This is a genomic window from Candidatus Marivariicella framensis (assembly GCF_982709265.1).
Genome location: NZ_CEXPNT010000011.1, coordinates 1 through 57,671, shown reverse-complemented (window position 1 = coordinate 57,671; position 57,671 = coordinate 1). Strand labels below are relative to the sequence as shown.

48 protein-coding genes, 1 tRNA gene and 1 pseudogene (1 of these 50 running past the window's edge) are annotated in these 57,671 nt (G+C 30.2%); 18 read left to right on the top strand and 32 right to left on the bottom strand.

Annotated features, from left to right (window positions below; genetic code table 11):
* Both AC34EU_RS05445 and AC34EU_RS05440 read right to left on the bottom strand, forming a co-directional pair.
* Positions 1-237 carry the 5' portion of an HYC_CC_PP family protein gene (locus AC34EU_RS05445; RefSeq protein WP_487534157.1) on the bottom strand. The gene continues 183 nt to the left of window position 1, outside the view, so only the first 237 of its 420 coding nucleotides appear in the window; it begins with the start codon at positions 235-237; its stop codon lies off the left edge, out of view.
* A gap of 18 nt (positions 238-255) precedes the next feature.
* Complete coding sequence (locus AC34EU_RS05440; RefSeq protein ID WP_487534156.1) at positions 256-942, bottom strand: heavy-metal-associated domain-containing protein; 687 nt, start codon at positions 940-942, stop codon at positions 256-258.
* A 30-nt stretch (positions 943-972) separates the two neighbouring features.
* Between AC34EU_RS05440 and AC34EU_RS05435 the strand changes: the two genes are divergently transcribed.
* The 7 genes from AC34EU_RS05435 to rodA are packed head-to-tail and all read left to right on the top strand — an operon-like array spanning position 973 to position 8,484.
* A complete protein-coding gene (locus tag AC34EU_RS05435; protein WP_487534155.1) occupies positions 973-1,521 on the top strand; it encodes a GAF domain-containing protein in 549 nt (182 codons plus the stop codon).
* Positions 1,508-3,031, top strand: coding sequence for a bifunctional phosphoribosylaminoimidazolecarboxamide formyltransferase/IMP cyclohydrolase (purH, locus tag AC34EU_RS05430; RefSeq protein ID WP_487534154.1), 1,524 nt, complete (start codon positions 1,508-1,510; stop codon positions 3,029-3,031). The genes AC34EU_RS05435 and purH overlap by 14 nt, the downstream gene beginning before the upstream one ends.
* A 32-nt stretch (positions 3,032-3,063) precedes the next feature.
* Entirely contained in the window at positions 3,064-4,083 is a 1,020-nt protein-coding gene (locus AC34EU_RS05425) for a rod shape-determining protein (protein ID WP_487534153.1), read from the top strand.
* Between the two features lie 4 nt (positions 4,084-4,087).
* Positions 4,088-4,879, top strand: coding sequence for a rod shape-determining protein MreC (gene mreC / locus AC34EU_RS05420; protein WP_487534152.1), 792 nt, complete (start codon positions 4,088-4,090; stop codon positions 4,877-4,879).
* Positions 4,879-5,379, top strand: coding sequence for a rod shape-determining protein MreD (locus AC34EU_RS05415; protein WP_487534151.1), 501 nt, complete (start codon positions 4,879-4,881; stop codon positions 5,377-5,379). The genes mreC and AC34EU_RS05415 overlap by 1 nt, the downstream gene beginning before the upstream one ends.
* Positions 5,376-7,238: a penicillin-binding protein 2 gene (mrdA, locus tag AC34EU_RS05410; RefSeq protein ID WP_487534150.1), complete on the top strand. Its 1,863-nt coding sequence runs from the start codon at positions 5,376-5,378 to the stop codon at positions 7,236-7,238. The genes AC34EU_RS05415 and mrdA overlap by 4 nt, the downstream gene beginning before the upstream one ends.
* Positions 7,231-8,484, top strand: a complete 1,254-nt coding sequence (rodA, locus tag AC34EU_RS05405) for a rod shape-determining protein RodA (protein WP_489696097.1) — start codon at positions 7,231-7,233, stop codon at positions 8,482-8,484. Before mrdA ends, rodA begins: the two co-directional genes overlap by 8 nt.
* A 19-nt stretch (positions 8,485-8,503) precedes the next feature.
* Here the strand turns inward: rodA and AC34EU_RS05400 are convergent, their stop codons facing one another.
* A complete protein-coding gene (locus AC34EU_RS05400) occupies positions 8,504-10,642 on the bottom strand; it encodes a carboxy terminal-processing peptidase (RefSeq protein WP_489666585.1) in 2,139 nt (712 codons plus the stop codon).
* A 136-nt stretch (positions 10,643-10,778) separates the two neighbouring features.
* Here AC34EU_RS05400 and surE point away from each other — a divergent pair, with 136 nt between their 5' ends.
* Genes surE through lpxB form a run of 3 tightly spaced genes read left to right on the top strand, consistent with a single transcriptional unit; the run spans position 10,779 to position 12,943 of the window.
* The gene (gene surE, locus AC34EU_RS05395) at positions 10,779-11,555 is read left to right on the top strand and encodes a 5'/3'-nucleotidase SurE (RefSeq protein WP_487534147.1); all 777 of its coding nucleotides are present in this window, start codon (positions 10,779-10,781) and stop codon (positions 11,553-11,555) included.
* Positions 11,548-11,829 (top strand): hypothetical protein, encoded by a 282-nt coding sequence (locus tag AC34EU_RS05390; protein ID WP_487534146.1) that lies wholly within the window; start codon positions 11,548-11,550, stop codon positions 11,827-11,829. The genes surE and AC34EU_RS05390 overlap by 8 nt, the downstream gene beginning before the upstream one ends.
* 1 nt (position 11,830) lies before the next feature.
* Positions 11,831-12,943 (top strand): lipid-A-disaccharide synthase, encoded by a 1,113-nt coding sequence (lpxB, locus tag AC34EU_RS05385; RefSeq protein WP_487534145.1) that lies wholly within the window; start codon positions 11,831-11,833, stop codon positions 12,941-12,943.
* Positions 12,944-12,948: 5 nt separating this feature from the next.
* Here lpxB and AC34EU_RS05380 read toward each other — a convergent pair whose 3' ends face one another.
* Genes AC34EU_RS05380 through AC34EU_RS05370 form a run of 3 tightly spaced genes read right to left on the bottom strand, consistent with a single transcriptional unit; the run spans position 12,949 to position 17,240 of the window.
* A complete protein-coding gene (locus AC34EU_RS05380; protein WP_487534144.1) occupies positions 12,949-13,506 on the bottom strand; it encodes a thioredoxin family protein in 558 nt (185 codons plus the stop codon).
* 10 nt (positions 13,507-13,516) lie between these two features.
* Complete coding sequence (locus AC34EU_RS05375) at positions 13,517-15,076, bottom strand: peptide MFS transporter (RefSeq protein ID WP_487534143.1); 1,560 nt, start codon at positions 15,074-15,076, stop codon at positions 13,517-13,519.
* Position 15,077: 1 nt separating this feature from the next.
* Positions 15,078-17,240: a S9 family peptidase gene (locus tag AC34EU_RS05370; RefSeq protein ID WP_489666845.1), complete on the bottom strand. Its 2,163-nt coding sequence runs from the start codon at positions 17,238-17,240 to the stop codon at positions 15,078-15,080.
* A gap of 130 nt (positions 17,241-17,370) precedes the next feature.
* Between AC34EU_RS05370 and AC34EU_RS05365 the strand changes: the two genes are divergently transcribed.
* Both AC34EU_RS05365 and AC34EU_RS05360 read left to right on the top strand, forming a co-directional pair.
* Complete coding sequence (locus AC34EU_RS05365; RefSeq protein WP_487534141.1) at positions 17,371-18,675, top strand: hydroxymethylglutaryl-CoA reductase; 1,305 nt, start codon at positions 17,371-17,373, stop codon at positions 18,673-18,675.
* Complete coding sequence (locus AC34EU_RS05360; protein WP_489666844.1) at positions 18,676-19,572, top strand: GYDIA family GHMP kinase; 897 nt, start codon at positions 18,676-18,678, stop codon at positions 19,570-19,572.
* 1 nt (position 19,573) lies between these two features.
* Here the strand turns inward: AC34EU_RS05360 and AC34EU_RS05355 are convergent, their stop codons facing one another.
* The 6 genes from AC34EU_RS05355 to AC34EU_RS05330 all read right to left on the bottom strand — a co-directional run bounded on the left by AC34EU_RS05355 (position 19,574) and on the right by AC34EU_RS05330 (position 27,214).
* The gene (locus tag AC34EU_RS05355) at positions 19,574-21,697 is read right to left on the bottom strand and encodes a peptidylprolyl isomerase (RefSeq protein ID WP_487534139.1); all 2,124 of its coding nucleotides are present in this window, start codon (positions 21,695-21,697) and stop codon (positions 19,574-19,576) included.
* 94 nt (positions 21,698-21,791) lie between these two features.
* Positions 21,792-23,066 (bottom strand): hemolysin family protein, encoded by a 1,275-nt coding sequence (locus AC34EU_RS05350; protein ID WP_487534138.1) that lies wholly within the window; start codon positions 23,064-23,066, stop codon positions 21,792-21,794.
* A 207-nt stretch (positions 23,067-23,273) separates the two neighbouring features.
* Positions 23,274-23,834 (bottom strand): LPS export ABC transporter periplasmic protein LptC, encoded by a 561-nt coding sequence (gene lptC / locus AC34EU_RS05345; RefSeq protein ID WP_489666841.1) that lies wholly within the window; start codon positions 23,832-23,834, stop codon positions 23,274-23,276.
* Positions 23,834-25,219, bottom strand: coding sequence for a hypothetical protein (locus AC34EU_RS05340; RefSeq protein WP_487534136.1), 1,386 nt, complete (start codon positions 25,217-25,219; stop codon positions 23,834-23,836). Before AC34EU_RS05340 ends, lptC begins: the two co-directional genes overlap by 1 nt.
* Before the next feature lie 13 nt (positions 25,220-25,232).
* On the bottom strand, positions 25,233-26,486 hold the full coding sequence (bamG, locus tag AC34EU_RS05335) for a BamG family beta-barrel-assembly machinery protein (RefSeq protein ID WP_489696096.1): 1,254 nt from the start codon (positions 26,484-26,486) through the stop codon (positions 25,233-25,235).
* The gene (locus AC34EU_RS05330; protein WP_487534134.1) at positions 26,483-27,214 is read right to left on the bottom strand and encodes a type III pantothenate kinase; all 732 of its coding nucleotides are present in this window, start codon (positions 27,212-27,214) and stop codon (positions 26,483-26,485) included. Before AC34EU_RS05330 ends, bamG begins: the two co-directional genes overlap by 4 nt.
* A gap of 101 nt (positions 27,215-27,315) precedes the next feature.
* On the opposite strand from AC34EU_RS05330, the gene AC34EU_RS05325 reads away from it, so the two are divergent.
* Positions 27,316-27,388, top strand: a tRNA-Phe gene (locus tag AC34EU_RS05325).
* A 32-nt stretch (positions 27,389-27,420) separates the two neighbouring features.
* On the opposite strand, the gene AC34EU_RS05320 is transcribed toward AC34EU_RS05325, so the two are convergent.
* The 14 genes from AC34EU_RS05320 to AC34EU_RS05255 form a co-directional block, all read right to left on the bottom strand.
* Positions 27,421-27,708: a hypothetical protein gene (locus tag AC34EU_RS05320; RefSeq protein WP_487534133.1), complete on the bottom strand. Its 288-nt coding sequence runs from the start codon at positions 27,706-27,708 to the stop codon at positions 27,421-27,423.
* Positions 27,709-27,711: 3 nt separating this feature from the next.
* Positions 27,712-28,887, bottom strand: a complete 1,176-nt coding sequence (locus AC34EU_RS05315) for a hypothetical protein (RefSeq protein WP_489696095.1) — start codon at positions 28,885-28,887, stop codon at positions 27,712-27,714.
* Positions 28,888-28,895: 8 nt separating this feature from the next.
* On the bottom strand, positions 28,896-29,582 hold the full coding sequence (locus AC34EU_RS05310) for an ABC transporter ATP-binding protein (RefSeq protein WP_489666981.1): 687 nt from the start codon (positions 29,580-29,582) through the stop codon (positions 28,896-28,898).
* A 9-nt stretch (positions 29,583-29,591) separates the two neighbouring features.
* A complete protein-coding gene (locus AC34EU_RS05305) occupies positions 29,592-30,812 on the bottom strand; it encodes an ABC transporter permease (protein ID WP_489666982.1) in 1,221 nt (406 codons plus the stop codon).
* A 1-nt stretch (position 30,813) separates the two neighbouring features.
* On the bottom strand, positions 30,814-32,031 hold the full coding sequence (locus tag AC34EU_RS05300) for an ABC transporter permease (RefSeq protein ID WP_489666983.1): 1,218 nt from the start codon (positions 32,029-32,031) through the stop codon (positions 30,814-30,816).
* Between the two features lie 3 nt (positions 32,032-32,034).
* Entirely contained in the window at positions 32,035-32,775 is a 741-nt protein-coding gene (locus AC34EU_RS05295; protein ID WP_487534484.1) for an outer membrane lipoprotein-sorting protein, read from the bottom strand.
* Between the two features lie 3 nt (positions 32,776-32,778).
* The gene (locus AC34EU_RS05290) at positions 32,779-33,891 is read right to left on the bottom strand and encodes a DNA recombination protein RmuC (RefSeq protein WP_487534483.1); all 1,113 of its coding nucleotides are present in this window, start codon (positions 33,889-33,891) and stop codon (positions 32,779-32,781) included.
* A gap of 85 nt (positions 33,892-33,976) precedes the next feature.
* Entirely contained in the window at positions 33,977-34,852 is an 876-nt protein-coding gene (locus AC34EU_RS05285) for a diacylglycerol/lipid kinase family protein (protein ID WP_489696094.1), read from the bottom strand.
* A complete protein-coding gene (locus AC34EU_RS05280; RefSeq protein WP_487534481.1) occupies positions 34,845-36,782 on the bottom strand; it encodes an LTA synthase family protein in 1,938 nt (645 codons plus the stop codon). Before AC34EU_RS05280 ends, AC34EU_RS05285 begins: the two co-directional genes overlap by 8 nt.
* Positions 36,783-37,307: 525 nt before the next feature.
* Positions 37,308-39,089 (bottom strand): hypothetical protein, encoded by a 1,782-nt coding sequence (locus tag AC34EU_RS05275; RefSeq protein WP_487534480.1) that lies wholly within the window; start codon positions 39,087-39,089, stop codon positions 37,308-37,310.
* Positions 39,090-39,614: 525 nt separating this feature from the next.
* On the bottom strand, positions 39,615-40,310 hold the full coding sequence (locus tag AC34EU_RS05270) for a hypothetical protein (RefSeq protein ID WP_487534479.1): 696 nt from the start codon (positions 40,308-40,310) through the stop codon (positions 39,615-39,617).
* A gap of 6 nt (positions 40,311-40,316) precedes the next feature.
* Positions 40,317-40,739 (bottom strand): DsrE family protein, encoded by a 423-nt coding sequence (locus AC34EU_RS05265; protein ID WP_487534478.1) that lies wholly within the window; start codon positions 40,737-40,739, stop codon positions 40,317-40,319.
* Between the two features lie 6 nt (positions 40,740-40,745).
* Positions 40,746-41,426, bottom strand: coding sequence for a Tat (twin-arginine translocation) pathway signal sequence containing protein (locus AC34EU_RS05260; protein ID WP_487534477.1), 681 nt, complete (start codon positions 41,424-41,426; stop codon positions 40,746-40,748).
* A 16-nt stretch (positions 41,427-41,442) separates the two neighbouring features.
* Positions 41,443-42,465, bottom strand: coding sequence for a c-type cytochrome (locus AC34EU_RS05255; RefSeq protein WP_487534476.1), 1,023 nt, complete (start codon positions 42,463-42,465; stop codon positions 41,443-41,445).
* A 185-nt stretch (positions 42,466-42,650) separates the two neighbouring features.
* Between AC34EU_RS05255 and AC34EU_RS05250 the strand changes: the two genes are divergently transcribed.
* Positions 42,651-44,267: an N-acyl-D-amino-acid deacylase family protein gene (locus AC34EU_RS05250; RefSeq protein WP_487534475.1), complete on the top strand. Its 1,617-nt coding sequence runs from the start codon at positions 42,651-42,653 to the stop codon at positions 44,265-44,267.
* Here AC34EU_RS05250 and AC34EU_RS05245 read toward each other — a convergent pair.
* The 4 genes from AC34EU_RS05245 to AC34EU_RS05230 all read right to left on the bottom strand — a co-directional run bounded on the left by AC34EU_RS05245 (position 44,264) and on the right by AC34EU_RS05230 (position 48,465).
* Complete coding sequence (locus tag AC34EU_RS05245) at positions 44,264-45,589, bottom strand: Gfo/Idh/MocA family protein (protein ID WP_487534474.1); 1,326 nt, start codon at positions 45,587-45,589, stop codon at positions 44,264-44,266. The two genes, AC34EU_RS05250 and AC34EU_RS05245, sit on opposite strands and share 4 nt — an antisense overlap.
* Positions 45,586-46,284 carry a 3-keto-disaccharide hydrolase gene (locus tag AC34EU_RS05240; RefSeq protein WP_487534473.1) on the bottom strand — a complete coding sequence of 233 codons (699 nt, stop codon included), beginning with the start codon at positions 46,282-46,284 and terminating at the stop codon, positions 45,586-45,588. Before AC34EU_RS05240 ends, AC34EU_RS05245 begins: the two co-directional genes overlap by 4 nt.
* 1 nt (position 46,285) lies before the next feature.
* The gene (gene nagB / locus AC34EU_RS05235) at positions 46,286-48,190 is read right to left on the bottom strand and encodes a glucosamine-6-phosphate deaminase (RefSeq protein ID WP_487534472.1); all 1,905 of its coding nucleotides are present in this window, start codon (positions 48,188-48,190) and stop codon (positions 46,286-46,288) included.
* 146 nt (positions 48,191-48,336) lie between these two features.
* A complete protein-coding gene (locus AC34EU_RS05230; RefSeq protein WP_487534471.1) occupies positions 48,337-48,465 on the bottom strand; it encodes a hypothetical protein in 129 nt (42 codons plus the stop codon).
* A gap of 148 nt (positions 48,466-48,613) precedes the next feature.
* On the opposite strand from AC34EU_RS05230, the gene AC34EU_RS05225 reads away from it, so the two are divergent.
* Genes AC34EU_RS05225 through AC34EU_RS05215 form a run of 3 tightly spaced genes read left to right on the top strand, consistent with a single transcriptional unit; the run spans position 48,614 to position 51,880 of the window.
* Positions 48,614-50,824 (top strand): carbohydrate binding family 9 domain-containing protein, encoded by a 2,211-nt coding sequence (locus AC34EU_RS05225; protein ID WP_487534470.1) that lies wholly within the window; start codon positions 48,614-48,616, stop codon positions 50,822-50,824.
* Positions 50,825-51,277: a phosphoribosyltransferase gene (locus tag AC34EU_RS05220; protein ID WP_487534469.1), complete on the top strand. Its 453-nt coding sequence runs from the start codon at positions 50,825-50,827 to the stop codon at positions 51,275-51,277.
* A 33-nt stretch (positions 51,278-51,310) separates the two neighbouring features.
* A complete protein-coding gene (locus tag AC34EU_RS05215; RefSeq protein ID WP_487534468.1) occupies positions 51,311-51,880 on the top strand; it encodes a queuosine precursor transporter in 570 nt (189 codons plus the stop codon).
* Here AC34EU_RS05215 and AC34EU_RS05210 read toward each other — a convergent pair.
* Together AC34EU_RS05210 and katG are read right to left on the bottom strand one after the other, a co-directional pair.
* Positions 51,870-53,303, bottom strand: coding sequence for a Gfo/Idh/MocA family protein (locus AC34EU_RS05210; protein ID WP_487534467.1), 1,434 nt, complete (start codon positions 53,301-53,303; stop codon positions 51,870-51,872). The two genes, AC34EU_RS05215 and AC34EU_RS05210, sit on opposite strands and share 11 nt — an antisense overlap.
* Before the next feature lie 16 nt (positions 53,304-53,319).
* The gene (katG, locus tag AC34EU_RS05205) at positions 53,320-55,551 is read right to left on the bottom strand and encodes a catalase/peroxidase HPI (RefSeq protein ID WP_487534466.1); all 2,232 of its coding nucleotides are present in this window, start codon (positions 55,549-55,551) and stop codon (positions 53,320-53,322) included.
* 145 nt (positions 55,552-55,696) lie between these two features.
* On the opposite strand from katG, the pseudogene AC34EU_RS05200 reads away from it, so the two are divergent.
* A pseudogene (locus AC34EU_RS05200) lies at positions 55,697-57,671 on the top strand (amidohydrolase family protein); the annotation flags it as partial.

Sequence of the window (57,671 nt, the reverse complement as noted above, 5' to 3'; positions counted from 1 at the left end):
AATTAAATCTGTATTTAATTGACTATCGCTACAACACGATTTTGAAATGTCCGAGAAGATGTCATTGTTTGATTTATCGACTTCCTCTTGATGCATTCCACAATTTTTAGATTGATTAAGAAAAGAAATTGAGGAAAAGCTATCACCACAATAATGTAGATTGAAATCAAAACCTAACTGATTAAAAATCAATAACAATGAAACTATTAAGTGGGAAGAATTTTTAAAGAAATTCATGTAACAAAAATACACTAATTAAATTAAAAGACTAATTGCCATAGAAATCATAATTAAATTTTCAACAAGAGTAGCTTCAGTCATTGGTAAGTTCATTGATGTCCCTAAACAAGCACATTCAATTTCACTTTTATTAAAAAGTATTTTTATTACACCGAAAGTCGTAATACTTAGAATGCATAGAGTTACTATAGAAGCTATTTGAATTTTCCAGTTAAATAAAAAACAAACACCCAAAAACAACTCTAAAAAAGGATATAATCTAGCATATATAATTGATTTTTTTGCTAATGGATCATATTTTGAAAAACTCAAAGGAAAAGTAGAATAATCTAAAAATTTGAAAAAACTGAAAATCAAGAAAAATAAACCCATAAAATCAACCATAACTTTCTCGAGGCTAAAATCATTTTTATTTAGATAATAGGTTCCAAAAAATAAATATGCAAATATTAATAATAATGGCTTTAGTTGCCAAATTTTACTTTCTTTCTTACTCTGTTCCAAATCACTAATTGAGTATTTAGCTCCTATTGCCTCTTGAATGTTTTCGTTATTTATAATATTTTTTGAGTTTATAATTGCATTTTGATTTTTCAAACTAACTACAACCTTATTTACTCCGGCTAATGATGTTATTTTTTCATGAATTGATTTCTCACAATTTATACATGTCATTCCAGAAATTGATATAGTTTTAATCATATCATAAAATTAATTTAATTATTGTATTTTTTGTTAAAAAAAAGAGATAATAGCCTTAATATATTTGATATTTTAGCTAAAAAAAAATTGATTGCCTTTTCAGACATATTAACTAGAGTTAAAACCATCTTAAATAAAGATTCGATCACTTTTAAAGATTCTTTATTTAAAATCTGTAAACTCCTTAAATCAGAGTCACCTTCCTATGATTGGGTTGGGTTTTATTTTGCTAATCATAAAGAAAAAGTCCTTATTCTTGAATCTTACGCAGGAAATCCTACAGATCATATAAAAATTCCTTTTGGAAAAGGTATCTGTGGTCAAGTTGCAGTTTCAAACAAAAATTTTATTGTTCCTAATGTATGCGATCAACAAAACTATATTTCATGTAATATTAATGTTAAGTCTGAAGTTGTAGTGCCAATATTTTTAAAAGGAAGTAATATTGGGCAAATTGATGTTGATTCAAATTCACTCAACTCTTTTAGCGAAAGAGATGTTAAATTATTAGAATCAGTGTGTGAATTAATCTCAGTAAAAATGAAAAAAAGTAAAATTACAATGTATGAATTCAATTAAAATATCTTCTGCCTTAATATCAGTCTATGACAAAAAAGGGTTAGAACCTATATTAGAAAATCTAATTAAAAGTGATGTTAAGATATATTCGACTGGAGGAACTGAAAAATATATTCGTTCACTTGGACATCCTGTAATCCCTGTTGAGGACATAACAAGTTACCCATCTATTTTGGGAGGAAGAGTCAAAACTTTACATCCCAAAATATTTGGTGGTATTTTGAATAGACAAGATAGTAATTCTGATATTGAGGAATTAAAAAAATTTAATGTTCCACAGATTGATTTAGTAATTGTAGATCTTTATCCTTTCCAAGAAACAGTTAATTCTGGAGCAAATCAAGATGAAATAATCGAAAAAATTGATATTGGAGGGGTCGCTTTAATAAGAGCGGCAGCTAAGAATTTCAAAAATGTTTTTTGTGTATCTAATAAGTCTAGTTATGGAAGCTTTCTCAAAATATTAAATGAAAGTAACTGTTATACTTCATTGGATGAAAGAAAGTATTTTGCTTCTATGGCTTTCAACGTATCTTCTGACTATGACACAAGTATTTTCAAATACTTTAATAATGATGAAAAAGTTTTAAAAATAAGTGAGAATAGTCATAAAAAGCTTCGCTATGGCGAGAATCCACATCAGGAAGGTAGTTTTTATGGTAAACTAAATGAGTTAATCGAACAAATTAATGGTAAGGAAATATCGTATAATAATTTGCTTGATATTGATTCAGCGATTCACCTAATGAATGAGTTTAAAGAATGTTTGCCGACTTTTGCAATTCTAAAACATAATAATGCTTGTGGTATAGCCACAAGGTTTGATTTGTTTAATGCTTATTCAGATGCTTTAGCAGGGGATCCTGTTTCTGCGTTTGGAGGCGTTTTAATTAGCAATAAGGAAATAGATGCCAAAACAGCTAAATTAATGAATGATTTGTTTTTTGAAGTTATTATAGCTCCTAGTTATAATTCAGAAGCACTAGAGACGCTTCAGACCAAAAAAAATAGAATAATTTTAATTCAAAAATATAGTTGTTTGCCAGAATCTAGTATTAGAACATGTTTAAATGGATTTCTGGTTCAGGATAAAGACCTAAAAACTGATAGTGAACAAATTTTAAAAAGTGTTACAAACACCTCACCAAGTGATAATAAAGTAGTAGATCTTATTTTTGCATCCAAAATATGTAAACATACTAAGTCTAACACTATTGTTTTGGTGAAAAATCAACAATTATATTCCTCAGGAACTGGACAAACATCTAGGATAGATGCTCTAAAACAAGCAATAAATAAAGCTATTAATTTTGGATTTGATTTGTCAGGAGTAGTAATGGCAAGTGATGCTTTTTTTCCATTCCCTGATTGTGTTGAAATTGCAAATAATGCCGGTATTGATTCAGTAATTCAACCAGGAGGATCAATAAAAGATGAATTATCAATTAATTATTGCAATGAAAATAATATGACAATGGTATTTACAGGAGTACGTCATTTTAAACATTAATTTATATACCTTTAAACTAATTAATTTAATCTATGGGGTTTTTTACTGAAGAAATTGCAATTGATCTAGGCACAGCCAATACTCTTATTATTCATAATGATAAAGTTGTAGTCGATAGTCCATCGATTGTAGCCATAGACAGAACAACTAATAAAATTATTGCAATTGGAAAAGAAGCTAGCATGATGCAGGGTAAAACTCATGAAAACATTAGAACAATCAGGCCTCTAAAAGATGGGGTTATTGCAGATTTTAATGCATCTGAGCAAATGATAAGTCAACTAATTAAAAGTATTCCTAGTTTAAAAAATCGTTTTATAACTCCTTCTTTGAGGATGGTTATTTGTATTCCTTCAGGAATAACAGAAGTTGAAATGAGAGCAGTTAAAGAGTCAGCAGAAAGAGTTAATGGAAAAGAAGTGTATTTAATTCACGAACCAATGGCTGCTGCTATAGGTATTGGGATTGATATTATGCAACCCAAAGGGAATATGGTTGTTGATATTGGGGGAGGAACTACTGAAATTGCTGTAATTGCTTTATCCGGAATAGTTTGTGATAAATCTATTAAAATTGCTGGAGATGTTTTTACAAATGATATTGTTTACTATATGAGAAGCAAACATAATCTTTATGTCGGTGAACGTACAGCAGAAAAAATTAAAATAATGATTGGTGCTGTAATAGAAGATCTTGAAAATCCTCCAGATGAAATGTCAGTTCAAGGAAGAGACCTTTTAACAGGAAAACCTAAGCAATCAATGATTTCTTACACTGAAATATCAAAAGCCCTAGATAAATCAATAATTAGAATAGAAGACGCTATTATGGAAGCTTTAGCTCAAACTCCTCCAGAATTAGCAGCTGACATTTACAATACGGGCATTTATCTTGCGGGTGGAGGGGCACTTCTTCGAGGTTTAGATAAAAGATTGTCTAGAAAAACTGACCTACCTGTATACGTTGCAGAAGATCCACTACAAGCTGTGGTTAGGGGTACTGGAATCGCTTTAAAAAATCTTGATATATACAAAACAGTATTGATTAAATAATGTAATGCAACAAATTATCAATGCGCTTATAAAGAACAAAGTATTTATTCTTTTTTTAGCTCTATTGCTTTTTTCATTTAAGTTCATTAGTAATAGGAGTTTTTATCATCATTCTAAATTTGATAAAATAGCAATTGGACTTACTGGTGGAATCTTTAATATAAAACATTCAGTAAATGAATACTTTAATCTAAAGAAAATAAATAATGAGCTTTTAATTGAAAATAAAAAGCTTCTTAAACGTGAAATTAATAAGAATGAAAATAAGCTTTTCAATAAATCAAATATTCCTTTTGATGTGTTTCAAGCAAAAGTTATAAAAAATAGCATCAAATCATCTAGAAATTATTTAATAGTTAACAAAGGGACAAAAGACAGTATAACAAGAGAAATGGGTGTAATATCATCTAAAGGAATTATAGGAATAATTTATAAAGTTTCTGAAAATTATTCTAGTGTTATTTCTATTTTAAATAGAGATTTACAAATAAATGCGAAATTTAAAAAAAATAATGCTTTTGGATCATTAAACTGGAATGGTATAAACACTAATAAAGTTAAACTTAGTGATATTCCAGTGATTAATGATGTGAAAATTGGAGACTCTATTGTCACTGGAGGTATGTCAACATATTTTCCCGATGGTATTCTAATTGGAGTTGTTAGTGATTATGAAATTGATCTAGGAAGAGGATACTATGAAATTGACGTGGAATTGAATAATATAATAGGAAATGAAATAAATGTATTTATTTTGAAAAATAAATATCAAGCAAAGATTAAAAGTCTAGAATAATGTTACATGAAAATATAAAATTAGTAAAATATTTTATTTTAGGAGTATTACTTCAGGTTTTGGTTTTTGAGTCATGGAATTTTCTTGGATTTATAGACCCTATATTCTATATAATATTTATTCTTATATATAAGTTTGACGGATCTCAAATACAATTTATTTTATTAAGCTTCACTTTAGGGCTAGTTATAGATTTACTAACTCAGAATCCTGGTTCAAACACAATTTCATGTATTGTAATAAGTTACATAAGACCTTTTTTGATTAACTTCTCATTTGGAGTTAATGCTGACATATCAAATGGAATGGTAAGTGGAACTAGACTTGCAAACAGAATTTTATTTGTAGGATTAATGATTTTTATTCATCACCTAGTTTATTTCTCAGTTTCTTACTTTAGTTTTTCAGCATACATTGATATTTTAAAAAATACAATCCTAACAGGTCTATTAACTTCAATTTTAATTGCAATTACCCTAGGTTTTATCTCTAAAAGATGACACGAAATTACTTTTTACAAACTTTTACTTTTATCATAGCACTTGCTTTTACTGCAAAACTTATTGAACTTCAGTTAATTAGTTCAAATTATAAATCACTATCAGAAAATAACGCTGTGCTAGAGAGTCCAGTTTTTCCAGAAAGAGGCTTTGTTTACGATAGAAATAATAAAGTTTTGGTTGCTAATCAACCTGGATATGATTTAATGGTTATTCCTGAAAGCACAACAAAATTTGACACATTAGAGTTAAGTTCTTTATTAAATTTAAGTATTGAGAGGTTTAATTTAAAAATCAGAAAAGCAATACGATATTCTATTAAAATTCCATCAATAATTTCTAGTGAGATTTCAAAAGAAACACATGCTATTATTCAAGAAAAATTATGGAAATATCCTGGGTTTTATTTACAAAAAAAATCAATTAGAAAATACTATTACAAGGTGGGATCAAACATTCTTGGCTATATAAGTGAAGTGAATGAAAATGATATGTTAATGGATTCTTATTATCAATCGGGAGAACTTCTAGGAAGGCAGGGAATAGAAAAATATTATGAAAAAATTTTAAGAGGTGAAAAAGGAAAGGCTTTTTATCAAAAGGATAGGTACAATCGAATTATAGGACCTTACGAAGATGGAAAGTTTGATATAGCTCCAATTCCAGCAAATAATATTAATTTAACCATAGATATTGAACTTCAAAAATACGGAGAAGCACTTTTGAAAAATAAAAGAGGTGGAATTGTCGCAATTGAACCTGAGACAGGGGAGATTTTAGCACTTATCTCTTCTCCTGGCTATGATCCAAATTTATTAGTTGGTAAAGAAAGATCTTCAAACTACAGAAAGCTTGCAAATGACACCATTTCAAAACCTTTATTCGATAGAGGCTTACAGGCTCAATACTCTCCAGGCTCTCCTTTCAAGGTTTTAAATGCTCTTATAGCTCTTCAGGAGGGAGTTATAAATAAAGAGACTAAATTCACTTGTAATAAAGGTCATTTCTATGCTAGAGGTGCTTTTATGGAATGTCACTGTAAAATTGGTACAAAAAATAATCTTACAAGTGCAATCTATAAATCATGTAATACCTATTTTGCAAATACCTATAAAAATATAATTAATTCAAAAGACTCTCCAAGTGATGGATTAAATAATTGGAAAAATCATCTTTCTAGTTTTGGTCTAGGTAAATATTTAGGATATGACCTGGCTACGGGTCAACCAGGATTTATTCCAGATGCCAACTATTATAACAAATGGTATAAAAAAGGAGGATGGAAAGCCCCAACTATAATCTCTAATTCAATAGGTCAAGGTGAAATATTAACTACTCCTATTCAAATGGCAAATTTCACAGCAGCTATAGCAAATCGAGGTTTTTATATCACTCCCCACTTTATAAAATCAATAAATGGAGATAAGAAAACTAAGAAATTTGAAAAAAAAAGAACAACAATAGATTCAATTTATTTTGAACCAGTAATTGATGGAATGGAAAAAGTGATTCAAAATGGAACTGCTAAAATTGCAAGAATTAAAGGAATTGAGGTGTGCGGTAAAACAGGAACAATTGAGAATTTTATTAGATTGAATGGAAAGAAAACACAATTAACAGATCATTCAATGTTTATTGCTTTTGCTCCAAAAGATAATCCTAAAATTGCTTTAGCTGTTTTCGTAGAAAATGGATATTGGGGATCAAGATGGGCTGCACCTATTGCTAGTCTTATGATAGAAAAATATATAAATAAAAATATTAAAAAAAAGTGGCTGGAGAACCGAATGTTAAATGGAGGTCTTAATGATGAATATTTTAAGCCTCTTTCAGGAAAACCATTCAGAATAAATGAATAAAACACTCATATATCGTATTGATTGGATAATTATTTTTTGCTATTTAATACTTGTAATTTTTGGACTTATTAACATTTATTCTTCCACCTATGATAATGAGACCTCAAGTAATTTAAATAGTTTAATTGGCAAACAAATTATATTTCTTTTAATAAGTATCTCTTTTGGAATTTTTATTTTAGGAATTCGAACTCGGTTTTTTCAGCAATTTTCATTTATAATATATATGATAAGTCTTTTGTCTTTAATTGGACTTTTTATTTTTGGCCAAACCGTTAATGGTGCAAACTCATGGTATTTTTTGGGAGGAATTAGCGTTCAACCATCTGAATTTGCAAAAATCGCTACTACATTTATGATTGCAAAACACTTAAGTGGTTTTCAAACAAATATTAAAAATAAAAAATCTTTAATCATGGGAGTATTTATTATCTTACTACCAGTATCTTTAATTATCATGCAACCTGATCCAGGTTCTGCCATCATTTTTTGTTCTTTTTTTTTAATTTTTTTTAGAGAAGGCTTATCCTTCAATTATTTAATTCTGACATTTTCGGCTATAGGTTTATTTTTAGTTACTCTTTTAGCTCCAATAAATTTTATAATTTATTCTATTGTATTAATTAGTCTATTTTTTATTTTTTACTTAAAAAAAAATAATCCTAAATCAAAAATTTTTCCAACTATATTAATAGGAATTTCTTCTATAGTGTTTATACTTTCAGTAAATTTTATATTCAATTCAGTATTTGAGCAGCGTCATCGTGATAGGTTTAATATAATGCTTGGAATAATTGAAGACACAAAAGGACTTGGGTACAATATCAATCAATCGAAAATAGCTATAGGTTCGGGAGGATTAACTGGAAAAGGATTTTTACAAGGCACACAGACAAAAGGTAATTTTGTTCCAGAACAACAAACAGATTATATTTTTAGTACCGTTGGTGAAGAATGGGGTTTTCTTGGTAGTTTTGGATTAATAACTGTTTTTGTAGTCCTAATTATTCGAATGCTTAATCAGGCAGAAAAACAAACAAATATATTTAGGAGAACTTTTATTTACGGTATTTCTTCCTTGATTTTCACACACTTTGTAATAAACATAGGAATGTCACTTGGCTTATTACCTAGTATCGGGATACCCCTGCCTTTTATAAGTTATGGAGGCTCAAGTCTTTTAACTTTTAGTTTATTAATTTTTATTTATTTGAATTTTGACTCAAACAGGCTAAATGATTGGTAAAATCAAATTATTAAAATTTCTAATCATTTAATTTTACTTTTTTTTGACTAAGAGAAATCTTTTCATTAAAGTTTTGATTTAAATCATTTAAAATGTTTACCGCCTCTTCAATATACATGTCTTTTTTTAATCCCTTTACCCACCTATCACGTCTATCTTTCAGGTCTTTTGTAGAGCTAATTAATTCGAATGAATCTGGAACCCATTTAATTGATAATCCAGAATTAAAGTCTTCTAAAACTTTAAAACGATCAGAATAGGATTTGTCTTTATCTCTTTCACTAATATAGCTTTCATAGTCTAAATCATAATTAAAGTCATTTTGTTTAAGCTTAATCCATTCTCCTTGTTCCAGAATTAATTTAATCAAAGGATTATTCTTGATTCGATCTTTACTTTTTGATATTATATAATTATACTGAATGTTTTTGTTCCAAGATGAGTAGTTTGCCGGACTTATTCTATCCCAAGCTAATGGATTTGACTGATCTTTTTCTCCAATCTCAATAGAGTTATATCTACTTGGAAAAACTATATCACTTTTTACACCTTCAAGCTGTGTAGATCCCCCATTTATTCTATAAAACTTATCTGTTGTCATTTTTAAAGCTCCTAAATCTCCATATTGATTTACACTAATTATTCTATTTAAATCAATCACATTTTGAACAGTTCCCTTTCCATAGGTTTGATTACTTCCTAATATAATCGCTCTACGATAGTCTTGAAGAGCAGCAGCTAAAATTTCAGAGGCAGAGGCAGAAAACTCATTAACTAAAACAACTAAAGGTCCATCCCATATTAAAGATGGGTCAGTATCTTCTAGAACTTCTTTTCTTCCTCCAGTACTTTTAACTTGAACGACTGGACCCTTTTCAATAAAATACCCAGTCATGTCTACAACTGTTTTTAGGGATCCCCCTCCATTATTTCTTAAATCAATAACTATTCCGTCTACAGAACTACTTTTAAATTGTTCTAGTACTTTTTTTACATCAGTAGCGGCATTTCGTTCTCCATAATCTTTAAAATCGACATAAAATTTTGGCAATTCAATTAGCCCATATTTCTTTTGATCTTTATTTATTATTGCACTTTTTGCATATGATTCTTCCAAAATAACCACATCTCTTTCAATAGTTACATCCTCAACAACTCCATTGACTCTTTTTATAGTTAAGATTACATTTGTTCCTTTCGGGCCTTTTATTAGTTTTATGGAATCATCCAATCTCATTCCAGATATATCAATCGGTTCTTCATTGGGTTGAGCAACCATTAAAATTTCATCACCCGCTTGTAATAAGTCATTTTTCCAAACAGGTCCTCCTGATATAACTTCAACAATCTTCACTTTTTCTTGTCTTTTAGATAAGCGTGCCCCAATACCTTCAAACTTACCAGACATATTTGTATCAAATAATTCTTTTTCTTTAGGAGGAAAATAATATGTATGAGGATCAAATTCTGTAACAACAGAATTAACGAATAGACTAAAATAATCTTTACGGACTACTTCACCTACCATTTCAAAGTAATCATCTATATTTTGGAGTGTTAAAAGTCTTGCTTCTTTCTCAAGAATGATCTCAGGCTTTATTAGATAAGATGAATCTTTATCTTTTTTTGATAACTCCTGTTCTTTTTTGGTCACAAAACGATCAAGAGTTGAAAGTTTAAACCTTTTTCTCCATCTTTCTTTTAATTCAGATAAATTCTTTGCATATGGGGTTTCTTTAAAATTTAATGATGTAGACTCCTTTACTGAAAAATCAAAAGGCTTTTCCAATAAACTAGGATAGAAATCCCTCACTTGCTCAATCCGAATTTCAGATTGATCATACGTTAGATTGAAAAAATCAATTTTAGCTGACTTTAATTGATCATCAATTTCTGTCTTATACCTACTGAAATTATTAATATCTGATTTTAAAAAAAACCTATGTTGTCCGTCTAGAGTTTCCAAATATGAATTAAAAACATTTTTAGAAAAATCGTCATTCATTTCCTTAGGATTATAGTGACCTTTATCTATTACATAGGATATTATCTCAATCAATAATTTGTCTTTGTCAGAAGTATTAAAATTAGGAAGAGAGGATCCATATAAAATATTAATTATAAAAATAAAAGAAAATACAAAATCAAAAATTCGCATGTAAGGATTATAAATTAGACTATAAAAGTAGCTAAAATGGTATATCTTATAGCTTCTTAAGACAAAAGTTTTTGTTAAAATAATTCTATCATTTAAGACCTTAAAATTTTAGTAATTTTACATCAAAATAAAATAAATGTCAAAAAGACCTCTAATACTCATAACAAACGATGACGGAATAACTGCTCCTGGTATTAGATCATTAATAAATGTGATGAATCAAATTGGAGAAGTTGTTGTTGTAGCACCAGACAGTCCTCAATCTGCAATGGGACATGCAATAACTATAAGCTCAACTCTTCATTGTTCTGAAATTAAGATAGACAACGGACCTCAAAAAGAATACAGTTGCTCTGGAACTCCTGCAGATTGCGTAAAACTTGCTGTTAATGAATTATTAGACAGAAAGCCAGACATTTGTGTTTCGGGAATAAATCATGGATCAAATTCATCAATTAATGTAATTTATTCTGGAACCATGAGTGCTGCTTTAGAAGCCGGAATAGCTGGAATTCCTGCTATAGGATTTTCATTATTAGATTATAGTTTGGGAGCCAACTTTGAACCACTAAAGCCAATAATACAGAGTATTACTGAAAATGCTTTAAAAAATGGAATTCCAAAGAATGTAGTATTAAACGTAAACATGCCTAAGGTCAATTCTCCAGAAAGCTTAAAAGGTGTTAAAATTTGTAGACAAGCAAAAGCTCATTGGATAGAAAAGTTTGACAAGAGAACAAACCCTATGGGTAAAGAATATTATTGGCTTACAGGTGAATTCATCAATGATGATAAAGGTGAAGATACAGATGAGTGGGCACTAAATAAAAATTTTGTATCAATTGTTCCAGTTCAATACGATTTTACTGCTCATCATGTAATTCAAGAATTAAATATTTGGGATTTTGGATAAAAAAGAAATTTTTATTGGTTTTATAACAGGGGCTTTAGCCACTTCTTCATTGATAATATTTTTAACATTAATTTTATCTGATTTACCTGTTGAAGATAGTTGGAAGGAAATGTATCATCAAGAAAAGCTTGGAGGTTTAATTAGCTTAGGCGCCATAGTTAATCTATTTATTTTTTTATTAGCAATAAAAAAAAATAAAATTTCATTCGCTACTGGATTGGTAATAATATCATTGTTTATAGTTCTATTAATCGTTGGTATAAAAATATTATAAAATGAAATATTATATTATTGCTGGAGAAGCTTCTGGAGACCTTCACGGAGCCTCATTAATTAAAGCAATTAAATCATCCGATAAGAATGCTAATATTCGCTGTTGGGGTGGGGATTTAATGAAAAATGCAGGTGGAAACTTAATAAAACATTACAAAGAATTGTCTTTCATGGGGTTTTGGGAAGTTTTAATAAATATTTTAAAAATTTTTAAAAATTTGAAATTCTGTAAAATTGATATAAATAATTTTAAACCAGATGTTATTGTTTATATAGATTATCCAGGGTTCAATTTGCGAATTGCTAAATGGGCAAGAAAAAATGGTTATAAAAATCATTATTATATAAGTCCTCAAGTATGGGCTTGGCAGGAAAGCAGAGTAAATTCAATGAAGAAAAATATTGACTCTTTATATGTTATTTTACCCTTTGAAAAAGCTTTTTTTGAAGAAAAACATAACTATCGAGTTAACTACGTTGGACATCCACTAATGGAGCATATTCCAAAGATAACTTTAGAATATGGAATTATTAGTAAAATTGGACTAGCTTCAAATAAGCCTATAATCACATTTTTACCTGGAAGTAGAAAACAAGAAATAAATAAAATTTTACCAGAATTAATTAAAATTCAAAATCAATTTCCAAAATACCAATTTGTCATTGCTGGAGCTCCTGGAAGAGAAATGAAAGACTATGATGAAATTCTTAAAAACTGTTCAATACCTGTAATTTTTAATGAAACATATAATCTTATAAAACTTTCTAAAGCATGTGTCGTTACTAGTGGAACTGCTACTTTAGAAACGGCTCTGCTAAGAACACCTCAAATTGTTTGTTATAAGAGCAGCTTTATAAGTTATTTTATTGCTAGAAAGATAGTTAAACTGAAATATATTTCATTAGTAAATATTATCATGAATAAGGAGGTGGTTGAAGAACTTATTCAGAGTAATTGTAATTCTAAGAAAATTGCTAATTCTCTTAATAAAATTTTAGCTACATCAAATGCTAATCAAATTAAAAATGATTACGAAAAATTGTATCAAATTCTAGATAAAGGTGGAGCAAGTAAAATAACCTCTAATTTAATATTTGAAAGTATATCTAAATAGACATATCACCCTTTAATTCTAAATTTATAACGGAAGTACTTCTTATAATTTTCAAAATCTTGAGCAGTAGAAAAAACCTGATAGTCTCCCTGCTTAATCATCTTTAAATATAATTCCATTTGATGAGTATTTAAATACCCTACAACAGGTGTTATTAAGTCTCCTTGTTCGCTTAGAAAAACAGTAGTTGGGTATCCTTTTACTCCTAAAAACTGAGTAAATTGATGAGTACTGTTTCTTCTTGATTTTCTTGTTTCATCATAGTTTGGGTTTTGAAAAATATTATCAAAAAAACTAATTTTTTCATTTCCCTCAGCATTAAACTTAACAGCATAATAATATTGATTTACATATGTCACAAGATCTGAATTAGTAAAAGTTTTTTTATCCATTAACTTACAAGGCCCACACCAAACAGTATAAACATCCATTAATATTTTTTTAGGCTCATTTTTTTGAGCAATTAATGCTTCATCCAAACTCATCCAATTAATCTTCTGTCCAATTAAAATAGATTGGAAACAAAAAAAAGAAAGAAATAAAAAAATTTTTTTTAAAACCATTTGATTAACCTTATTTGACTCCGTGCATCATTTTAACTATTTTTTTATTTGCTATGAGCATAACTATTCCTGCTGCAGTTGGTATTATTGTGAAAATTAAGAAAAAAATACTCATTCCATAAACTTCAACAATTGGATCTATAAAACTTCCAGTAAACCCTGCGGCCGTATTTGCTATAAAGTTTGCCACAAACCAAACTCCAAACATTAATCCTACAAGATTTTTTGGCGCCAACTTACTCACATATGATAGCCCAACTGGTGAAACGCATAACTCTCCCATAGTATGAAAAAAGTAAGCTAGAATTAAAAAAATCATACTTACAGATGCTGTTTTTGCGCCCAATGGAATATTAATTGAACCATATGCTAAAATTGCAAATCCAATTGCTAATGAAATAAGTCCAAAACCAAACTTAAAAGGTCCAGACACATTATACTTACTTTGCCAAATTTTAGAAACAAGAGGAGCAAACACTATAATATAAAACGAATTTAAAATCCCATACCAAGAAGCTGGAACCTCAGTAGATTGATTGTTAAATTCCCTATCTAGCATCCAAATTATAATAAACCAAATAATTAAAAAACTTGAAATTAAAAAAACACTAGATAGTTTGTAAGTAGAATAGGTGTTCAAGCTAAGTAAATAAATAATATAGCTTATTATCATCATTGGAACTATAGTAATTACTGAATTAAAAATTTTAAAAATAAAAGCTCCATTACCTTCTAAAGTTCTATCTGTATAATCAGCTGCAAAAATTGTCATTGATCCACCAGCTTGTTCAAAGGCCCACCAAAAAAAGATTACACAAAAAGAGAAAATAATAATGACTAAAAGTCTATCGAATATAATATTTGAAGAAACTTTTTCATCAATTTCTGAAAGATTATCAATAGAGTCATCGGATGAGTTAGACTTATTAAGAACACCTATTGAACCAAATATCTTTTGAGCATAATAAAATTGTAACATGCCCAAAAACATAAAAATCCCAGCTAATCCAAACCCATAATGCCAGCCAATATTTTCTCCAATATACCCACAAAGTAAAATTCCTAAAAATGCCCCTGAATTAATCCCCATATAAAAAATTGTATACCCAGCGTCCTTATCTTGGCCTTCCGTTTTATACAATTGTCCTACAATTGAACTTATATTTGGTTTAAAAAGACCATTACCTATTATTAAACAAATTAAACCGAGGTATAGAAAGAAGTCATTAAAAATTTCTAACGCCATAGCTGCATGTCCCAGAGTCATAACAAATGCACCCATGATTACAGCTTTTCTATAGCCTAAAAGCTTGTCAGCTATTAGACCGCCAAAAATTGGCGTAATATATACAAGTCCAGTGTATACCCCGTATAACGCTAGCGCTTCACTCCTCTCCCACCCCCATCCTCCATCGGTAAAAGATGAAACTAAAAAAAGCACCAAAATGGCTCTCATTCCATAGTATGAAAATCTTTCCCACATCTCAGTAAAGAATAATACATACAACCCAGATGGGTGTCCAAGAATTGTTTTTTGATTTAGCTCACTACCATTGTATGTATAATCCATATTATAAATTATTTAAAATAAAATTAGTCATTTTTGAATAGAGATGGTTTTGCGTATTTCCCCCATAAATTCCATGGTTTTTATCAGGATAAATCATCCATTCAAATTGTTTATCAGCATCAATAAGAGCTTGAATCATTCTCATAGAGTTTTGAACATGAACATTATCATCTCCTGAGCCATGAATTAATAAATATTTTCCTTTTAATCTATCTGCATAGTTAATTGGTGAGTTTAAGTCATAACCATCAGGATTTTCCTGAGGAGTTCTCATAAAGCGTTCAGTATATATAGTATCATAGAATCGCCAATTAGTAACAGGCGCAACAGCAATAGCCATTTCAAAAACATCATTACCTAATAACAATGAATTTGTAGCCATATGTCCTCCATAACTCCACCCCCATATTCCGGTTCTATTTTCATCTATGTATGGAAGTAAAGACAGTTTTTTTGCAACAGATATTTGATCTTGAGTTTCTAATTCACCTAACTTCATATATGTCATTTTTTTAAAGTATTCTCCCTTAAAACCTGTTCCTCTTGCGTCAACACAAGCAATAACATAACCTTTTTGAGTTAGCATTTTATGCCACAAGTCTCTATTGTTTCCCCACCTATTAGTTACTTGTTGTGATCCCGGTCCAGAATATTGAAAAAGTAACAAAGGATATTTTTTTGATGGATCAAACTCTTTAGGTTTTATAAAATACGTATTAAGGTCCTGACCATTAATACTTAATTTTGTAAATTCTTTATTTGGAAGGTTATATTCCTTTAATTTATTCTTTAAATCTATATTATCTAAAAGAACTCTAATTATGGATCCATTTTCAGATGACCTCAAAGAATATATGGGTGGAGTATTTTCATCAGAATAGGTGTGAATAAATTTACTTCCATCAGAACTGAAAGTAGCCCCATTATACCCTGATTCTTGAGTAAGTGTTCTTAGATTTTTCCCATTGACATCAACAGAATAAACACCTCTTTCAATTGATGATGATTTTGCAGCTCCAAAATAAATTTCTTTTGTTTTAGGATTATATTTATATAAAGTTGTAACCTCCCAGTTTCCTCCAGTAATTTGATTAAGAAGATTTCCTTTATTATTGTAATGGTAAATATGATTATAACCATTCCTCTCACTCAACCAAAAGAAGTTGTTATTATCTAAAAAATTTAAGTCATTTTTTACATCAACATATGTTTTAGATTTTTCTTCAATTAAAATCTTACTGGTATTCGTTTTGAAATTAAATAAATGAAGTTTCAAATGATTTTGTTTTCTATTAACAGTTTGAATAGTTAAAAGGAATGGATCATTTGTAAACTTAATTCTTGGAATATAATATGGATTTAAATTTTCATTTAATACAATTGAAGTTTTTTTGTTGTTTTTTAAATCAAATAGATGAAGTGATATTTTTGAATTTGACTCCCCTGCTTTTGGATATCTAAATTTATAGGGGTATTGATATAAATCTTTTCCATATATATCCATTGAAAACAAGGGAACATTAGATTCATCAAAGCGCATAAAAACTATTTTTGAACTATCAGAATTCCATTCAAATGCTTTCACAAATCCAAACTCTTCTTCATAAACCCAATCTGTTATTCCATTAATGGTTTGTCCGTCACCATCATGGGTTATTTGAATAATAGTGTTATTTATTAAGTTTTTAATAAAAAGATTTCTATTAAAAACAAAAGCGACTTTCTCACCATCAGGAGAGAAATGAGGTTCTTGAATTTTTTTATTGTAAATCATTTTTAATGATTTATCTAGTCTATTAAAGACCCAGAAAACACCTCTTTTTGAACGCCTATATATTTTATCCTCTTGAGTTGTTATTAATATCTTTTGCTCATCATTAGAAAATTTATAATTAGTAAAAAAAGGAATTAGTAATTCATTCTTGGAACTAAGTATTATTTCTTCATTTTTAGAAGAATCGTAATGACGTGAAATTATTTTAGATTCACTATTGTTCATGTCAATATCAATAATAGTGTATTGATTTCCATCTTTCATTGATTTTAAAGATTCCATTCGATTTGGAGAAAATTCATCTTCCCAAATTTCATTCACATGTAACTGTTTCTGAGCCGATAATAAGAAGGTGATAAAAATAAATACAGCAAGTAATTGTTTTTTCATTTATTAAATTTAAATAAATAATGTTTCTATGATTTAATATCCGAAAATAAGGAAAATTAGATGGTTTTTAAAAATCATTTCAAAAATATTAGAAATCAAAATACATATCTTTGAATATTAAAACGAGAAAATGAAAAAAGAGGTCTCTGGGTTTTCTAAACTAAGTAAAAGTGAAAAAATACAGTGGATAACTGAATCTTTTTTTAAAGACCCTAATAAAGCTAAATTAGAACTCAGTAAATACTGGAATTCAAATCATAAAATTCAACAAAAACATGATGAATTTATTGAAAACACATTAAGTAACTTTTATATGCCTTTGGGTGTTGCTCCTAATTTTGTAATAAATAATAAAAGTGTAACTATACCAATGGTTATTGAAGAAAGCTCAGTTGTTGCTGCAGCTGCAAATTCTGCAAAATATTGGTCAAAACGAGGGGGGTTTCATGCTGAAGTTCTAGATGTTGAAAAAGTTGGTCACATTCATTTTTTACATAAGGGTAAAAAGAAAAATTTACATACTTTTTTTGAAGAAAATAAAAATACTTTTTTAAAATCATGTGATGAAATTACTTCTAATATGAGAATTAGAGGAGGAGGGATATTGTCAATTCAATTAAATGATAAAACAAATGACCTAGAGAATTATTTTCAGATTGACATAAGGTTTAATACTGTTGATTCAATGGGTGCAAACTTTATAAATTCATGTCTGGAAAAGATAGCCAACTCCATGAAAAAATTATCCTTAAAATCTAATTTAATTGATGAAAATGATTTAGATATTATAATGAGTATTTTATCTAATTATGTCCCTAATTGCTTAGTTAAAGTCTGGGTGAGTTGCCCTGTAAGTGATCTTGATGAGAACAGTGGCTTTTCAGCAAATGAGTTTGCGAAAAAATTTATTCAAGCAGTTAAGATTTCAGAAATAGATCCATATAGAGCGGTTACTCACAATAAAGGAATAATGAATGGAATAGATTCATTAGCCATAGCTACAGGGAATGATTTTCGTGCTATTGAAGCGGGGGTTCATGCGTATGCCTCGAGAAATGGAACTTACAGCGGTCTTACCAAGGCTAGTATTAAAAACAACATCTTTACCTTAGAAATGACAATACCTTTGTCAGTTGGAACTGTAGGAGGTTTAACTAACCTACATCCTCTTGTTAAATGGTCCTTAGAGCTTTTAAAAAATCCTAATTCAAAAGAATTAATGAAAATTATTGGAGTTGCTGGGCTTGCACAAAATTTTGCGGCTATTCGCTCATTGATAACTTCTGGTATTCAAAAAGGCCATATGAAAATGCATTTATTGAATATTTTAAATCAAATGGAAGTTAAAGAAGATGAAAAGATAAAAGCAATCGAATACTTCAAAAAAAATACAGTAAGCCATAATGAAGTTGAAAAATTTTTAAAATCATTATAAATGACTAATTTTTATAGTAATGGTAAAGTTTTACTTAGTGGAGAGTATGTTGTTCTTTACGGAGCAGAGGCTATTGGTCTTCCAACAAAAATGGGACAAAGCTTAACAGTTCATAATCGAGATGATAATTTTATAGAATGGATTAGCTTTAATATTAACAAAAAAATTTGGTTCAATTGTATATTTAAAAATGCTTCTTTAACTATTTTAAAAACTAATGAACCTAAAATTGCGAAAAGACTTCAAGGAATATTAAAAATTGTGAGAGAATTAAATCCAGAGTTTTTGCTTTCGGGAAAAACAATAAAAACAACTCTTGATTTTGATTTTAGATGGGGCTTAGGCAGTTCTTCAACTTTAATAAACAACATAGCTCAATGGGCAAAAATTAATCCATACGATCTTTTAAAAAAAACATTTGGGGGCAGTGGCTATGATATTGCTTGTGCATCAAATAATTCTCCAATATTATTTTCATCAAATTCTAATAAGCAAGTAATTAAACCAGTAAATTTTAATCCAAAATTTAAAGATAATTTATTTTTTATTTATCAAAATAAAATGCAAAACAGTCAAAAATCAATACTTGACTTCCAAAATAAAGCATATATTGGATCATCAATTATAGATGAAGTTTCAATGATTAGTAATAAATTATTGCTTTGCTCAAGTATAGATGAGTTTTCTAAATTAATTAATACTCATGAAGCAATTATAAGTAAATTATTAAAAACAAATCCACTCATTAAAAACTTTCCTGATTACAATGGTGTTATTAAAAGTCTTGGTGCGTGGGGTGGTGATTTTTTTTTAGCAATAGGACCAGAAAATTCAATGGAATACTTCAAGAAAAAAGGGATGAATATTAGCTTCAGCTTTGATGATTTTTTACTATAAACTAATAATAAAGTGGTCTATTGTCTTCAATTGAAGCAGCTGATTTTAATGCTTCAAAAATTGCTGAGTTTATTCTGGAATTTTCAGCATTCTTAAGTGAAAGAGAGTAAGCAGAATAATTTGCTAAATCAACGGCAATATTTTTATTCATCAATTTTATCTTGTACAGACCCATTAAGCCATTAATTAGACCAGATGTTTGTTTATCATCAAGGGAGAAAGCAGCTCCTATAACGTATGGTTCCTGACCTGCTCCAACTAAAACTGCATTTAATTGAGTAAGGGCAGAAGCCGATTGAATTTCAGTGTTTGATGTTTGAGAAAGCTCCTCAATAGAACCTAAACTATTATATTGAGTTTTTAACAATTCGGCTTTTTTCTCATTTTTTAATTTCTCAAAAACATCTACCCTAACCTCTTCAATATCAGCAATATTTTTATCTCTTGCTTTTGAAATTTGAACTACAGCATAACCACCTCCTGAAGAAAGATTAAATTTTTTAATATCACCCACCTTAGAATCTGAATTAAATGCCCATTGAACTATTTGTCTTTGGCTGAATAAACCTGGGAGATTTTCATCAAGCATGTTAACATAATCTATTGGTTTTACGATAAATTTCTGCGATTCAGCTATCGATAAAAAATCATTTTTATCAGCCTTTATTGTCTCCATTTCAAATGTTGTTGCTGACTTAAAAATATCATTAGAAGTTGATTCAGAAGGTATGATTGGTTGAACAATATCAGCTGTTAAAAGAATATCTTGTTTTTCTGTAATCTTTATAACGTGAAAACCAAATTCAGTTTCAACTAAGCCAATCTTTCCTACTCTGTTTCTATTTGCAAAATCATAAAATTCCTGAGCCATATAACCTTCTTGAAAAAAACCTACATCACCACCTAAAATATTTGATGGTCCATCTGAATTATCATTAACTAATTTTTCAAAAAGCTTTGGGTTTCTTCGTATTCTTTTATAAAGAGTATTGGCTTTCTTTTTAGCTTCATCTTTACTTCTACCAATTGAAGAATTAGATCTTTCAGCTCCTTGATAAGCAATAAGAATATGACTTGCTCGAATTGAACCTCCCTTTTTTCTGTCTATTATTCTGGAAATTTTTAAATTCTCCCCATCTTTATATGGACCAAAAACTTCTCCCTCTGAAAGGTTAAATAAAATTTCTGAATATTCAGATGATAACTGTCCTTTTGGTTTATATACCGAATCAAAAACCTCAGAAGAATATTGAGCTACAAAATCAGAAACATCAACAACCTTTTTAAAGCCAATTATAGTGTCATTTAGCTTTGAAACATCATTATATTCTATTTTATTTTCAATAATAGACTCTAGGTTCATTCTTTGATTTAGTAAATCCTGCTCAGTTGCTTCTTCATTAAATAAAACATACCTGATTGATCTGCTTGGATTTCTTTTATATTTATCTGAATTATTGGATATGTATTTTTTTATTTCTCTATCAGAAATTATAATTAAACTATCTGGTATTAGAGAATAAGGAAGTTGAACATATTCAATAGAAACTTGGTCATTTTCAATGTGATAAGCAGCTTTTCCTTCATAGTCAGTAAAACCTGCACTTGATCTAACTAAATCAAGATAAATTTTTTCTTTTGCTAAAGCAATTAAATTAGTCTCTTGAGACTTCCAGTTTTCATAACCTTCAGGATTATTAGTTTTCATAGAAATTATGAAATTTGTAAATAATCCAAAATCAAAGAAACCTGATTCATTTAAGAATCGACTATCATTCAAAAAAGCATTGTTTGAACTGATTATTTCTTCTAATTGAGCTTTCCCAGCATCAATTCCAAGAATTTTGTATTCTTGATTCAAAATAGTGTTTCTTATTGTTTGATCCCAAACTGCTGAAACTGCTTGAAGAGTTGTATAGTTATAACTTCGCTCCGTTTGTTCAACATTAAATCTAAAAAGTTCTATATCAACTTCTGTGTCGTTAACAATAGCAATAGGCTCTGAAGGCGATGAATTATCAAGACTACTTGTGAAAACGCCTGAGATAACGAAAGCAAAAAGAGCCATCCCTATTACAATGATTAAAAAAAATGATCTTTGCCTGATTTGTCCTAGTACAGCCATAATAATGTTTTAATTTTAGATCGATTGCGAATTTACGATATCCATAGGGTTTTAAAAAATTTAAAATATTAAAAATACCAATCCAAGTGATAAATTAAATATCTTCATTAAACTCTAAATATATCTTTTCGATTTTAGTAGAAGAGGCCTCTAATATTGTTATTTTAAAATTATCTATATTAATTATCTCTTGCTCGTCTGGGATGTCTGCAGTATTAAAAACAATCCACCCTCCTAGGGTTTCGTATAATTCATTTTCAATAATATTTAATTGGTAATTCTGATTAATATAATCAACTTCAAGTCTTGTGGAAAACTCAAATTTATTTTTTGAAATGATTCTTTCAATATGATCAGTTTGGTCGTGTTCATCTTCAATCTCTCCAAACAATTCTTCTACAATATCTTCAACTGTTATCAATCCAGATGTTCCTCCATATTCATCTAAAACTATTGCCATACTACTTCTTTGCTTAGAAAGAAGCTCTAAAACCTTATTTATCTTCATAGGTTCAGGAATAAATGAAACAGGTAATATTATATCTTCAATTTTTTTAGGGTGTTTAAACATTTCAAATGCATGAATATAACCAACAATATTATCTATCGTCCCTCTATAAACTGGTATTTTGGAATACCCTGTTTTGATAAATATTTCTTTTAGCTCGTTTGATTTGGTAGAGATATCAACTGCTATTATTTCTGTTCTGGGAACCATAGTCTCCCTAGATCTTAAATCAGAAAAATCTAAAGCATTTTGAAAAATTTGAATTTCAGGATCAATACAATTATTATTTTTGGAGTTTTCCATTTGAGTTTCAATGTAATCTCCTAATTCTAGTTTCGAAAAAGATAATTGAACCTTATCCGTTTTAGTTTTGAAAATATTTTTAAGTATCCAGTCAGTCATATTCATTATAGAAGAAGTAATTGGACTAAATAAATAAAAAAAACTTGCTGCTGGAATTGCAAAAAATGTAATTAGCTTATGAGCGTATAATCTAAAAAAAACTTTAGGTAAAAATTCGGCTGTAATTAATATAATAAAAGTGGAAATTACGGTTTGATATAATAAAACGTCTGGTCTAATATTATCTTGACTATTAATTTGTGGAAATAAAATACTTACTATCCTCTCTCCCATAAAAATCCCATAAATAACTAACGATATATTATTTCCAACTAACATAGTGGCAATAAATTTTGAAGGATTTTTTGTACATTTTTTTAATAACAATGAACTAAAGCCTTTTTGTTTTTTTTGAATTTCTAAAAACAATCTATTGGATGAAACAAAAGCAATTTCTAATCCAGAAAAAAAAGCTGAAAGTAATAATGAAAAAATAATTATTAAATCGGTTATGATCATTAGATTTAATCCGGTTTATTTTTTGAATACTTATTACGAAAATACCTACGAAAAAAAGCCATAAACACAGAAACAACAGCGAAAAAAATAAATATATAAGCTTTTTGTTTATTAAAATTCCAATTTTGAATTATTTGAAAAATAGACATTAAGGCTATTATCCAATATATAATTTCAGATACTAGAAGTCGTTTCATTTTTAAATTTTTATTTTACGGAATCCTTAACTACTATTGTTCCAGTAAGCTCTCCAGTTTTAAATTTACTAAATTCTTTATTTGTGTCCAATCTAGTTGCTGAAATTTCATAATCTGAATCTTTAAAATCAAATGGACGCTCTGTAAAAATCCAATCATTACTTGAGTCCCAGAAAATTTGATCTGAAGTTAATTCTGCTCCATTATTTGATTTTATCAAAACATTGCCCTGTAAATCAATTAATTTTGTTGAATCATACAAAATAGCATAATCAGCAGTAACTACATTTTCATTTTCATATTGATCATAAAATACTACCTTAACTCCCTCAGGAAATTCAGAATACTTAAAAGATAAATTGGTGTAGTCTATATGTTTACTAGCAGTCAATATAGCCGAAACTCTCATTGAGTCTGTATATACCATTCTAATATCATAAGCTGTTCCAATTGGTTCTTGCTCAAATAAATTAATATCTTTAAGTGCTTGATTATTATCTAAACAGGAATAAAAAAGGGTTATTGACAAAACAATAACCCTTTTTATTTTTTTAAAAAACTTTTTAATCATTACAATTTTGGGACAGTTACACTAGCTCCAACCCAACAGTTAAAAGTAATTTTAGCTCCTTGGTTTGCTTGTGAAAAAATATCAGTTTTGCTCGGCGCTCTACCCATATAACTCAAGGCAGTTTTATTAGCTAATTTCTTTATTGAGCCATCTACACGACCAGCTTTTGTTGCTATATCTGCTGCTAACCAATAAATTGCTCTTTTATTAAACTGATTATCACCACAATCATTGGCACTTGACGCATAAAGACTAGCTATAAGAAGAAGAGCACGACCCATTGAAGGCTGATTTTTTAAAGCTTTTTGCGCATACCTTCTGGAAGATTGTTTACGTCCACTATTTTTAAATTTGACAGCAATTTTATATAAAATTTTTGCTTTTTTATATTGGTCTGCTTCTAATGAAATTGATTCTTCATAATATTTTAAAGCTTCAGAACTTTTACCTCTCTTATCATTTAATAAACCTAAATAATAAGCTGAATCAGCAGATGGATCAAGAGTATGAAGAGCCTCAACAAGAGTGACAAATAATGGGTCATCTGAACACTCTTTACTATCCATTCTACTTGCAGCGCGCTTTAACCAAATTGGATCAGATTTATTTTCTTCAAAATTTCTTTTATATAGAGGAATTAAGTTTTCACATGAAGCCTCAATAGCAATTATTGCATCCAAATTTGATAATAATATACCTATAGCCCTTGAGTTTACATTATATACTCTTTTATTCTTTATTTCTCTTTTAGTAAGTGGCTCGCCATTATCTTCTTTAATTAAAATTTTATCTAATTTTTTTGCTAAACTAGTAGACTCAAACTCAAATTTTTCTGAAATTTCTTCATACTTATTAAACAAATGTTCTGTTGAAACAACTAGGTTTGAAACCTTATACTGCTTGTATAAAGTATCAAAATAATTATATAATCCCTTGGGGTTTGTAAAACTTGCAGAATCTTTTGTATAAGCTTCATCAAATACAGCATAAACAGAAGCATCATCAGCCATTTTATAATCAATTAATGCTTGAGCTTTTGTACTTAGTATACTACCAATTTTACTTACACCTTTTCTTTTTGGAAAATTAATTATCCATTGATCATATAACCCTATAAGATCTTCTTTGAAAGATTGCTGTTCACTGCCAGATGAATTTTTAATTTTATGCTTTAAAATTCTTTCTCCGTAAGAGTATATAGCTAAATTTAATTTTGGACATTCATTAAGCACCAACAACCATGTATCGTATGCTACGTCATAATTTTTAATTTTTGCTGATTCTGCAAAAATTGATAAATTATTTGAACATTCTTCATTTGATTGGCCATTAGCAAAATTAAAAGTTAACGAAAATATTATTAAAAAGCATCTCAAAGTTTTCATGTCTTTTTTTAGATTAATTGTACTTTCTTTTTATAAACCAAACATCATTTAGCGAAAAGCCTATCCTAATTGCCCAATAATTTTCTTCTATTAAGTTATTGTTTTTTGTGCCAAGCTTTCCTATTTCAAAAGTAACATTTGTATTCGAATAACCAGCCATAGGTAAACCAAACCCAAATGTAATACCATTTTCTTTAATTGACTGATTATTTAATTGATAACCTTTGCTTTCGGACCTATAACCAAATCGATAAACTATCCTTTTCCAGTAGGAAGTTATAGAACTGAATTCAGGAATATAAAAACCACCAATTCCAAATCTTGATGCATCTTCATAAGTTATGCTTGCTTGGTTAATGAATTCATTTATGAAACGGCTATTATTTGTTTTATTATACTGGGCACCAAAAAACCATTTTTTATCTTTTCCAACACCCAGCCCTAAAGATGAAGTTGTTGGAAGTCTAAATTTAGTTTTATCAAGACCACTTGAAGCTAAATCAGTTTCTTCAAAATCTCCCAACTGATCTCCATTTAATAAAGATCTTGTATAAACAATCTGTACATTTTGAGAGGTAAGTTCTGATTCTGGACTGAAACTAACCAATCCATGAAGTTCTAATTCTTTAATCGGAAGGGTGAAGCTAGCAGAGGCTTTAAATTTTATTCCTGATAAACTTGAATTACTCTCCAGATATGTGCCATTTTCAATACCATCAATTACTTGAGTTTTTCTATAGGTTATATCACCAAATCCGTAATTTGTAGTAAAGCCAATATTCAAACCTTTGAGTGCTTTAAATCCAAAACTTAAAAAAGCATTATTTATTCCACCTTCACCTGTAAATCTGTTTATAGCATCTATTTGATTTGTTTGGGTTACTTCTTGAAGTAAATATCCCACTGAGCTAAAAGGTAGGATGCCAAAACCAAAACCAAAACGTTTTGTAGGAATTGAAACTCCGATGTAATCAATAGAAGCAGTTGTGACTTTTTGAGACTCCGAATTATTAGATAAAATATTATTTCGATAATTAACTCCAATAGAATATGTTGTAGCCTTAAGCTTACCATAGCTTGCAGGGTTATTTATATTTGGGTGAATAGAGTCTATATACACGTCAATACCTCCCATAGCTCTATTTAAGTGATTTCCTCTGAAATTTGTTTCACCAAAGCCAACAAAAGAATAGGGAGAGCCTGTTCCAACTTGAGCAAAAGATGAAAGACTTATTAAAGTTAAAAAAATATAAATTATTTTTTTCAAAATTCGTCTGTATTCAATTGTAAAACAGTGTGTAATCCCTTAGCTATAAAATTGTGATTGGCAAATATGACATTTTTTATTTGGTTTGCCAACTTATCAGCATCCCCTCCTGTTAAAATAACTGTTAAATTTTCAAGTTTTTCTTTATAATGACTTACTTGATTTTTAACTTCTGCTAGTATTCCATAGTATATTCCTGAATGAATGCTGTTATCAGTTGAATTTCCAGAGATATTATCTGGCTTATTGAATTCTAATTGGGGTAGTTTTGATGTAAACGTATTCAAGCTATTATATCTCATTGAAAAACCTGGACTTATTGAACCACCTAAGTATTCACCAAATTCATTGACGAAATCATAAGTAATACATGTGCCCAAATCAATTATCAAACAATTCTTTTGTGAATATTTAATAACTGCTGACGCTATAAGGCTAATCCTGTCAGAACCAAGTGTGTCAGGTGTTTTATAATTTATTTTGAATGGCAAACTTATATTGCTGGAAACCCAAACCAGCCTGCACTTAGCTATAGATTCAAAAATAGAATTATCAACACCGTAAACATCAGAGACAATTATCGACTGACACTCTGGATTAATTTTATTCCAAGTTTTAAATTTTTCAATAATATTTAAACTTTGCCAAGTACCTTGATCAATAATTTTATCTGATACAAAAACAGAATATTTTGACAAGGTATTTCCTATATCTAAAACTAAGTTCATAATTGTTATTTAAACAATATTCAAAAATACCAAAAGATTTTTATAAGGAATGATTTGTTCTAGTCTAAAAAGCATTTTATATTTGCTGCACTTTAAAATCCGGTACCTTAGCTCAGTTGGTAGAGCAAAGGACTGAAAATCCTTGTGTCCCTGGTTCGATTCCTGGAGGTACCACATTTTAAAAAAAAGCCTTGATTAGATTCTAATCAAGGCTTTTTACTTGTTTCATCCCAAGACGAAACCATTTTTCCTTTATAATTTGTATACAATATAAATATTGCTAAAATTATAAATCCAATTCCAATTAAATCAAATCCTTTTTGAATATTAAGTGAAAATCCATACGCAATAAAGTAAAAGCCATAAAAATACCACCACTTTTTTCTCAAATTATTTTTAGCAACTTTGGAAAGCTTATATGTTTTTAGTGATATAAAATGAATTATTATAATTACAATAAAAACACAAATCATTATAAATAGGCCTTTCTCCATCTATTAAAAATTATATGCTAATCTAGCGAAAACTCCAATACCCATAGGGTTAATTTTACTATTCAGGTTGTTATATATAAATTGTCCTAATAACATTGAATCTATATTTTCTTTTATTTCATAGGTTATGGAGGGCATTAGTAACATCATTTCTTCACCCTTCATATAGAAAGCAGTAAAGGAGCTTGTTATTGCCGGAGTGAAATTTCCACTAATTTGAGAAAAGTATGTAAACTTGGATGGCATTAAATTTTTAGCTGATACATCACTTAGAAAAGATCCAAATAAATTATCAGAACTTGAATTTCTATTATTACCACTACTATTATATAAAATTGATGAATTAAAATAAATACCTTTTTTGGTAGAGTAATCAAATGAAATAGATGTACTTAAAACATTAGAGGAATCATTAATATCTTTTTTGGGGATAAAATAAGTACTTTCAAATTTAAAGCCTGCATTTTTTAAACTTCCAGCCCAACCTAACCCTAAAGCAAGGTCTGTATAATAATTACCTAGAAGAAGCTGAATATCGTTCCCAGATAAATTAAACCTCCATAAACCGGCAAAAATTGATCTATCCATATCACTTCCTGGCTGAAAAGCAAATTCTAAACTTGACATATCACTTGTATAATATTGAAACCTTATGGCGTCAACTCCGGAACGTTCCTGATAATCAAAGTCTATTAAACTATATGCGTTAAATAAATCATTTGGGTTCCAAGCTAAATTAACTCCCCAATTAATTCTTTGTCTTCCTATTCTCAACTCCCATTTTTCAGATGAATATTTAATATATGCTCTATCAAATATTGAATTCACTACAAGAGTTCTAGAATTATGAGGAATAAAGGATAAGTCAAGGTTTCCAATGTCATTATTCAATATTTCACCTAAAGCAGGATTTAAATTGGTTGCTTCACCAAAAAACACTCTATTCCTGACCTCAACAACTCCTGTTAGATTGGAATTGAAGTCCATTTTAAATCTCAAACGATTATGAATTAAATTATCAGCAATAATTGAATCCGAATTAATTACCGAAGAAGAGTTCATATAGCGAACGTATCCAGAAAAACTCAAATTATTTTTCCAATTTTTTTCATCCTCTTTCTGGGCTTTAAGAGATGAAGTAGTGATGAATAAAAGAGAAATAAATAGTAGATATTTCAAGATGAAAATTATTTAACATTTATATCCGAAAGAATCTTTCCGTCTTCTAGGGTAATTATTCGATTAGCTCTATCAATCACCCTTTGATCATGGGTGGAAAAAATAAAAGTCATCCTTTCTTCTTCATTAAGTCTACTCATAATATCTAATAAGTTTGCAGTCGATGATGAATCTAAATTAGCTGTTGGCTCATCAGCAAGAATAAATTTTGGTTTTGATGCCAAGGCTCGAGCTACTGCAACTCTTTGTTGCTGGCCTCCTGATAATTGATTCGGCCTTCTGTTTAGTTGCTCTTTTAAACCAACTGCTTCTAACAATTCTAATGCGCGCTTATCTCTTTTAGACTTTGAAGCCCCTTGCATTAACATTATGAACTCTACATTTTCTTTAGCAGTTAAAACAGGAATTAAATTATAAGATTGGAAAACAAAACCAATATTTGTTAGTCTAAAGTCAATAAGCTGATTTGAATTTAATTTGGTTATATCCTTGTTGTCAATTAAAACTTGACCTTTAGTTGGAGAGTCAAGTCCACCAATAGAGTTTAAAAAAGTTGTTTTACCTGAACCAGATGGACCAACAATTGCTGTAAACTCTCCTTGTTTAAAATTAATTGTCACATTATCTAAAGCCCTGATTTCCTGATCTGCCTGTTTGTATAGTTTAGAAATATTTTTAGTCTCAATTACATTCATAATAATAAGTTATAGTGATCTAACAGCTTCAGCTGGATCCAGTTTAAGTGCTCTCCTTGCTGGAAAAAGAGAAGAAATAAGTGTTACAAACAAAGTAAGAATCGTTATTTTAATATAATAATCATATGGGAGATGAGTATAAACCATTGACTTCATTCCAAAAGCTTCTAAACCTTCAGAAACAATTGACAAATCTATTCCAACTTGGCCGTAATAGGAAATCATTATATATGATAATATAATTCCTGCAGGTAAAGAAATAAAAGAAATAAAAATAGTTTCAAAAAGAATCATTAAAAAAATCTTTGTCTTATTAAGTCCAACCGACATCAACATTCCTAACTCTCTTTTTCTTTCTAATACAGCCATAAGCATAATATTGGCTATCCCAAATGAAAGAGCCAGAAGAATAATACTCATGAAAATTATAAAAAACCAAACCATTAATCCCTGAGCAGCTCCCAATTCTGGTGATATATCTTTCCAAGTTTCTACTTTGCTTTTTGGAAAAAGGCTTTGAAGCTGATGCTTTAAAACATCTGAATCATCAATATTATTAGATAATATGGCCACTTCGTGAATAATCGAATTATCAATTAATAGTTGATTTAAATCTTCTTTTTTAACATAAATATTTCCATTGTCATGAATAGAATTTGCAGTTTTAAAAATTCCTTCAACTTTAAATTTAATTCTTTGAAGATCTCCTTTATCATCGACAAATGTAAATGACAGTTTTTTCTTTATGTCTAACTTTAAATTATCTGCAAGTTTTTGTCCAATTAAGGCTGGCTTGCTTTTGATTTTAGAAAAATAATTTCCTTTTATTATATTTTTACTTATATCAGAAAATTGATTTTCATTTTTAGAATCAACTCCAATAACTCTAACACCTTCTGCTCCATGGGCTGTTGAAGCCATTGCTGAAATAATTATTCTACTGCTATATCCTTTGACTAAATTATTATTCTCCAATTCTTTTACAATTATGAGTGGATTTTTAATAGAACTGTTTATATCAAAATTATATTCAAAAGAAGGATTGTGAATTTGAACATGATGTAAATAAGTATCAATTGCACTTTTTACTCTTTGATCATTTATACCTTTACTCATTGCTACTGTAAACAGTCCAGACCATAATCCTAAAACCATTGATGTAATTACCACGAAACTTCTTAGTTTATTTCTCCATACATTTCGCCAAGCAATTTTTACTATTGTTCCCATATTATCTATTCATTGCTTTTATAGGCTTTAGTTTTGAAATTATTATTATTGGATAAATACATGTAATTAAAGAGATTAATATAATTATAAATCCATGTACTAAAGGAATATCATAAGTGTTCATAAATGGTATAATAGGTTCAAAACCAGCACTTTCCAGCTGGTCTGCAGCTGCTCCAAATAATTTTAAGGGATTATAATGAAAATAATTTACAATTGGCCAGGATATCACAAACCCAACAAGAACACCCACAAATGTTAAAAATATAGTTTCATAAATTAATATGATCATTAATTTAGATTTTTTCATGCCTATTGAAATTAACACCCCAAACTCATAGAGTCTCTCTTGAGTCATCATTAAAACAGTCCCAAATATCCCAAAACCAACTATCATATATAGTATAATTATGATTAAAATCCCACCAGCATTGTCAGCTTCAATAAGTTGATCTAATTGTGGGGTCATTTCTTTCCATGTCATAACATCTCTGGACTGAATATCAATTTTAGATTTGACTTTTTCTGCTATTTTAACTTCATTAAAATACTGTTCTTTATCAATTACTAGATTAGTTATTCTGTTTTTAGCTGAAACAAAATCTTGTGCTGATTTAAGTGACATAAAGACACTCATGTTATTAAGGTTTGGATTTTTCATATCAATCACGCCTTGAATAGGATAGATTCCAACAGCCTGCATTCCATGATAACCTTGACCAATAAAAATAAGTGAATCCCCAACTTTAGCATCATAATATTTTGCAACACCTTTAGCTACAATTATTGATTGACCATTATCATCTAAAAGAGTTCCATCAATTAATCTTTTATTCCAGTCTGTAAGTTTTTCCTCAGCCTCTTGTTCTATTCCAGTTACATATAAAAATTTAGATAATTTATTATTAGATGAGAGCACTCCAGTCTGTACTCTTTTTATAATATTTGAAACTCCTTCAATTTTATTAATACTATTTAAAACTGACTCACTAACCTCGAAGGAGTTATTAATATTTTTATCTTCCCAATAACCTTTTGAATGTATTTGAACATATCCACTAAAAGACCCAACAACATTTTTAATCATATTTTCATACATGCCTAATTGAAGTGACCGCATAAGTATTGCTAAAAAAACAGCAATAAAAATTGCTGCTATAGTTATAAAGCTTCTTCGCTTATTCCTCCATACGTTTCTCCAGGCAATTTTTATTAACATATTCTATTTTAATCTTGAAACATATTGAGTAGAAAAATAATTTTCAGGTATTGAAACATCAAAATTCCATACCTTATATTCTATAACAGTTTTATTTCCTTCATCATCTAAAGGGTAATACTCCAATCTTGAAGGGAGCTTTTTACCATTATATTCATTTATTTTAGAACCTACCATTCTATTTACTATTTCTAAATCCTCATCATAAAATTCAATTTTTAGTTGCATGTAGTCTTTTTTGTCAATCCAAACATTCAATTTACCCCAAACAACAGAAGCATTTTCTGTTGGAATCAATTCTAATTTCCAACAATTTAGGTTTTCGATTATTTCTGTCCCAACAATTTTATGAGTATAGTCAACTACCATTGACGACTGTTTTATTAAATCATCATTTGTAAAATCAGTACCCATCCAGTTTTGTGTCATCATCGATGGAGGAAGTTTAATTGTTCTTTCAATGGTTGGTAAATAATTCCATGCCTCTTTTTTTCTTTTTAAAAACACGGAACCTTTTTCTTTGGCAGGACTGGTCACAAGAGAAACGGAATAATCAGTTCCCTTAGACCAACTCTTGAGAGCCATTTTCTTTTCCCATTTTGGTCTAACAATAGTAATAGTCATTTCTGCATAAGATGAATCCCCTCTTAATCTACTATCAGTAATTTTGATGATTTCCAATGCACTTTGGGAATAGATACTTGAAAAAGTAAATGCAAAAACAATTAAAAAATACTTATTCATAATTTAAATTTCAGATTTAGGTTTATCTAGTGTGTCAGTTTGAACATTTATTTGAGAGTTTCCTGATGAAATTTTCACCACATCTTTATCTATTTTTTTAAACTCTTTTGAACTTTCGTTATAATGATTTACAGCTGTCCCTAAGGTATTTCCTAATTTTTCATGATAAATTTTATAAGCATTCAAATGGTTTGATAATTTTTCTACGTTTTTCAAAACATCATTAATAGAATCCTCAATTTTCATATTATTCAGTGCCTTATTTGTAACCTGTAACATAGGGAATAAGCTCATTGGAGATACAATCATGACTTTTTTTCGAAAAGCATATGAAACTAAATCTTGTTGATTAATCTTTAATGATCCTACTCTACTATTTAGTAGATCTTGATACAATCCATCTGCAGGTATGAACATATAGGCATAATCGACTGTCCCTTCATTTGGTCTAATATACTTGGATGTTTCGTCTATTCTATTTTGTATATCCCTCTTGAATTTTTTTTCAAGATCATCCAGTTCATCTTTATTGGATGATTCAATCATTTTATTATAATTATCCAGGGAAAATTTTGCATCAATAGGTATTATATAGTCATTTACCTTCACGATAGCATCAACAGTTTCATTGTTTTTAAAGGAATACTGCATTTGATAAAGTCCCGGAGGAAGAACATTCGCCAAAAGATTTTCTAGTTGAATTTCACCAAAAATTCCTCTTTGCTTTTGATTTCCAAGAATTTTCTCCAAAGTCTTCATTTGATTTGCAAAACTAAGCACCTGTTCATTTGTTCCTTTTATTTTCTCTAACTCAGAAGTGACTTCTTTTATAACTTGACTTGATTGTTTAAACTGATTAGTCATATTGGCAGTTGATGACTTTGTGAAATCATTCATTTGCTTATTAATCTCATTTAGTCTTGACTCAATATCAACTCTACTATCTTTTGAGTTTTTATCGATTTCTTTTCTAACTTCTTGAATTTGGCTAGTTAAAGATTCTGAAAAATGAATTAAATCAGCTGTTTTAGTTGAGTTAGTATTGTTTTTTAAATTGTATACTAAATAGGCTAGAACCATGACTAAAAAACCTAAAAAAGTAATAATAATTTCCATAATTATTTTTTAATAAATGAGTTAAATTATTCATATAAAAATAAGTATAATTTAATACTTTCAGACCTAAAATCAAATTCATCTTTTAACATAAAATATCGATTCCACCGGGAATTACTGAAATATCTAATTCATTCTTACTAATGAATTCAAATTCTCCATCAATTTGAAAATTGATATAATAATTTTTTGAAATGATTTTTAAATCTTTTAGTTCAATGTATTGAACATTCTTTTTTTTTTCAATTGAAAGACCCAACAACACCAAAACAATTAAGTAGTTGAGATAGAAAATATTAGTTTTATTTATTATAATCATATTTAAAATACCATCATCGGTTTTAGCATTGGGGCATAAACCTACTCCATAACCCTGCTTATTAGTATTAGCAATCATTAAAATATGAGGTTTAATCGATATGTTTTTATTTTCAACTTTGATATCAAAAAAAGGTGGTTTGTAGGAAGTAAATGATTTTAAAAACGAAGCTAAATACCCAAACAAACCATGAGTTTTACTTTGAGCATAATGCCTAATAAATTCAACTTCAATTCCAAAGCCAATATTGCTAAAGAAATATCTATTATCAACTTTACCTACATCCATTTTCTTACTTGATTCACCAATAATTACTTCAAGTGCTTTTATAAAATTGTTAGGAATTTTAAAATGACCAGATATTCCATTTCCTGATCCAATTGGAATTATTCCAAGTTTAATTTTTTTATTAATTAAAACTTGACCAATTTCACTAACGGTTCCATCGCCTCCACAAGCAATAATGACATCTACTTTCTGATCAACAGCATCAGTAGCCAACTTTTTTAAGTGCATTGAATTGTTAGAAAAACTAATTTGGTATTCATCTTTTCTGTATGAAAAAAAGGAATGGATTTCTATCTCTAAAGAATTTGCTTTAGCCTTATTTACTGGATTAATAATGAAGTAATATTTATTCATTGCCAGAGTTATAAAACATATCCCCTTCAACTATTCGGTTCATATAATCTTGAAGAAAGACCTTAAATTTATATTGCAAATCATTCATTTTTTTATTCGAACCATCTATTAAGTTGTTTTCAAGGTCATGATCATTTGAATCATAAAATCCTGTTATTTTCTCACCATTTGAAACAACAATAAATTCGTCATCCATCATAAAATAACTTCCTCCACCGAAAAAATTTACAACAAATGAGTCCGTTTCATCATCAGAAATTAAGCTTTTACCCCAACTTCTAAATGGCTTGTCATAACCTATTAATTCCGCTATAGTTGGAAAAATATCCATATGCTGTCCAAGACTAGTAGAAACACCCTTTAAATTTTTCTTAGGCCAATAAATCATTAAAGGATTTGCAAAACGATTAATTATTTTCTCATAATAAGGGTAGTACGTCTGGTTTCCATGATCTGCTGTAAAAATAAAAATAGTATTATCAAACCAAGGTTCATTTTTTGCTTCATTAAAAAACTTATTAATTGCGAAATCAGTATACCCAACTGCTTCATGCATCGGAACATACCCTTTATCAAAAACACCTTCATACTTTTTAGGGATAATATATGGATCATGTGAGGTCACTGTAAACACGGTGCTCAAAAATGGTTGCTTAGTCTTGTCAAGAATTTCTTTTGTGAAGTGAAGGAATGGCTCATCCCAAATTCCCCAATATCCATCAAAATCATAGTCATTATTATACTCATCTTTTCCATAATAATTATCAAATCCTAATGTTTTTGAAAAACCTAAAAAACCCATTGAACCGTTACTAGCTCCATGAAAAAAGGATGTATTGTACCCCAAATTATTCGCAATTGAAACAACTGATTCAATTGGTTGATTTGAATAAGGTGATGATGTGTATGCAATTTCAAAAGATGGAATTCCAGCCAATATTGCAGGCATCCCATGAATAGATTTCCTGCTATTTGCATAAAAGTTTGGAAAAATAAGACTGTGATTAGCTAACGAGTCTAGAAAGGGGGTATAACCTTTATAATTTGGGATTTTATCTTCTGAATTTAAACTTCCCCAATACTCCCTACCCATACTCTCCAAAATAATTATCATAACATTTGGTCTAAGGCTATCATGTTCTTTTTTTGAATATTTTTTTATTGGATGAACAACACTCTTTATTTGATTTTTAGTGTAAAAATTATTTATTTTAAACCCTGTCTTTCCAATGGTTCGAATTACAGTAAAAGGAGTATTTAAAACTAAATCAGCATGCTGAGGGTTATTAACATTTTCCATAGCATGAATTAAGGTGATCGGGCGTGTGCTTTTTTTAAAATCTCCTCTGATTCCTCCCACACATAAAACAACTACAATTAAAAAAATTAAAATTGATTTTATAAAACTTGAAGCTCTATATTTTCTTTTGACAGAAATAATTTTAATTGATTTATATATGTAAATCCAAATACCTGATATAAGGAGGTAGAGCAAAACAAGATGAATGTAGTCAAGGAAAAAGTGATAAAGTAGGTTGAATTTATTATTTTCATTCTGTATACCCTCAAAAAACTGTGCATTAATTCGCATTAAATTAAATCTGTAATATCCTAAATCAATAAAATTTAGAAGAAGACCTGCTAGACCTCCAAAAAAATAAAAAAAATTTAAGAGTTTATTATACCAATAATTAGAGTAAGGTCTTCCTGGAAGGAAAAATAATATAATAAATATAGCCTCTAAGTATATTATAGCTGCTAAGTCAAATTTTAATCCATAATAACTTAATAGAATTATTTCTGATAGAGTCTCAACCTTAATTATATCAGAATTAAAGTATAAAAATAACCAGCGAGAAATCATAAACAAAATAAACACTAGTCCTATTTTTAATAAGAACTCTTTTATTTCTTCAAACTTATTAATCATATGAAAAAGTAATATTCAAATATACGAATGTAAAAAATTCGTTAATGTTATATCATTTATATTTTTTCTAAATGTGTATTAAAAAAAATCTTAATTGATGAGTTTGACTTTGTTTTATTAAGAAATTTTATATTTGGAATGCGAATAAAATATGACTCAAAATGAAGAAGTTAAATCTAATATTAATATATTCTTGCTCATCAAAAGAAAATGCTATCTCCCAAAAAATAATTGATCCATCTTCAGGTCAATAACTTATTTGGTCAGATGAATTTAATGTTGATGGAGTTCCATCTCCACTTAAATGGTTTTTAGAAACTCTTCCACCAAATAATGGAAATTGACTATGTAAGAGTATCTCAATAATAAGTATAAATTATAAAAAAAATATTAAAAATTACTTTTTTCCTTTTTGGATTTATAGTGAACGCTCAAAACAATTGAAATATAATAATTATTTTAATAAAAAAGAGCCACTAAACTAGTGGCTCTTTTTTTATTTGATCTTAAATATAGTTAATTCGATTAGTTGTTGAAATAAAGATTATCAATGTAAACTGTTCCGTCAGCAGTTCCCACAATCACAAATTGTGAAATAGCACCTTTAGTAGTTAAAGAGGTGAGAGTTGATAAATCAATATCTACTCCTTGCCATTGATTATTAGTGGTTATAGTAATCTCTTCTTCTCCTCCATCTACATCATCTCCTCCTCCATAAGCACCATCTGCTCCGAAATCAACAATTTTAATTTTGAAAGAAGAAAGATCAGCTGACCATATATCAATATGGAAGTTTGTAGAAGAACTTGCATCCACACCTGACGCCATGTCAACACCTGTATAACGGCCTGATCCACCATCTGCAAAGCTATATTTTTGAACAAAATCACCTGTTACGACTTCTTCTGTTGAATGAGTAGTTCCTTGTCCCCAATCAGTTGACCACCTAGTAACTGCAACTGGCGCTGTATATGCCTCACTAAAAATTGAAACTACATTTGCTGCAGCCAAACTCGGAGTTGTAGCAGATGAACTAGGACTAGTGCCTAAAGCTGTTGCAAAAAAGTAAAGGTTATCAATGAAAACAGTTCCATCTGATGTTCCTTCAATAACAAATTGAGAAATTGCTCCTTTAGTTGTTAATGCTGGATAATCAGATAAAGGAATATCAACTCCTACCCATTGAGTATTTGCAGAAATAGCTATTTCTTTAACATCCTCAACATCATCTCCACCACCATAAGCTCCATCAGCTCCGAAATCAACAATTTTTAATTTAAAAGATGATGAATCAGCCGACCAAACATCAACATGAATATTATTTGTAGAAGATGCATCAACACCAGAAGCCATGTTAACTCCTGTATATATTCCAGATCCAGAATCTGAAAAAGTATATTGCTGAACTGAATAAGATGAAGTAATATCTATGGTAGCATGGGTGGTTCCTTGAGCCCAAGAAGTTGACCATTCTGTAACTGCAACTGGAGCAGTATATGCTGCGCTATATATAGAAACTACATTTGTTGATGAAACCGAAGGAGTAGCTGGAGGGGCAACCGGAACTACTATAACTGGACAACCATTAGTAGTTGCATCTCCAGCATCCGCTGGGCAAGTATCAACTGAATCTATTAATCCGTCTGCATCAGTATCAGGAACAGAAGCACCTACAAGCCCTCCTGTAACATTATCAATTAGAAAAGCACCCATTGTTTCAGTTCCAAACCCAATAAAAATTGCAAGTTTAGAATAAGTTGTTAGATCGGATAAAGGTTGAGCCTCAGGTTGTCCGTTTCCATATGGATAACTATTTACTCTATTTGCACCAAAATCAAAAGTTAAAGTTCTCCAACCTGATCCAGAAGTAGTAACCAAAACCTCTACTGGGTAACTTCCTGCGGGTTGTCCTTCTAATTTAGCTAAAACACCTAGTTCAATCGCAGTGTTTTGATAAAAGTCAAATGATATAACTTGTGCATCTGTACTACTCATGTCTATAAGTTTAGAGGGAAGAATTGATGCAGCTTCATATGCAGCTCCAGAATTTACAATTAGACCTGCAGAAGCAGAGTTTTCAAAAGAAGTAACACCATCTGATATAAGAAAAACTCCCTGTGTTGATTCAAAATCATTAATTACAGTATCAGGAGTTACGGGAGTTACAGGGTCAGTAGTTACAGGATCTGTTGGGTCTGTTACTACAGGAGTATCTACTATTAAAGCATCACCGTCATCTCCATAACATGACGAAAGTAATGTGAGGGCTGTAACTGCAATGAGCATATTTAATTTATTATATTTCATATATGATTTTTTGATTTTATTTTTTAAAGTAGGGCGAATTAACAAATAAAATTTTTTTTAACCTCTGATAAACAACTATTTAAGATATTTTTTGATTGTTTATATTAATTCTAAATAAAAAAATTTTCCATTTTACAGGAAAACTTCTCATCAGTTGCTTTATCTATTTGGGTTCGCAACACACAATACTTTTTTGCTTTATACTAAATCACATTTTTATTTACTTGCGATTATAATGGATAATGGTTATTTACAATTAATTATCATTGTATGTGGTATTTAAGAAATTAAATTATTTTTAACCTCTAATAAAAAACTATTTAAGATATTTTTTACTTGTCTTTACTGATTCTAAATAAAAAAGCCTTCCGTTTTATAGGAAAGCTTCTCATCAGTTGCTTTCCTTATTAAGGTTCGCAACACACAACACTTTTATGCTTTATACTAAATCACATTTTTATTTACTTGCGATTATAATAGATAGTGCAAATATAGACATTTTATAATGATCCTAGTTGTTTACAATTAATTATCATTGTATATGGTGTTTAAGAAATTTGAAATATTTTTTGCTCTTTTTCTATGCTCAATAAACCACCCTAATTGAGCTTTGTTTACTGTTTTAAGATATTGCAGATTACTCAAAAATATTTTATTTGTTTTAATGTCAGAAAAATTTAAGTCAACTTTTCCTTTTGGTTTAGTAAATTCAATATCATAAACAGTCATATTATCAAATACATAAGGGTCAAATATTACATTTATCTGATCAAAAACTCTTCTAACCAAATACTCCTCTCTTTCTCTTATATAGTCAATAAAAATAAAATTATCATCGTAATCTAAAAGAGTATCAATAACTTTTTGATTTTTTATAAGTGTTAAACTTCCAGAGTTTTTTAATTGCTCAATTGAGGAATTATTAGCAAAGAATCTTGATGGTCTTGGAAGATATCTAGCGTAATAATATAAATCATTGGAGAACTCATTAAATTTTTTATTATTAAAAATAAAATAAATCGAATCAATTTGAATTTCTCTTTGTTTTCTTCTTAATATAAGAACATCTAAATCTTTAATATCATTAGTTAAATCGTTTTTAAACGAATTAACAAAATCAATTTCACGTTTTTGTTCAGACAAATCTTCTCTATAGTTTTCTACAAAAAAACCCAGTGATATTGCTAAAAATAACATCAAAAACTCTCTTATAAATTTCATTAAAAATTAATTTGAGGAATTAAACCCTTCTTTAATATAGCCCCAACCCTTAGACTGCTTAATAGCTATTTCAAGAATACCATCTGGAACAGTTTCTACACCCTTAACTAAGTCTTTTTTATTTAACCCTAATTTATTCATAGTAGCTTCACAAAGAATTACACGAGCATTATCTAGTGAAATGACTTTAGAAAGCTTTTCTGCAATTTCTTTGTTTTCATAAGTTGCCATTTTACCTGCTCCACTATACATAACCAACTCAAACTCAGAATCAGGATATGCATTTGCCATAAGAGATAAATGTTTTATTGCTGTTTTATGAACTTTAGGGCTTGAGCTAGTAATGTCAAATACAACTTTAATTTTATGCTCTTGTGCCAAAATATTAAAGCTGAAAAGTAGAAATGAAATTAAAAATATTTTTTTCATAAAATTTTAATTTCCAGCAAATATATAACCACATCCGTTTTCTTGGGCTCTGCCTAACGCCCATACACCTGAAGGAACAAGTTCAACTCCAGGGAGTAAACCATCTATCATATCTTCATATACATCTTTAGCGTCTAGACCCATTTGATTTGCAATAACACCACTATATACTTGTGTTGCTAGATTACAAATACAAAACAAAGCTCCTCGTTCTTGTAGACGTTTTATTCCCTCAACTTGAGGAAGAGGTAAATCTCCTTTTTGTGGATCATATACTGTATTTCTTTGGGATGGCTCACCTGTTGAATTGTCATTTATTTCAAAAACTTTACCGATTGGATACTTTTTCCACACATTTGAATTAAAAGCATATGCAATACCTGAATGACGAAGAACAGTCATAGCAGTTATATCACTGTCGGGTGAGCCTGTTTGGTTGTTTGATTCATAAAACGCCCAGTTCCAAACAATAGGTAGTGTTCCGTGAGGAGTGCTTCCATCATACGCTATCCTGTGGGTTCCTTTAATTTTTTTAAACCATTCTTCAGCATCTTTTGTGTCAAGATTATTAAATTCTGGAAGAGTTTCCATGTTTTCAAATTCTTTGACCATCTTTGGAAAAGCTGATGCGCTTACTCCCAAGGCAAGAGTTGCAAAAAATGATCTTCTAGATTTATTTGTTTTCATATTTATTAATTTAAGGTTATTTACTTTTTTTTATGTTATACTCTGTTTTATAAAAATCAAAAATTGGTTGAAAAGGACCAAGTTGATGCTGTGATTGAGAAAACGAATCAACATATGGAGGATATGGAGTTGACATTGGCTTTTTCTTTAAATCAGGAAAATCTTCCTTAAGATTTTTTTTTAAAGGTCTCAATTGTTTGTTTATGAATCCTGCTACATCATAGGATTCTTCATCTGTCAAAATAGGAGACTCAAAAGTTGTTCCTTGAGGCATATTATATTTTATAAAAGTTGCAGCAGTCAAGACTCTTGTCATACCCGCTCCATTATTGTATGAGTTTGAGCCCCATAAAGGAGGGTAAAGGTATGTATATTGATCAATTTTTTGACCTTGACCATCAGCTCCATGACATTCAACACAAACTCTTTTAAAGACAACTTCACCTTTAACTAAATCTACTTTTCTATCAGGATATTCTATTGACTTCAGTCCTTTTCCAGCAACTACTTCGTTTGTTCTTACATAACGTCCCAACCAATTTATATAAGATACAATTGCAATCATTTCAGTGCTATTATTTTTCAGTCTAATTCCATTCATGCTTCTTTCAAAACAACCATTTATTCTGTCTTCTAAACTTCCAATTATATCTTCTCTTCCTCTATACTGAGGAAATCGTTTGTCAACACCAATAAGAGGCATTGCAAAGGGCTGAGTGCCTGCATTTAAATGACAGTTAGTACATGACAAAGAATTTCCTACAAAAGGAGATTCAAGTGATGTTTCTCCTAGCAACAGATATGTTTCGTTTAAAATTTTATAACCATGTTTAATCTCTTTACCTGTTTTTGTTTCAGGCAAAGTATTTATGTCATAATTCATAGAGTATATGCTCAAATCAATCTTTTCTTCTTTTGGAGAATCACCACCTAGATAGAGTACTATAAATAAAAATACAATCATCAAAAAGTAAAAAAAATAGTTTGATATTCTTTTTAATCCATTAAAAAAAATCTCGTTGGACGAGTTATTATCCATGAAATAGGATTATGCTTAGTATAAATATAATATAAAACAAGGATTTTTTTTTAATGTTTCAATTATTATTAGTCATTAAAATGTTAATTTTTGAAATAATAATAAAACATTCAATATTTTATTTGTTTAAAATTCATAAAGTGAATATCATTATTTTAATATATTTATATTCAAACACTTAAGTCATGATAAAAAAATATTTATTTACAGCTTTCTTTTTTATGCTTTTAAATAGTTGCAATCAAAATGTTTCTTCATGTGATATATTAATTGAAAACGGAATGATATATGACGGTTCAGGAGAAAAGCCATATCAGGGATCAGTTGCAATTAAGAATGAAAAAATATTATACGTAGGTCCATTAAAAAAATTTAATTCAAAAAAAACAATCAATGCTAAGGGAAAAGCTGTTTCTCCAGGATTTATAAATATGCTCAGCTGGGCATATGGCTCATTATTAAAAGATGGAAGATCCATGAGTGATATCAAGCAAGGCGTAACTCTAGAGGTTTTTGGAGAAGGAACCTCTCCAGGCCCAAATGGAGTCAAGGATAGTTCTAACTATATTTCATTTGGAGGAGCCATGAGTAAATTAGAGTCTAATGGAGTTTCAACAAATATAGCATCCTTTTTAGGAGCTACAACTGTAAGAATTCAAGAAGTTGGATATGACAATAGAAAAGCAACTTTGGAAGAAATAACTAAAATGAAAGAATTAGTCAGAAAAAGTATGGAAGAGGGAGCTATGGGTATCGGATCGTCATTAATTTATGCTCCTGCAGACTATGCTAGTACTGATGAACTGATTGCTTTAAGCAAAACTGCATCTGAATATGGAGGTATGTATATTTCTCATATAAGAAATGAAGACAGCAGGGTTTTAGAAGCAATAGATGAATTAATTAAAATTTCAAAAGAAGCAGATATACCTGCTGAAATTTATCATTTAAAAGCTTCTAGAAAATCTAATTGGAATCTTTTGGATAAAATGATTGATAAAATTGAAAAGGCGAGAGCCGAAGGTTTAGAAATTACAGCTGACATGTATACTTATAACGCGTCATCTACTGGTTTAACAGGAGTCATTCCAACATGGATCCAAGAAGGAGGTCATAGAGCATGGATTAATCGTATGCAAGAACCAGGTCCTAGAAAAAGAATAATTGAAGATATTAAGAAAGAATTAAAAGATCAAGCTCCTGAAGGAATTCTAATGGTAGGTTTTAATAAAGAGTCTATGGCTGAAAAATATATTGGAATGACAATAGCTCAGGCAGCTAAAGAAAGGAATCAAACTCCAGAGGAGGCTATAGTAGATTTAGTAATAGAAGACGACAGCAGAATTCAATGTATTTATTTTAGTATGAGTGAAGAAAATATTAGAAAAAAAATAAAGTTATCATGGGTTTCATTTTGTTCTGATGCCGGCTCTTTTTCTGATTCACCTGAAGGGTTCAGAACCCATCCAAGAGCTTTTGGAAGCTTTATACGTGTTATTGGAAAATATTCTCGCGATGAAGGTTTAATTTCACTTGAGGAAGGTATTAGAAAATTAACAGGTTTTCCAGCTCAAAATTTAGGTTTAAAGGATAGAGGACTTCTTAAAGAAAAATTCTATGCAGATGTAGTGATTTTCGATCCAGATACAGTTGGAGATAAAGCAACTTTTAATGATCCTTTAAAGTATGCAGATGGAATTGAACATGTCTTTGTTAATGGTCAACAAGTGATTGACAGCGGTTTCCATACGGGAGTTTTTTCTGGGAAATTTATTAAAGGTCCTGGATATATAAATAATTAAAACTCACGATAAGAACCTGAGATATATTGATTTGCCTTTGCTTCTTTGAACATAGCTGAATCTTTATCCCAATTCAAATTCTCCCCGGGAAAACGCCCTGCAATAACTCCTAATAGTATTGTCTCCGTAAGTTTTGAGGCATATGAAAATGGGGCTGAACATTTATCTTTTCCAAGACAAGCATCCACAAACTGATGATAATGTTTTTTACTTTCTAACTCATAGTTTCGAACAGGATCTTCTAAATCAAATTTTTCAAAATTAATTTCTTGATATTTACCATCAACAATCAGCTGTGGTTCTTTCATAAAGTGTGGAAGATATAATCTTCCTTTTTCACCTATAAACATAGACCCTTGGTCATGAAGAACCTCATTATTTGGAAGTTTTAAATTTAGATGTTTATCTGGAGCATCAGCCCCATCATACCAAACCCATTTTAATTCTTTAGTTGTATACTCAGTTCCAGGAAAAATATATGTAACCTTGTTTTTTTCTGGAAAACCAAACCCATTAGGCAGCCTACATTCATTTTTAATTGTTTTAGGAACATCAAGTGCCAAGGCGTTATAAGGAGTGTCAAAAATATGCACTCCCATATCTCCCAAAGTACCACAACCAAAATCTACTAATTTTCTCCAGTTTCCAGGGTGATAAATTTCTTTTTTATAATTTCTCTTTTTTGCAGTACCAGTCCATAGATTCCAATCTAAAGTAGATGGAATCGGATCTGTTCCTTCAGGCTTAGGCCCATCATAACCCCAGTTTTTTGGAGACCAAGCACGAACAGTATTTACTTTTCCAATAATTCCTGATTGAATAAGTTTTGTAGCTAATTTATAATCATAAAAAGAATGGACTTGGATACCCATCTGTGTTACTAAGTTTTTTTCTTTTGCAACCATCTGCATTTTCCTGGCTTCTGAAATATGATGAGTAAGTGGCTTTTGACAATATACTGGCTTACCAATATTCATTGCCATTAGTGATGCTGGCGCGTGCGTATGATCAGGAGTAGAAACAATTACAGCTTCAATTTGATCTCCTACCTCACTAAGCATAATTCTGTAATCAGAATATATTTTTGCATTAGGATGTAATTCTCTTGCTTTTGCCAAGGCTTTAGAATCAACATCACAAAGAGCAAAAACATCAACGGAATTATGTGAAGAAATTGCTTTAAGATCTTCTCCTCCCATTCCTCCAACTCCAATATGAGCTGTTTTTAATCTTTTGCTTTTTGATAGAGCCCAGCCAAAAGATGGAACAAACACAGTTGAAGCTAGGGTAGCAGAGGTCTTTAAAAAGGTTCTTTTATTCATAGTTTTTTGATTTTTATTTCTCTGAACGAAAGAGAACTGTCGTGATCTTGTAATGCAATAAACCCTTTTTTATACTTTCCATAATCAGGGAACTCTTTCCATTTGCCTCTCTCTTTTCTTTTGTTCCAATCTTCAGACCACGGAATAAAAGATAGAACTAATTGTCCATTTAACCAATGTTCAACTTTTGATGGAGTAAAAATAATTTTGGAGCTATTCCATTCTTCTGCGGGTTTAATCAAATTTTTAGTCTGTTCTGCATCATACATAGCATAATCAGCAGCAGTCTTTTGCCAATTCTCAAGAGAACTATTGTTAACTTCACCCCACTTTAAATCATCAATCAATTGATATTCGGGAGAAGCCTCATAGGGTCCATTATACCCTTCTTTAACATGGTAAAGAATGCCGCTATTTCCACCTTTTGATATTTTCCATTCTAGATATAACTCAAAGTTTTCAAATTCCTCTTTTACATAAATTATATCCCTTCCCCCCTTATATTCAGACTCTAACCTTCTTTTTGTTTCAAATGCTAAAACTCCATTTTTAACTATCCAGCCTGGAGGCATTACTTCAGAATTATAGCCTCTCCAACCATCTGTTGTTTTTCCATCAAAGAGGTAAATCCATTCACTTTTCTGACTACATGAAATAAAACAAAACATAACAATTACACTTATTAATTTTTTCATTTTAGTATATATGTCTTTTAAATGCTTCCATAGCCTCATACTCAGCCATTCCCAAGCGATTATATTCCTGAGCTGTATTTTTATTCCTTTGCTCAGCTCTTACCCAAAAATCTCTATTATCCTCTCCTTGAAACATTACCTTATCTTTTTGAGATTGATGGTATAATATAGCGTTTCTTTTCTGAACCACTTGACTAGGGCTCATAGGAACAGCCATTTCTATTTCATCTATATCCCACTCTTGCCATGCGCCTCTGTATAACCATAACCAGCAAGATTTCATAAATGATTGATTTTTAATTTCCCTAAGAGCATCAAATAGAATGTTTAGACACACTCTATGAGTTCCATGAGGGTCAGCCAAATCTCCTGCAGCAAAAATTTGATGAGGTTTAATAGCTTTAATTAAATTAATAGTTATTTCAATATCATTTTTTGTTGGATCATTCTTTTTTATTTTTCCTGACTCATAAAAAGGAAGGTTCATAAAGTGTAAATTACTCTCAGAAAGACCCAAATATCGAGATGCAGCTAAACATTCACTTCTTCTTATCGCTCCCTTAAGTTTTAAAATCGATTTAGAATTAATTTTCTTTTGAATTTCTCCTTCTATTTCATCAATAATAATTATTTCTTTTGAAGATGAATATTTTGCTATCTCAATGAACCTTAAAGCTTCTTCATTTGAAACACCTATATTTCCTGAAGTTTGATAAGCTATATGAACTTCATGTCCTTGATCCTGAAGACGTTTGATTGTTCCTCCCATAGAAATAACATCATCATCAGGGTGAGGACTAAAAACCAAAACACGTTTTTTAGAAGGATTAGCTCTTTCAGGACGGTCTGTGTCATCATTGTTGGGTTTACCTCCCGGCCAACCTGTTATAGTTTTTTGAAGCTGATTAAACATCCATATGTTGGTGTCATAAACAGAACCACTAGAAGCAACTATACTTGACAGCCCGTTCTCATTATAATCTCTTTGAGTTAATTTTAATATTGATTTACTAGTTTTAGTACTTAACCATGTTATAGCCTTTTTCCTTAATTCATCAGTCCAAATAAAATCTTTAACTAGCCAAGGAGTTTTATGTTTTATTAATTGAGCACTTGATTCATTATCTAAAATGAAGGTTGTATTGTTATGTTTCTGAAGAAAACTAGCCGGATAATTAAAATCTATCTCACCTTCTATAGATTTTGATATGACGTTAGATTTTTTGTGACCCCAAGCTAATAATACAATTCGCTTAGCACTAAGTATAGTCCTAATACCCATAGTAATTGCCCTTTTTGGCACAGACTCAATTCCATTAAAATCTTCAGCAGCATCTTGCCTAGTCATAGAGTCAAGACTTACTATTCTTGTACAAGAGTTTTGATTTGATCCTGGCTCGTTAAATCCAATATGAGCAGTTCTGCCTATCCCAAGTATTTGAAAATCAATCCCACCAAGAGAATTAATCTTTTTTTCATACTTATCACAATAGTTTGAAATATCTTCCTCTAATAATTTTCCTTGTGGAATATTGATGTTTCTTTTAACAATATCTATATGAGAAAATAAATGTTGATGCATAAAGCTATGGTAACTTTGTTCATTATTTTTTTCAATTGAAAAATATTCATCTAAATTAAATGTGATTACTTTTTTAAAACTCAAACCATCCTCTTTATGTAGCCTAACTAATTCTCTATAAACTCCTATAGGTGAGGAGCCGGTAGCAAGTCCTAAAATAAAATGAGGTTTGGAGCATTTTCTAATTGAGTTCGCTATTTCATTCGCTACCAATTTAGACCCTTGTTCGGCAGAATCAACACAAACATTATGTATTTTTTCATACCTAGTAACTTCATCTCTTCCTGGAATTTTATATTCAATAGATTCTAATTCTTTTATCATTATGATATTTTATTTATCCTACAATTTGAAAATTGAACACCCTTTGTAGTGGCATTTTTTTTGCTATTACAATTGATAAAGGAAAATGTTTTCATGTGTTTCAAGTTTTATTTGTTTTATTTGTTTTAAAAAGAAACTGAAATCTTTTAACTTCCTCTTCCCGTTTTTCTTACCGCAGTTGAACGTTTAGCTACATTACTTTTATTAACGGTCTTTTTATTAGACTGCTTAGAGGTGTTTTTTTCTAACCTATTTCCGAAGAATTTACTGCTCATAGTATAAAATTTAATTTAAAGGTATAACAAATATAATATGATTTATAAATCATGACAAACTCTTGATTAAAAAATAATTGAATAAAAAGTTCAATATTTTAGATTTATGTTTTCATATTTGTGGATAAATCTTTAGATAAATTAAAAAATGTATAATTTATTTTATAATTGTATTAAGACAATAACTTGTTTTGTTTTTTTATATAATATTCCATTATATGCACAAAAATCAAAACTCACTAATCCCCCTAATTTTAATGCCTCTTATCTTTCTGCTGAACCTAAGCTTGATGGAAATATAATTACGGATCCCACATGGGCACAGATTGAACCAATCACTAATTTATCTCAAGCTAAACCTTTTTACGGATCTCCCGCGTCAGAAAAGACTGAAATTAGAATGGCTTTTACAAACAACACACTCTATGTTGGTGTTATATGTTTTGATAAAGATCCTGAAAAAATAGTAGTTTCTGATTCGAGAAGAGATTCTAATTTAAATGATGATGACAGTTTTCTTTTTATTCTTGACACCTACAATGATCAGCAAAATGGATTTTTATTTGGAACAAATTCCATTGGAGTGGAATATGATGCTCAAATTGATAATGAAGGAGAGGGCAATATGCAACAAGGAGGTGTTATTGGAGGTACAAATTTGAATTGGGATGCTTCATGGGAAGTGAAAACTGAAACAGGGGATTATGGCTGGAGTGCTGAATTTGCGATTCCATTAAGAACTATTCGTTTTGGAAGTGGTAAAGACAAAACATGGGGTATTAACTTTCAAAGAAATATTAGTAAAACAAGTGAAATTGCTTATTGGGCACAACTTCCTATTGCATTTGAAATAAAGAGACTCTCACTAGCTGGAAAAATGAATGGGGTTAATTTAAAAAGTCCTAAAAATCTTAAGATTTTTCCATATGCCCTTACACAAAATGTAAATAACAAATCCAATAATTCAAAAACAAATAACCAAGAGTATGGTGTTGATCTTAAATACAGTCTTACTCCCGGACTAACTTTAGATATGACATATAATACAGATTTTGCTCAAGTCGAAGTTGATGAACAACAGGTCAACCTAGACAGATTTAATCTTTTTTTTCCTGAAAAAAGAGCCTTTTTTCTTGAAAATGCAGGACAATTTAGTGTAGGAAGTCCTGGAGAAGTTGATTTGTTTTTTAGTAGACGTATTGGATTAAGTGAAGATGGCTCTGTAGTTCCAATAATAGGCGGTTCTAGAATTTCTGGAAAAATAGGACAAACTAATATTGGTCTTTTAAATATGTTTACAGATGAAGTTAGGTCTGAGGGAATTCTTGAAAACAACTTTACAGTAGCCAGAGTAAATCATGATTTTGCCAAAAGCAGATCCTCAATCGGAGGGATATATATAAACAAATCTGAACTAGGAACTCAATCAAATAATTATAATAGAGTTGTTGCTATTGATGGAAAATGGGGGTTAGGGAAAAAAGCTCAAGTAACAGGATTTCTTTCAAAAAGTTCAAGCCCAGATATAAATAGTGATGATCATGCATTAAATTTCAAAGCTGAATATGCCTGGGATGGTTGGAGAATTCATGGAGCTTACACAGAGGTTGGTGAAGGGTTCAATCCAGAAGTTGGTTTTTTACTTAGAGATGCATTTAAGAAACCTGAATTTTTGATTTTTAAACAATGGAGACCTAAAAATACTGGTAATTTTCTTGAAGTTAGACCTCATGTCTCTGGTCATAAATATCTTAATTTCAATAATGATTTAATATCTAGTTTTCTTCATGTTGACAATCACTGGGTTTGGAAAAGTGGATTTGAAATACATACTGGGATTAATTTCACAACTGAAGGTGTTTTAAACGATTTTTCAATTTCAGGAGTAACTGTACCCGTTGGCGAATACAATCATGAAGAGTTTCAACTAATAGTCTTCACTAATAAAAATAAACAAATTTATTATTCAACTAGGACCGTAATTGGTGGTTATTACGGAGGTAATAGGTTTTCATCAAGAAATACTATTAATTTTAGATTGGGTAATAAATTCAATTCAGCTTTAACTATAAATTATAATAAACTAGAACTTCAAAACGGAAATATCAATGCTTTAATAACTGGAGGTAAATTTACTTATTCTTTTACTCCAAGAATATATCTCCAAAGTCTTATTCAATATAATAATATTACAAATATAACGTCTGTTAATGCAAGGTTTGGATGGTTGAAAAATGCTAATACTGGACTTTTTGTTGTTTTAAATCTAATTGAGGATGAAGATTTCATGGATCGTGTAAATAATCAAGTTATTACAATAAAGTATAACTATCAATTTGATGTTTTTAACAGAAAATAAATGAACGAAAAAAATATCAACTTCAGTATTGAAGATATGCAATTGGCTTTATCGAACATTATAAGGCAGATGCAAAAATCAAAATGGGCACCTAAAGTTATTTTGAGTATAAATAGAGGAGGGTGTATACCAGGAGTGTATTTATCACATGCCATTAAAGTCCCTCATAAAGTCCTTGATGTTCAGTTAAGAGATAGTGATAATAAACCAAATTTAGATGTATTAAAATATTCAATTAACAGATATAAAACTATTTTAATTATTGATGATATAAATGACACTGGAGCTACTTTTAATTTCATTAAAAAAAACATAAAGGATATAAATACAGAGGTGCACTATGCAGTTTTGGTTAATAATCTTTCCAGTGATTTTAAAGTAGAATATAAAGGGAAGGTTATTGATAAATCAAAAACTCCCTCTTGGATAGTCTTCCCTTGGGAAAAAAACTAAAGTTTATTGAATAAAAATAACCTGAATTTAATCTTGATACTGGTATTACTTCATATAAGTATAACCACACTATCCAATGCTTTAGTTGCTATTCCACTAACACTGTATGGATATAAAATAACTTGGGCAGCTTTTAGCTTTCCTCTTGTTGTTGTTGCAACTGATTTAACGGTTAGATTATTAGGGAAATCTATAGCTCGAAAGACTATCACATACGCCTATCCTTTGGCAATTATTTCTTCTGTTTTAATTGTTTATATAGAGGGAAACTTACTTTCAGTTGCTTTTAGAATCGGACTAGCTAGTGCTACTGCATATGCTTTTGGTACATTAATAGATATTTATGCTTTCCAATTTATAAGAGAAAAGTATTCTGCTTGGTGGTTGGCTCCAGCTTTATCAACTGTAATCTCAAATATTATTGATTCTTATACTTTCTTTTTTGCTGCTTTCTCTGGGTCAGATGATCAATATATGGCTTTGAATTGGTTTGAAATAGCAGGAACTCAGACGATATTAAAAATAATCATTGGTTTAGTTTTCTTTCTCCCAACATATGGAGTTCTTCTTAACTTTCTTCTAAAGAGAATAGTTAAGAAATGATATCAAGTGGTTTTGTTGTTTTCCAATTTCCTCTTGTAAAGTCAGGAAAAATTTGAGGTGAACCATCTTCTTTAATTGATTTTGCACTTAATGGAGTTACAGAGCTCCAAAAACATCCCTCATATACATTTTGATCTAATGGAATTCCTTTTTGTAAGCATTCTACGATTCTTAACAACATAATCCCGTCTGACCCACCGTGATCACTATCCTTAGCCTTTTTATTTAATCTTTTCCAAAAAGGATGTTCATACTTTTTAATGGTTTCATTTAAATCAGAACCCGACACCCATTTGTGAGATGAATCCGACGCTCCTTTTAAACCTCCATCAATTGCAACTTTGACAGGATTATTACTTTTATATAAATTATTATGAATATCATGACCGGTTAATATCCCATTAGTACCTTGAATTAAATTAATTCTAGAATATGGTCTAGGACTTGTCTCGTCCCATTGAATTAAAATAGTTCTTCCAAGATGAGTCTTTATTATTGATGTGTTTAAATCTCCATTTTCAAAACTTAACTTATTCCATTTATGATCTTTAGGGAAGTTTTTATTAGCATATAGCTCTCTGCCCATTGAAGGAGAGGAATAAGACACAATACTTTTAAAAGTATCTTCAGTTCTTGCTAAATTCATGTATTGAGCCACTGGCCCCAAGCCGTGTGTAGGATATAAATTTCCTTTACTTTTTGCATAATGATGAGTTCTCCATGATCCAGTACCTCTATTTTCTTCGTTCATTTGAAATCTCAGATCATGAATATACGCAGCTTCTGCATGCTGAAGATCACCAATGAAGTTTTGTCGAATCATATTTAAAAACATCATTTCAGCTCTAAAATAATTTACATTTTCAAGCATCATGCAATGTTTTTGAGTTTTTTCAGAAGTATCAATGATCTTCCACATATCTTCTAGGGTATTTGCAATCGGAACCTCAACAAAAACATGAGCACCTTTTTCCATTGATTTTATTGCCATAGGAGCATGATTATTCCAGTTCGTGGAAATAAAAACCACATCAGGTTTTGTTTCTTCTAACATCAACTCCCACTTATTTTCTCCTCCCCAATATTTTGATATTTTTTTTACTTTATCTGAATTACTATATTCTTCAAGTCTAGACACAGCCTTGTTTACATTATCTTCATATAAATCACTAACGGCAACAACTTCTGTTCCAGGAATACCTCCAAAATATTTTAAATGACCACTACCCCTATACCCTACGCCAATAAAAGCAACTCTAATAACATCTAACTTAGGAGCTGCGAAGTCTCCCATATACCTTCCTTGAGGTGGGGGAATAAGATTATTATCACAAGAACCACTCACCAAACTTGTCATTCCAAAAGAAGCAGCTGCGGAAAGACCTGATTTTTTTATAAATTTTCGACGACTATAATTTTTCATTTAATTATCATAAGTATTAAAAACGATCTAAATTCATCACTTTACTCCAGGCAGAAACGAAATCATTTAGAAAAAGTTGCTCTGAGTCTTTACTTGCATAAACTTCCGCCAATGATCTTAATTCAGAATTTGATCCAAAAATCAAATCAACTCTAGTTCCTGTCCATTTAATTTGATTTGATTTACGATCACGTCCCTCAAAAACAGATTGATCATCAGAGATCGCTTTCCAAGTTATATTCATATCCAATAAGTTTGTGAAAAAGTCATTACTAAGTGTTTCTTTATTTTCTGTAAAAACACCATGATCAGATTTATCTGAATTAATGTTTAAAACCCTCAAACCACCAATAAGAACAGTCATTTCAGGAGCCGTAAGAGTTAAAAGCTGTGCTTTATCTACCAGCATTTCCTCTGCAGAAACTGCAAATTTAGACTTCAAGTAGTTTCTAAATCCATCTGCATTTGGTTCTAAGACTGAAAAGGACTCAATATCTGTCATGTCTTGAAATGCGTCTGCTCTTCCGGGTCTAAACGGAACACTTATTTCTTTTCCAGAGTTATTTACTGCTTTTTCAATAGCAGTAGATCCAGCCAAAACTATCAAATCAGCTAACGAAACATGTTTATTTTCAGCTTGAGAAGAGTTAAACTTAGTTTGAATTTGTTTAAGTTTTTTTATTACCCTTGATAGGTCGTCAGGGTTATTAACTTTCCATTTATTTTGAGGTTCTAAAGCTATTCTAGCTCCGTTTGCCCCTCCCCGCTTATCTGACCCTCTAAAGGTAGAGGCAGAGGCCCAAGCGGTAGAAACAAGTTGAGAAATGGTTAAACCCGAAGAAAGTATTTCTTCCTTTAAACTTAATACGTCATCATTATTTATAAGTTCATGTGTGATATTTGGAATTGGATCTTGCCAAATAAGAACTTCATCTGGAACAAATGGACCTAAATATCTTTTACGAGGCCCCATATCACGATGAGTTAGTTTAAACCAGGCTCGTGCAAATGCATCTGCAAATTGATCAGGATTTTCATAAAAGTGTTTTGATATTGGACCATATATTGGATCTTCACGCATCGAAATATCAGTTGTTAACATAATTGGTGCGTGATTTTTACCAGGCTCATGAGCATCAGGAACACTATCTGCTCCTAAGTCGTCTTTTGGAATCCATTGATGTGCTCCAGCTGGACTTTTAGTCAATTTCCATTCATATCCAAAAAGATTTTCAAAATAATTATTACTCCATTTAGTAGGAGTAGTTGTCCAAGCTCCTTCAAGACCGCTTGTTATTGTATCAGATCCTTTACCTGACTTATAAGTATTTTTCCAGCCTAAACTCTGTTCTTCAATACTAGATGCTTCAGGTTCAGGTCCAACATATTGATCTGGATCTGCAGCTCCATGAGTTTTACCAAAAGTATGTCCTCCGGCTATTAGTGCAACTGTTTCTTCATCATTCATAGCCATTCTTCCGAAAGTTTCACGTATGTCTCTAGCTGCTGCTAAAGGGTCAGGATTTCCGTTTGGACCTTCTGGATTTACATAAATAAGTCCCATTTGAACAGCGCCTAGAGGATTCTCTAATTCACGATTACCTGAGTATCTATCGTCTGCCAACCATTCCTTCTCTGATCCCCAATAAATATCTTCCTCAGCTTCCCAAACATCTTCTCTACCGCCCGCAAATCCAAATATTTCAAATCCCATTGATTCAAGGGCACAGTCACCAGCAAAAATCATAAGATCGGCCCATGATAATTTTTTACCATATTTCTGTTTTATGGGCCAAAGTAAAAGTCTTGCTTTATCAAGATTGCCATTATCTGGCCAGCTATTTAATGGAGCAAAACGTTGAGTTCCAGAACCAGCTCCACCTCTTCCGTCAGCAATTCTATATGTACCTGCGCTATGCCATGCCATTCTTATAAAAAAAGGACCATAGTGACCATAATCTGCTGGCCACCAATCTTGTGAAGTCGTCATTAAATCAAAAATATCTTTTTTTACAGCTTCTAAATTGAGTGACTTAAACTCTTCTGCATAATTAAACTTATCATCCATTGGGCTGGATAAATTTGAATGTTGACGTAGAATATTCAATTTTAACTGATTGGGCCACCAGTCACGGTTTACTGGCTCATGTCCTGCACTACCTTTAATTGTTCCACCCATGAAAGGGCACTTACCTTGATTATTAGCACCAGCAATTGAAGATTTACTAGGATGTGAATGATTATCCATTTTTATAATTTTATTTATTTTGTTTGAAACTCTTGGTTACTATAAAAGTATTTAAAATCAGTTTATTTTCAATGAAAGAATCATAGTTTATTCTTATAATTATATTTGTTTTATGAATATATTTATAATACCTAAGAATAAAACCATGAAAAAATTATTTTGTTTAGTTCTTGCAATAATATTTGCCAATACCGTTCAATCTCAATCTAAAAATAAACTCCCTTTGAATCCAGAAAGATCTATTAAAATAGATACAGATGAAGGAACTTGGATGTCTCTTGATGTTCATCCTGACGGAAGTAAAATTATTTTTGATCTTTTGGGTGACCTCTATGAGCTCCCTTTAAACGGAGGGAGAGCCTCTCGAATTACTCAAGGATTACCTTTCGATTCACATCCAAGATATTCACCAGATGGAAATTCTATTCTTTTTCTTTCAGACAGAAGTGGCGGAAACAATGCATGGATAATCGACAGAAAAAAAGAAGACACTATTAAAGTTACTAAAGGCGAAACAAAGCAAATGCAATCTGCAGATTGGTCTCCAGATGGTAATTATATTGCTCTAAGTAAAGGTACTCGTAATTTTAAATTACACCTCTACCACAAAAAAGGAGGAGCAGGTGTTCAGTTAATTGATAAACCAGATAATTTAAAAATATCTGAACCTAGATTTAGTTCAGATGGAAAAAAAATATGGTTTTCTCAAAGAACAGGTGCTTGGCAGTATAATGCCCGCTTCCCTCAGTATCAGTTAGCAACTTATGATCGTGAAGATGGAACCAAAGAGGTTATGACTTCAAGATATGGCTCTGCATTTTCTCCAACACTTTCTCCTGACGGAAAGTGGCTAGTTTATGGAAGCAGGTTTAATGATCAAACTGGTTTAGTTAAAAGAGATTTAAAAACCCAAGAAGAAAGTTGGCTGGCTTACCCAGTTCAAAGAGATGAACAAGAATCAATTGCTCCTCTTGGAGTTCTACCAGCAATGGCATTTACTCCTGACAGTAAAGAATTAGTGGCTTCATATGGAGGAAAAATATATAGAATTCCAATTAAAGGTGGAGACGCAATAAACATTCCTTTCAAGGTGGAAGAAGAGATAGCTTTAGGACCTCAGTTAAAATTTAATTATCCAATAGAAGACAGTGAAACTTTTAATATCAATCAAATTCGTGATCAAAAAGTTTCTCCCGACGGAACTTCAATTGTTTTCATTGCATTAGATAGATTATACTGGATGAGTTTTAAAGAAAAAAAACCAATTAGATTGACTTCATTTAATTCTACTGAGGCAATGCCCGTTTGGAATCCAAATGGAAAAGAAATTGCCTTCATAACTTGGGATGAAACACAAGGTGGTGCGGTTTACAAGGTTGGTTTAGGTAAAAAAAATATACCTGTTAAGTTATCAATTGATAATAATACATACAGAGAACCGGCCTGGAGTAATGATAACAGAATTGTAGTTTTTACAGGGTCTGCTGATGCTTTTAGAGAATCTGACGGACCTTCTTCTTACAGACAAAGGACAAGTCTAGTTTGGTTAGATGCTAAAAAACAAGGGAGTAATAATTTTATAATAAAAGGTGACTCTAAAATCTCAAATCCACATTTTGCTCAAAATGATAACCGTATTTATTTAAATTCTTCGGCTGATGGGTTAATTTCTATTCGCTGGGATGGGCTTGACCAAAAAAAACATATTCAAATTGATGGAATAACAGTTTATGGTTCCGGATATAATGATAATCATCTTCTTTCAGATATTCCATCAGCTCCAAAAAAAACTCCCTCAAAAGCTAGTGTAATTATAAGAGCTCCTAAAGGAGAATATGCCTTAGCACAAATAAATAACGATATATATATTGTTACTATTCCACTTGTAGGTTCAAATGGAGTTAAAGTTAATGTTAAAGATGCTAAAAATGCTAATTTCCCTTCCATGAAATTAACCAAATTTGGAGGGCAATTTCCAAGCTGGAATTCAAATGGAGATATTGTATACTGGACTTTGGGTAAAACTCTTTTTCGTTATGACATAAAACAATCCATAAGACTTCATGAAGAAGAAGAAGAAGAAGAAGAAGAAGAAGAAGAAGATGAAGATGAAGATGAAG

Excerpts from the sequence above, each read along its gene's own strand:
- AC34EU_RS05440 (WP_487534156.1), bottom strand. The coding sequence starts at position 942 with ATGATTAAAACTATATCAATTTCTGGAATGACATGTATAAATTGTGAG.
- purH (WP_487534154.1), top strand. The coding sequence starts at position 1,508 with ATGAATTCAATTAAAATATCTTCTGCCTTAATATCAGTCTATGACAAA.
- AC34EU_RS05425 (WP_487534153.1), top strand. The coding sequence starts at position 3,064 with ATGGGGTTTTTTACTGAAGAAATTGCAATTGATCTAGGCACAGCCAAT.
- mreC (WP_487534152.1), top strand. The coding sequence starts at position 4,088 with ATGCAACAAATTATCAATGCGCTTATAAAGAACAAAGTATTTATTCTT.
- AC34EU_RS05415 (WP_487534151.1), top strand. The coding sequence starts at position 4,879 with ATGTTACATGAAAATATAAAATTAGTAAAATATTTTATTTTAGGAGTA.
- mrdA (WP_487534150.1), top strand. The coding sequence starts at position 5,376 with ATGACACGAAATTACTTTTTACAAACTTTTACTTTTATCATAGCACTT.
- rodA (WP_489696097.1), top strand. The coding sequence starts at position 7,231 with ATGAATAAAACACTCATATATCGTATTGATTGGATAATTATTTTTTGC.
- AC34EU_RS05400 (WP_489666585.1), bottom strand. The coding sequence starts at position 10,642 with ATGCGAATTTTTGATTTTGTATTTTCTTTTATTTTTATAATTAATATT.
- surE (WP_487534147.1), top strand. The coding sequence starts at position 10,779 with ATGTCAAAAAGACCTCTAATACTCATAACAAACGATGACGGAATAACT.
- lpxB (WP_487534145.1), top strand. The coding sequence starts at position 11,831 with ATGAAATATTATATTATTGCTGGAGAAGCTTCTGGAGACCTTCACGGA.
- AC34EU_RS05380 (WP_487534144.1), bottom strand. The coding sequence starts at position 13,506 with ATGGTTTTAAAAAAAATTTTTTTATTTCTTTCTTTTTTTTGTTTCCAA.
- AC34EU_RS05375 (WP_487534143.1), bottom strand. The coding sequence starts at position 15,076 with ATGGATTATACATACAATGGTAGTGAGCTAAATCAAAAAACAATTCTT.
- AC34EU_RS05370 (WP_489666845.1), bottom strand. The coding sequence starts at position 17,240 with ATGAAAAAACAATTACTTGCTGTATTTATTTTTATCACCTTCTTATTA.
- AC34EU_RS05365 (WP_487534141.1), top strand. The coding sequence starts at position 17,371 with ATGAAAAAAGAGGTCTCTGGGTTTTCTAAACTAAGTAAAAGTGAAAAA.
- AC34EU_RS05360 (WP_489666844.1), top strand. The coding sequence starts at position 18,676 with ATGACTAATTTTTATAGTAATGGTAAAGTTTTACTTAGTGGAGAGTAT.
- AC34EU_RS05355 (WP_487534139.1), bottom strand. The coding sequence starts at position 21,697 with ATGGCTGTACTAGGACAAATCAGGCAAAGATCATTTTTTTTAATCATT.
- AC34EU_RS05350 (WP_487534138.1), bottom strand. The coding sequence starts at position 23,066 with ATGATCATAACCGATTTAATAATTATTTTTTCATTATTACTTTCAGCT.
- lptC (WP_489666841.1), bottom strand. The coding sequence starts at position 23,834 with ATGATTAAAAAGTTTTTTAAAAAAATAAAAAGGGTTATTGTTTTGTCA.
- AC34EU_RS05340 (WP_487534136.1), bottom strand. The coding sequence starts at position 25,219 with ATGAAAACTTTGAGATGCTTTTTAATAATATTTTCGTTAACTTTTAAT.
- AC34EU_RS05330 (WP_487534134.1), bottom strand. The coding sequence starts at position 27,214 with ATGAACTTAGTTTTAGATATAGGAAATACCTTGTCAAAATATTCTGTT.
- AC34EU_RS05320 (WP_487534133.1), bottom strand. The coding sequence starts at position 27,708 with ATGGAGAAAGGCCTATTTATAATGATTTGTGTTTTTATTGTAATTATA.
- AC34EU_RS05310 (WP_489666981.1), bottom strand. The coding sequence starts at position 29,582 with ATGAATGTAATTGAGACTAAAAATATTTCTAAACTATACAAACAGGCA.
- AC34EU_RS05305 (WP_489666982.1), bottom strand. The coding sequence starts at position 30,812 with ATGGGAACAATAGTAAAAATTGCTTGGCGAAATGTATGGAGAAATAAA.
- AC34EU_RS05300 (WP_489666983.1), bottom strand. The coding sequence starts at position 32,031 with ATGTTAATAAAAATTGCCTGGAGAAACGTATGGAGGAATAAGCGAAGA.
- AC34EU_RS05295 (WP_487534484.1), bottom strand. The coding sequence starts at position 32,775 with ATGAATAAGTATTTTTTAATTGTTTTTGCATTTACTTTTTCAAGTATC.
- AC34EU_RS05290 (WP_487534483.1), bottom strand. The coding sequence starts at position 33,891 with ATGGAAATTATTATTACTTTTTTAGGTTTTTTAGTCATGGTTCTAGCC.
- AC34EU_RS05285 (WP_489696094.1), bottom strand. The coding sequence starts at position 34,852 with ATGAATAAATATTACTTCATTATTAATCCAGTAAATAAGGCTAAAGCA.
- AC34EU_RS05280 (WP_487534481.1), bottom strand. The coding sequence starts at position 36,782 with ATGATTAATAAGTTTGAAGAAATAAAAGAGTTCTTATTAAAAATAGGA.
- AC34EU_RS05275 (WP_487534480.1), bottom strand. The coding sequence starts at position 39,089 with ATGAAATATAATAAATTAAATATGCTCATTGCAGTTACAGCCCTCACA.
- AC34EU_RS05270 (WP_487534479.1), bottom strand. The coding sequence starts at position 40,310 with ATGAAATTTATAAGAGAGTTTTTGATGTTATTTTTAGCAATATCACTG.
- AC34EU_RS05265 (WP_487534478.1), bottom strand. The coding sequence starts at position 40,739 with ATGAAAAAAATATTTTTAATTTCATTTCTACTTTTCAGCTTTAATATT.
- AC34EU_RS05260 (WP_487534477.1), bottom strand. The coding sequence starts at position 41,426 with ATGAAAACAAATAAATCTAGAAGATCATTTTTTGCAACTCTTGCCTTG.
- AC34EU_RS05255 (WP_487534476.1), bottom strand. The coding sequence starts at position 42,465 with ATGGATAATAACTCGTCCAACGAGATTTTTTTTAATGGATTAAAAAGA.
- AC34EU_RS05250 (WP_487534475.1), top strand. The coding sequence starts at position 42,651 with ATGATAAAAAAATATTTATTTACAGCTTTCTTTTTTATGCTTTTAAAT.
- AC34EU_RS05245 (WP_487534474.1), bottom strand. The coding sequence starts at position 45,589 with ATGAATAAAAGAACCTTTTTAAAGACCTCTGCTACCCTAGCTTCAACT.
- AC34EU_RS05240 (WP_487534473.1), bottom strand. The coding sequence starts at position 46,284 with ATGAAAAAATTAATAAGTGTAATTGTTATGTTTTGTTTTATTTCATGT.
- nagB (WP_487534472.1), bottom strand. The coding sequence starts at position 48,190 with ATGATAAAAGAATTAGAATCTATTGAATATAAAATTCCAGGAAGAGAT.
- AC34EU_RS05230 (WP_487534471.1), bottom strand. The coding sequence starts at position 48,465 with ATGAGCAGTAAATTCTTCGGAAATAGGTTAGAAAAAAACACCTCTAAG.
- AC34EU_RS05225 (WP_487534470.1), top strand. The coding sequence starts at position 48,614 with ATGTATAATTTATTTTATAATTGTATTAAGACAATAACTTGTTTTGTT.
- AC34EU_RS05220 (WP_487534469.1), top strand. The coding sequence starts at position 50,825 with ATGAACGAAAAAAATATCAACTTCAGTATTGAAGATATGCAATTGGCT.
- AC34EU_RS05210 (WP_487534467.1), bottom strand. The coding sequence starts at position 53,303 with ATGAAAAATTATAGTCGTCGAAAATTTATAAAAAAATCAGGTCTTTCC.
- katG (WP_487534466.1), bottom strand. The coding sequence starts at position 55,551 with ATGGATAATCATTCACATCCTAGTAAATCTTCAATTGCTGGTGCTAAT.